Origin of the sequence: Corynebacterium sp. LK14, assembly GCF_008042215.1 — a bacterium.
Taxonomy (GTDB): Bacteria; Actinomycetota; Actinomycetes; order Mycobacteriales; family Mycobacteriaceae; genus Corynebacterium; species Corynebacterium striatum.
In genome coordinates this window covers 171962-229632 of record NZ_NOVQ01000012.1, presented here as the reverse complement: position 1 = coordinate 229632, position 57671 = coordinate 171962, and the positions used below count along the sequence as shown (strand labels likewise).

The following is a 57671-nucleotide window of genomic DNA, read 5'->3' as shown; positions in this document are numbered from 1 at the left end:
GTGCGATACTGCGTTATTTTGGAATTCTTCCGGGGTAGCGGGCAGGAAAATGCCCAGCTTCTTAGCAGCGGTCTGAGCGCGCATAGCGGTGCCGGAAGGTTGTTTATTCATGTCATTCACGTTGCCTACGGTAGCAGTATTGCGCAGTACATGTCATGCCTATGTCATGCCGCAAGTTAGGGCTCGTGTTATCCCGGTGGTGCTGTGCCCGCCGCGTAACGATGCCCGCGATAGCGCCCAGTAAGATTGTCTGCATGCTGCGACTCGTCTTTAGCACCGGAACAGAACCAGGGAAATGGTTTGAGCGCTACCGGTCGAACCCGGACTACGGTGAGCTCACCACGGTCGACTCCGACGATGCCATCGACACCTTACTGGCGGGCGAGGCCGACTTGGCGCTGGCGCGCGTGCCAGCGGACGGCGTCGACAAGCGCATTAGCGATGACTTCCACATGGTGCGTCTGTATGAAGAAGCCGTGGGCATCGCCGTGCCGAAGGACTCCGTCTATGCCGAGGTAGGGGAGGATGTGGAGCCTGCGGACGTGGCGGATGAGTACGTGAACTATCGCATTGGCGATGACGCACTGGTCGATGTTCCCGCGGTCCGCGAAGGACTCCAGGTGGTGGCCGCGAACGTGGGTATCGTCATCGCGCCGCGGCCTTTGCTCAAGGTGCTGAGCAAAAAGCAGGTGGTCCCGCTGGGGCTTAATGATCCAACCGTTGCGCGGACCGCTATTGCGCTGGTGTGGCCAAAGGAACGCGATGCTGATGACGTCCAGGCTTTCGTTGGCGTGGCCAAGGGGCGCACCAAAAATTCTTCGCGCGGTACCGCGGTAAAACTCAGTGCTCGAGAGAAGTCCAAAGCAAAGCAGGCGCGCCGGGAGGCTCTGGCCAAGGAGCAAGGCAAGGCGCACAAGCAGAACAATGCTAAGAAAAAGACCAGCGGTGGGTCACAGGCTGGTAACAAAAGAGCTGTTCAGGGACGAAAAAATTATCTGTTATCAAAAAGTAAGAAATCCTCTCAGCGGGGGAAACGGCGGAAATAGGCCATTTTCCTTGTCAAATTGCGGAAAACTAGGTGGCTGCTGTGAGCCTTCCGTCCGTAGCGTGAATTGTGTTCCTACGAAAACAAATTTAGAAAAGGACATAACTCATGCAGAAGATCACCCGTCGTTTCACAGCAGGGCTCGCAGCAGCTTCCCTTTCGCTTGCATTAGTAGCGTGCTCCGACGCTGAGGACGCAGCTAACTCCGCAGGTGACGCAGCTAAGTCTGCAGCCAACGAGGCAACCGAGAAGGCTGGTTCCGCTGTCGCTGACGCAACTGGCAAGAAGGACTCTGAGTCTGAATCTGAGGGCGCAGATGCGGATCCTTCCGACGCCGCTAACGCCTCTGAGGGTGCAGATGCTTCTGAGGGCAAGGATGGCGAGAACGCTGCGGGCAAGGACTCCGGCGAGAAGAAGACCATTAACACCCCAGCAGGCGATTTTGAGGTTCCGGCAGCATTCGCTTCCGCAATCGAGGAGAAGGCTGGCGAGTGGGGCGATGTCCAGAGCATCGAGAACACTGACGCCGGTTCCCTAGCAACCTTCGCGGAAGACAAGCTGCTTGCCTTCAACGAAGAGTCTGGTGCGCAGCCAATCATCGGTAAGATCGCTGAAACCTGGAAGGGCGAGGGCGGCCTTGCTAGCAAGGTTGGTCTGCCGACCGCTCCTGAGCAGGCAGAAGGCAACGGCTGGGTCCAGAAGTTCACCAACGGCACCATCAAGTGGATGAAGGGTGCCTCCGGCGAGTACGAAGCTACCGTTGAATAAGCTCGTCGATTAAGCTTTCACCGCTTTATCCCTTGGTTCAAAGAGCCAAGGGATTTTTCGCGTTTTCGCAATGTTCATCTTTCACCCATGTAATTTCAACCTTCGGCCCCTAGCTTGGAAGACAACCAAGAAGAAAGCTATCGGCGAGGACCATCACCCTGGCGGAACTTCTTGGGGTTTCGAAAATTAACCAGCTTCACTATCGCTACTTTCTCGCAATCCATGCGGCGCTGACATTGCGCAGAGCCCGCGGAGTCACGCGGGGAGGTGGCAGCTAAAGGGAGAACCCTGCCATCATGACTAACCCGTCCGTCCTGACCGAATCGATGCACCCGGGCGCTGTGGCCACCAAGACCTACGTTATTGATACCTCCGTCCTTCTTTCAGACCCGTGGGCGCTGCGCAAATTTGCAGAGCACGAGGTCGTCCTTCCTATCGTTGTCATTTCCGAGTTGGAAGGAAAGCGTCATCACCCTGAGCTTGGCTGGTTCGCCCGCCAAGCTCTTCGCTTTTTGGAGGACCTTCGCGGCTCTTATGACGCCTTGGATCAGCCGGTTCCAGTAAACATTGATGGCGGAACGCTGCGCGTAGAGCTCAATCACCAAGACCAGTCCCTGCTGCCAGCAGCATTCCGTGGGTCCGAAGGTGATCACCGTATCCTTGCGTGTGCGTTGAACCTGGCTCACGAGGGCAAGGACACGGTACTGGTAACCAAGGATGTACCGCTGCGTGTCAAAGCCGGCGCGGTTGGGCTCCCCGCGGATGAGTATCACGCACAGGACGTTGTACTTACTGGTTACACGGGCATGGCCGTAGTGCAGACCTCTCCCGATGTCGTTGACGCGCTCTACCGTGATGGGGAAGTCATGGTCGATGGTGCACTGACGGAGGCGGGCGTTGCCGTAGAAGAGCTGCCTGTGCATTGTGGCGTGACTCTGAACGCTGGCGGTCAGTCGGCATTGGGGCGTGTTACAGCAGAGGGCACCATTCGCCTGGTCCGCGGCGAAGCCAATGCATTCGGCTTGCAGGGCCGTTCAGCAGAGCAGCGAGTGGCGTTGGACCTCCTCTTGGACTCCGATGTAGGGATCGTATCTTTGGGCGGACGCGCCGGTACAGGTAAGTCAGCCCTGGCGTTGTGCGCAGGACTGGAAGCGGTTCTCGAGCGGGGGGAGCACCGCCGCATCGTGGTCTTCCGCCCGATGTATGCAGTGGGCGGCCAGTCTCTGGGCTACCTGCCAGGCACCGAGTCCGAGAAAATGAATCCGTGGGCACAGGCGGTCTACGACACCTTGGAGGGGCTGGTCTCTGACAACGTGATGGAGGAAGTGCAGGATCGCGGTTTGCTCGAGGTCCTGCCGCTGACGCACATTCGCGGCCGCAGCCTTCACGATTCATTCGTCATCGTGGATGAGGCGCAGTCTTTGGAGCGTAATGTCTTGCTCACGGTTCTTTCCCGCTTGGGTAAGGGTTCGCGCGTGGTGCTGACTCACGACGTCGCCCAGCGCGACAATCTACGCGTGGGCCGCCACGATGGTGTCCAGGCGGTGATTGAGAAGCTCAAGGGGCATGAGCTCTTTGCGCACATCACGTTGCAGCGATCGGAACGCTCGGCCATCGCGGAGCTGGTCACGGACTTGTTGGAAAACGAAACATAAGCCGTGCACACAGTGCTTGGCGACGTCGCGTTTATCCCACGTAACCAGGGATGATCACTGCTAGCTAACGCTGCATTATTTATATAGCCGTATAGGCAACCGTCTTGGAATAATAAAGAACATGACAGAAAACAAACCCGCGAAGAATTTCACTATTCGTCCGTTCGTCACGGCCGACTATCCCCAAATGCGGGCGATTTATGAAGAGGGCCTGAACACCGGCCACGCGACGTATGAGACGCGTTCGCTTACCCTTGAGCAATTCACCAAGGCAAAGATCATGCCCTCCGTCTTCGTTGCAGTTGAAGCTGACGATGACTCAAAGGTCTTGGGCTGGGTTTCCGCTGCCCAGATTTCCTCCCGTTCGGTGTTCCACGGCGTTGTTGAGGACTCTATCTATATCAGTGCCCAGGCACAGGGGCGCGGTGTTGCAGGTGCTCTTTTGGATAAGCTCATTGCGACCTGCATCGACCTGCATAAGTGGGCCATTCACTCCTGGATTTTCCCGGAGAACGAAGGCTCGGCAGGCCTGCACAAGTCGCGCGGATTCGTCAAGGTTGGAACTTACTCGCACATGGCGAAGATGACGTACGGCGAACTGGCGGGCCAGTGGCGCGATACCGACGTCTATGAGCTGCTGCTTCCTAAGCCGGAGGAAAAGCGTAAGGCGGCGCAACCAGTAGCCGATTAGGTACCAACTCTGTGTTTGCTGTTCTCAATGTGCGAAGAGCTTGAATTACAGGAGCTTGACGCCCGGCATGCCGTTGACAGGGATGGGCTCCTCGGCTCTGCGAGAACTGCGAGTCGCGGTTATGGTGGGATCTGTACTTAGCAACGAAACACTAAGGAGTAAATCATGGCGGATCTTTCCACTAAGACAATTGCCATTATCGCAACCGACGGTTTCGAGGATTCCGAACTGACGTCGCCGGCCGATGCCGTTCGCGAGGCGGGTGCAACCGTCAAGGTCATTGCCCCTGAGGCAGGCACCATTAGCGGTAAGAAAGGCGCAAGCGTCGACGTCGATGCAACCACTGCTGATGTACGGGGTGAGAAGTTCGACGGAATCGTGCTCCCTGGTGGCACGAGTAATGCAGATGCGCTTCGTATGGACGAAGCCGCAGTGGAAATCGTGAAGAAGCACGTTGAGGCAGGCCGTCCACTGGGCGTTATCTGCCACGGCGGTTGGATTCTTACTGACGCTGACGTACTCAAGGACCGCACTCTTACGTCGTTCCCATCGCTCAAAACGGATCTGCGAAACGCAGGTGCAACCTGGGTGGATGAAGAAGTCCACGTCGATCAGGGTCTCGTATCTTCCCGCACCCCGGATGACCTTCCTGCGTTCAATGCGAAGATCGTTGAGGAATTTGCTGAGGGCACTCACTAGCGAGATATAGCAAAAAATCCCCGGCTCAACAGGTACTTTGGCTGTTGAGCCGGGGATTTTGACGTATCGGTTGCGAAGCTACCGTCCTAGAGAGGGTGCCGCTAGGAGATTTCTTCCTTGAGGTGTTCCTCAGTAATTGGAAGCACGAGAAGCAGCGCCACGATGGCTAGTGGGACCATCAGCAGGATGACTGGGGTGAGGCCGTCGTTGTAGGCATTCAGGATGACGGACTGAATTGCATCCGGAAGCTGTGCAACGAGGGAAGGAGTCAAGTGGGAAGAACCGCCGCTTGCGGCTGCGAACTTCTGTGCATACTGCGCGCCCTCAGGACCCATGGACTGGATTGCGGCTGGCATATTTTTTGCCATTTCATCCTTCATGTTGTGGATGAAGAGCGAGCCAACCAGGGAAGCTCCCACCGCAGCGCCGATTTGGCGGAAGAAGTTGTTGGCCGCAGTTGCAGTACCAACCAAAGCGATGGGGAAGGAGTTCTGGACAATGAGGACCAGAACCTGTTGCACGAAGCCAAGGCCCACGCCGAAGACAAAGAACTCAGCGCCCAGCTGGGTAAGGGTGGTAGCAACGGTCAGCTTAGACATCCAGAACAATGCGCCCGTGGTGATGATAAGGCCGATGATTGGGTACATCTTGTAGTGGCCCGTGCGAGCGATGATGAAGCCCACGATGGTGGAAGTTCCGATGAGGCCGACCATCATCGGAATCATCATGAGACCTGCTTTGGTTGGGGTAAGGGTGTGAACCATCTGCAGGTAGGTAGGCATGTAGCCGAGCACGCCGAACATAGCGAGGCCCAGGACAGTGCCCGAAGCAGTGGTCAGAACCATGTTGCGATTTTTGAACAGGTGCACTGGGATGAGCGGTTCCTTCGCCTTGGACTCGACGATCACGGTGATGATGGCGCCGATGACAACGGTGATTCCCAGGCCAATGATGATTGGGTCCGACCACTCGTACTGAGTGCCGCCCCAGGTGGTCATGAGAATGAGGGAAGCAGTGGTGATTGCGATAAACGTTGCGCCCAAGACGTCGAACTTGCGCAAATCGGTATCGCCAACGCGCAGGTGCAGGACCAACGTGCAGACGGTGATTGCGAGTAGGCCAAGCGGGATGTTCATCCACAGGCCCCAACGCCAACCAGGCCCATCCGTGAACCAGCCGCCAAGGACTGGGCCAAGCACGGAGGACAGGCCGAAGACGCCGCCCATGATGCCCATGAACTTGCCGCGCTCACGGGCGGTGGTGACCTCAGCGATGATGGACTGGGAAGAAATCATCATGAATCCAGCGCCGAAGCCCTGGATTGCGCGGCCAACAATGAGCCAGTTCATCGTGTTGGAGAAGCCGCCAAGCGCGGATCCAATCACGAAGACAGCAATGCCGCCGATGTAGAGCCACTTGCGGCCCACCATGTCACCCAACTTGCCAGAGATTGGCATGGCGATGGTCATGGTGACCAAGAAGGCGGAGATGACCCAGCTCATGTGGTCCACGCCGCCGAGCTCACCGACGATGGTAGGCAGAGCAGAGGAGAAGATCATCTGGCCCAAAGAGCTCATCAGCATGGTGAGCACGAGGGCGGAGAAGACCAAACCGACGTTGTTTTCTTTCTTTTCTGCAGCTGCGGCCTTGGCCGGCTCGGCTGCACCGACATTATTTGCCGGAGTCAGTGCGGTATCTACCATTTCAGTCCTTTGGAAAAATTAATCACGAGTTTTAATGCGTCGTCGAGGCGATCCTCGAATGGGGTTGCGCAGTTGATTTCAGGGGAAGCGGTGGCGATCCATAGCGCTTCTCGAACGATGGCGCCGATGAGCAGCGCTTCCGTTTCCGGCAGAACATCCGGGTACAAGCTGAGCTCGGGGTTCTTCTCGAGTCGCAGCTTGATGAGTTCTGCGATTTCCGAGGACTTGGCTCGCTTGCGGCTTAACGACGCCGCGGCCGCGTCCGGGTCTCCTGCAATGCGACGGCGTCGCTCAGCAATTTCATGGTTGGCGTGGTGGCCGCGCATGTGGTTCTTGATGAGTTCAACGGTCAGATGCAGAAGATCTTCAGTTGGAGTTTTAAGAAAATACGTCCGCTGATCGTCCGAAAACATCTCGCTCGGGGAACCGAGTACAGCGGAGTCTTTAGAATCGAAGTAGTTAAAGAACGTGCGCCGAGAAATTCCTGCATGTTCGCAAATTTCCTCGATCGTGGTAGCGGAGAATCCGCGCTTGTCCACTAGGGAAGTGGCCGCGTCTTCGATGCGCAGCCGCGTTTCGAGGCGCTTCTGCTCGCGTAATGACATTTCTTCTTGCACATTGTGCAACTTTACACTCGATGCAACTTTGCACCAAGTGTAACTCCGGTGATTCTTAAACGACGAGCGGAAGGGTGTGATCTAGGTCCTAGGGGTAGTTTGCACACCTTGGTTTAGATCTCGTTGGTGTATTTCGCACGAGCAATGGAGTGGAAGGCGGCGTCGAGCCCGCCTGCCGCAAACTTTGCCATGGAGAACACCAAGCCTAGATAGACCACCCCGGTGGCAGCGCCACGAGCTGCTTAGTTAGCAGTATCGGATGCTGCGGCTTGGGCATTACGGCCGACGTTTCGTGAGTGCATTCCTCCGATTGTGCCGAAGTCTGCAGACGGGGGAAAGAAGAAAGCCTTCCTCCGCCCAGAATCTCAGTTGAGGGCGAAGGAAGGCTTTGGTCTTAGTGGTCTTAGCGCGGTGCTAAGTCATGGCTTTAGAAGCGGTCACGCTCGCGGTTGGTCATGGACAGAACGTTGAGGCGCTCATCCAGCTCAGCCTCGGTGAGGTTCTCACCGTCTACGAAGCCCAAGTCGATGACAGCTTCACGCACGGTCATCTTCTCGTGCAGGGCGTGCTTAGCTGCCTTGGCTGCGTTTTCGTAGCCAATCTTGGAGTTCAGCGGGGTAACGATGGAGGTGGAGGACTCAGCGAACTTCTTCATGCGCTCCTCGTTAGCCTCGATGCCATCGACGCACTTCTCGGCGAAGACGCGGGAGACGTTGGCCAGCAGGCGGGAGGACTCGAGTACGTTACGAGCCATTACTGGGATGAAGACGTTGAGCTCGAAGTGGCCGTTAGCGCCACCGAAAGCGACGGCTGCGTCGTTACCGATAACCTGTGCTGAAACCATGGTGGCAGCCTCACACAGAACAGGGTTGACCTTACCCGGCATGATGGAGGAGCCCGGCTGCAGATCCTTGAGGTGGATCTCAGCGAGACCGGTCAGAGGGCCGGAGCCCATCAGGCGGATGTCGTTAGCAATCTTGTTGAGGGAGACTGCAACGGTGCGCATTGCGCCGGAGAACTCAACGAGGGCGTCGCGAGCCGCCTGTGCCTCGAAGTGGTTCTCAGCTTCCTTGAGCTCCTGGACACCGGTGAGCTTCTTGAGCTCTTCGGTTACCTTTGCGCCGAAGTCAGCGGAGGTGTTCAGGCCGGTGCCGGTTGCGGTACCACCGATAGCCAGCTCGCCTAGGCGAGGCAGGGTAGCTTCGATGCGCTCGATGCCGAGCTCAATCTGGCGAGCGTAGCCACCGAATTCCTGGCCCAAGGTAATTGGGGTTGCATCCATCAGGTGGGTGCGGCCGGACTTAACGACGTCCGCGAACTGCTTTGCCTTCGCGGTAAGAGATGCATGCAGAACCTTCAGACCCGGGATGAGGTCGTTGACTGCGGCCTCGGTAGCTGCCACGTGGGTAGCAGTTGGGAAGGTGTCGTTGGAGGACTGGCCCATGTTCACGTGGTCATTCGGGTGAATCTCCACGCCGTTGTTGTGGGCGATGGAAGCGATAACCTCGTTGGTGTTCATGTTGGAGGAGGTACCAGAACCGGTCTGGAAGACGTCGATCGGGAAAGCCTCGTTGTGCTTGCCCTCAGCGATTTCCTTTGCGGCAGCGATGATGGCATCAGCCTTCTCTGCATCGAGCGCGCCGGAGTCCTTGTTGACCTGGGCGCAGGCTGCCTTGAGCAGGCCGAGGGCGCGAATCTGCGCAGTCTCAAGGCCGCGGCCAGAAATCGGGAAGTTCTCTACAGCACGCTGGGTCTGTGCACGCCACAAAGCGTCAACAGGAACCTTCACTTCACCCATGGTGTCGTGTTCAATGCGGTACTCAGTCATGAAATCCACCTCAATAGAATGTGTTGAATAAAGATGTTTATTTAGCTGTCCGCACCACAGCTTCCAGACGTCGAAGAGGATCGAACGAATCTGCAAGTAGTGGATGCGGAATACGATTTAGCAGAATTGTGTTGCCCGGCACGGTGCGTGGTGTGGGCGGCACGCTTCACTTCATCCAGTATGGACTAAAAAGCGCGCAAATGTGCAAGATGCACGCCCCCAAAAGTTAGGCGTGCATCAGCAAGAGTCTTCCGGAGAAAATCCGCAGGACTTTTGCCGCTAAGGCTTAGGCGTCGGCCGCGTTGGAGTAATCAACAACGGAGTATTCCTGCAGCTTAGCCAGCTTGTGAACGGAATCGATGTAACGAATGGTGCCGGACTTGGAGCGCATGACCAACGAACGGGTGCTTGCGCCATTTGCACGGTAGGAGACGCCGCGGAGCATGTCACCGTTGGTAACACCGGTTGCCGCGAAGTAGCAGTTATCAGAAGAAACCAGATCATCGGTCTTAAGGACGCGGTCGAGGTCGTGACCGGCCTTGCGAGCCTTTTCCGCTTCGGCCTCATCCTTAGGCCACAGCTTGCCCTGGATTTCGCCGCCCATGCACTTCATTGCGCATGCGGTGATGATGCCCTCTGGGGTGCCGCCGATACCCATCATCAGGTCGATGGAGTTGGAGTCCTGGCAGGTGGCGATGGCGCCTGCGACGTCGCCATCCATGATGAGACGGACCTTTGCGCCAGCTGCGCGAATATCGCTGATGAGCTGCTCGTGGCGTGGACGGTCAAGGACCACAACCGTCAGGTCAGCCGGCTTGATGCCGAGTTTCTTGGCCACCGAGTTGATGTTCCACTCGACGGACTCGTTGATGTCGATAGAACCCACGCCTGCAGGGCCGACGGCAATCTTTTTCATGTAGAAGACTGCGGATGGGTCGTACATCGTGCCGCGCTCGGCGGCAGCAATAACGGAAATGGCGTTCGGGCGGCCTTCCGCCATCAGGCGGGTTCCGTCAACTGGGTCAACCGCGATGTCCATGGCTGCGCCCTCGCCGGTACCAACCTCTTCGCCGTTGAAGAGCATCGGAGCTTCGTCCTTTTCGCCCTCACCGATGACAACAACGCCGTTCATGGCAACGGAGTTGATGAGCTTGCGCATTGCATCCACAGCTGCGCCGTCGCCCTCATTCTTCTTGCCACGGCCGACCCAGCGGCCGGAGGCCAACGCTGCGGCCTCGGTGACGCGAACCAGCTCCATTGCAAGGTTGCGATCTGGCATGAAAGAAGTGTTTTCGGACATGTGTTTAGGCTGCCTTCCATTCATTTTTCTTGCGGCCGCTGGGAGCTTCCAGGGCACTCCTTTCTATTCTTGCACTTTTGCATCGATTTGTAGTCCGCTTTGTGCCCCCGAAAGAGGGCTTTTGCCCGATCCGGGGGCAACTGAATAGGAAACTTGCTGCATATCGGTTTTCGAGAGTGTGTGATTCTTCTTTAAGTACGCGGCTTTTCGTTACGCAACAGTGTGCATGGAATACTGGTCTGCGTGGCAGCTGAAGAGAAACCCAAAATTTTTGAGGGCGCCAAAGACATCATCTTGTCTTTGGGAGTGACCGTCATCGCGATGCTTCTGGTTGTGGGAGCAACCGGTTTGTGCACCATCAACCCAGAGACCAAGCCTGGCCCAATCCAAAACGTGGACGCCAAGACCTTTTTGGAGATGGAAGCGCGTGCAACCGGTTCGGTGATTCGTGAGCCGAAGATGCCGGAGGGCTGGTCACCAACCGCGGCCCGTAGGTCCGCTGTCGCTGGTGAAAACGCGGCGGTTGTCAGTTGGTTGACTGCTGACGAGGGCTACATTGAGTCGACTCAGACCAAGGTTTCTGCTGAGGAAGCTGAAAAGGGTTATGACTCTAACTACCGTGCGGAGCAGTCCGAGCGAGAAGTCGCCGGTCTCAAGGTTAAGGTTCTAGAGAGCGAAGACGCGGACGTGCGGCCGCTGTGGATTGCGGACCTAGGCGATGCCCGACTGATCCTTTCTGGCTCTGCCGCAGACGCCGACTACGAGACAGCGCTCAAGGCATTTGCCGAAGCCCCAGTGCTTCATCACAGCGAAGACGGAAGCGCCGAGAGCGCTCCGTCTGGGTTACCTGCACCAACTAACTAAAAGTGACAGATTCCAGCTGCTCTTCGTAGCTGGTAGTGACGCCCTCGCCAGCAGTTTCCACTGCCTGTGCGAGGGTTTCTTCGTCTAAACCGCTCAAACGGGTCTTGGCTAAGTAGACATCGACGCGTTCGCGCTTCGACTTCTGCGGATGGATGGTTACCGAGCGCAGCTTGTCCTCGCTAAAGTTTAAGACGATGGACCCGGAGAAGTAAGAGATTTCATCTTCGGACGCAGTGTGCGGCGTGCCGAAAAATTCCTCTGCGAGGTTGCGGGGATCCCCGAACAGGAGCGAACCTGCGGAACCTGACTTGGATACGAAATCGACGCGGTCACCTGGGTAGCCGTAAATCTGCATTAGAACTCATCCTTGGGGTTTTCTTCAAGAGACTCGTCTGGGGAGCCGGCTGCTGGCGATTCCCCAGGCTCCGACTCTGCGTCTACACGGCCCAGGGCTTGTTCGACGCGGCGCGCTGCACCATCAAGGTGCGCCTCGCAGGCCTTGGCCAAAGCCTCGCCGCGCTCCCAGTACTTCAGTGATTCATCGAGCCCCATCTGGCCGAGCTCCAGGATCTTTACGGTCTCGATGAGCTCGTCACGAGCCTGCTCGTAGGAGAGTTGCTCTACTGGCGGAAAAGCATCTTGGCCCGGGGTGCCGGAACCGATGGTGTCATTCATATTTCCCTCTAACTTCTATCTTGTGGTTGTGTTTTTCGTAGCTGTCTTGGGTTGCTGTCTTGGTTTGAAACTATGGCTAGTTGCTTAGTCCGCGGGCTTAGCTGCCATGGCCGCCGCGGTGATGGAACCGTCACCAACCCTAATGCGCAGCTGCGATCCTGGAGGCGATTGCTCATAAGAAGTAACAACCTCAGGACCTGAGCCATCCCGGGGGACTACCTGCACGATTGAGTAACCGCGCTCCAAGGTGGCTGAGGGGCCAAGCGCCGAAACCTGCGCGCGCAAGGCTGCGATGCGATTTGTTTCTTTATCCAGCAGGTAGCGGATGTCGCGATTTATCAATGCACGGGAACGCTCCAGCTCCTCACGGCGAGCATTGATCGGCGTCATTGGGTCTGCCAGAACTGGGCGGGAGCGAATGTTTTCCAGACCGCGTCTTTCCCGCTCAACCCAGCCACGCAGGGCCGCTGCTATGCGGGAGCGTGCCTCATCGATCAAGGCGTACTCCTCAGCGACGGAAGGGACGACGCGCTTGGCGGCGTCGGTAGGCGTGGCGGCGCGCAAGTCTGCGATGTTGTCCAGCACTGGGTTGTCTGGCTCGTGCCCAATGGCTGAGACCACTGGGGTCTGAGCGGATGCCACCGCACGCTGCAGGGCTTCCTCGGAGAAGGGGAGGAGGTCTTCTACCGAGCCGCCGCCACGCGCGATGATGATGACATCGACTTCTGGGTCAGCATCGAGAGTCTGGAGAGCATCGATCACCTGCGGCACCGTATTGGCACCCTGCACCGCGGTGTTGATGACGCGGAATTGAACGGCCGGCCACCTGTCCTTGGCCACTGCCAAGACGTCGCGTTCGGCCGCAGAACCGCGCCCGGTAATCAGACCGACCTTGTGCGGAAGATAGGGAAGCGGCAGCTTGCGGGAAGGATCAAAAAGACCTTCCTTTGCAAGCTGCTGGCGCAGCATCTCAATGCGGGCCAAGAGATCACCCACCCCAACGTGACGGATCTCAGTAGTCCACAGGGAGAACGAACCGCGTCCAGCGTAGAAAGCTGGCTTACCGTAGACCACTACTCGATCGCCATCTTTGAGCGGCGTGGGCATCTTCAGCACCATGTCCGTGGGGCAGGTTAATTGCACGGACTTTTCTTGTTCGACGTCGCGCAACGTCAGATAAGAAAGCTTCCATGAGCGTTTGACGTTTACCTGGGTCAGTTGGCCTTCTACCCAAAGAAAACCGAGACGCTCAATCCAGCCCTTGACTTGGTCATTGACCTTGCCAACGGGCCAGGGCGTCTCCGGGGAGTTTGCCGGTTGATTCACAAAGCAGCCTTTCTGCACAGCGTTGAATGCCTCATAGTCTATTGCCCTTGCCGGACACGTGACCGCCCGGGGCTGCGAGCTCGGGCGTATTTACCGGTCACGCCCTGCTGTGCAGTACTCGTGCTGTACTCCTCACACTCTCTCGCAGGGCGAGGATAGGCCACCCAATCTACTGTTTTCTACGACTTTTAGATACTCTGGAGGCCATGACTGAGACTGGCAAGAACGTTCTCCTGGCGGCACCGCGCGGCTACTGCGCTGGCGTCGATCGCGCAGTTGAGACGGTGGAGAAGGCGCTGGAGAAGTACGGCGCCCCAATTTATGTCCGCAAGCAGATCGTCCACAACCGCTACGTTGTGGAATCCCTGGCCAAGCGCGGCGTCATCTTCGTCGAAGAAGCCTCCGAAGCACCGGAGGGTGCACACCTGGTTTTCTCTGCTCACGGCATCGCGCCTGCCGTGCGTGCTGAGGCTGAGGGCCGTAAGCAGCTCACGCTCGATGCTACCTGCCCGCTGGTGACCAAGGTGCATAACGAGGCACGTCGTTTCCACCGCGACGGCTACCACATCCTGCTCGTGGGGCACGAGGGCCACGAGGAGGTCGAAGGCACCGCCGGTGAAGCACCTGAGGTAACGCACCTCGTTGATGGTGTAGAGGGCGTCGCCAAGCTGCCTGATTTCCTCCAAGAAGAAAAGCTCATCTGGCTGTCCCAGACCACGCTTTCGGTGGATGAGACCATCACCATCGTCAACCAGCTGCGCGAGCGTTTCCCGCACTTGGAGAACCCGCCTTCAGACGATATTTGCTACGCCACCCAGAACCGTCAGCAGTCGGTGAAGAATATCGCTCCGAAGTGCGATCTGATGATCGTCGTGGGCTCCAAGAACTCTTCTAACTCTGTGCGTCTCGTCGAGGTTGCCTTGGAGGCAGGCTCCAAGACTTCCTACCTCGTTGACTTCGCGAGCGAGATTGACGAGGCATGGCTGGAAGGCGTGGAGACCGTAGGCGTTACCTGTGGCGCTTCCGTACCTGAGCTGCTTGTGCGCGAGGTCCTCGAGTTCCTCGACGAGCGCGGCTACTCCAACGTCGAGCAGGTTACGACGTCCACGGAGACCATTCAGTTCTCCCTGCCGCGTGAGCTGCGCCCAGCACGTACTGCACAAGGCGCTAAGGCTTAAGGCCGGAAACTTAGATACCGCGCTAAAGGCACTGAAAGACCCGACTTTCATCTCCAGTCAAGGAGGGGGAGTCGGGTCTTTCTCTGTCTCTTGCTTCGCGGCAGAATCTAGTCCTCGTAGAGGTTCTCGTCGAGGGGAGAAGCTGGCTTGGCCTTGGGCTCTTTAGCAGGCTGCTTGTCGACGTCGCCTGCGCGGCGCTGCGGATCCGGGCGACGCGGGGCGAAATCGGAGTCGTCGTATTCTGCCGAGCTAACGCTCGCAGCTCGCTCGCGAGCCTCGCGCTCGACTGCTTGCTGGCGACGGCGCTCTTCGCGGTCCATTTCCCGGAGGCGTCCGGTGCGCTGACGAGCTGTTTCTTTCGCCTTCTTATCACGGGCGATGAGTTCCGCAACGGAAAGTCGCTCATCACGATTGCGTCTATCTGCCTTTTGTTGAGCGCGGCGGGCAACCTGGGCTTTGACGTTGCGTGACTTGGCATTGTTCTTGCTGTTCCACAGCCTAAAGACGGCAAGGAGAGCACACAGAAGGAAGACGATGATCAGCCACGGAAAGCGCTGGAGGAATGGGAAAGCTGTGGTCAAAAGGGAGGTAGTGGAGAATGGGGAGGCCCCTTCCGGTGCCGCTTGCACGGCCAAAATCCACGATGTCGAAACAATGGCCACCGTAAACAGCAAGGGGATGCTGATCACCAAGAGATACAACCCGCGGGGGTTGACCAAGAAAGTCATGGCGAGTGCGCCGAGCGTGAAAACGGCGAAAAATGGCCAGCCGATCGAACCCACGACGATCGTGATGAGTGCTGCAACGATTAACGCAGCTACCAGACCAAGGAGGGCCTTGGGCAGCGTTAGCCCGTGCACGGCGGCAGATTCACGTCTGGCTCGGTGGTTTCGATTTTTGGCAAGTGACACGCCGGACGATTCTACAGGCTTTGCTGGCCCTTTCGGTATTTTCTTGGCCGAATGTGGCGAAATTAATTGCCTAATAGTTAATCCTCGAAACGCGGCCGACGTGGTTCGGCCTGTACTGGCTGGGGTTCCACGGGGCGTCGGTCGGTGCGCGCAGGAATTTCTAGCTCATACAAGCGGCGCGCGGTGACACCGACTCTAGAATCCAAGGAACCCAAACTCGAGTTGTAGGCTTCGACTGCCTTTTCCAGGCTGCGGCCGACCTTGTTGTAGTGCTCGTTGAGCGTGCCCAGCCTGGAGTAGAGTTCGCTGCCAAGCCTCTGGACTTCCCTGGCCTTTTCGGAGAGGTCCTCGTGGCGCCAGCCCAGAGCAACAGTGCGTAAAAGCGCGAAGAGCGTGCTCGGGGTAGCGATGACAATGTTGCGCTCGAAGGCGAATTCCAAGAGCTCGGGGTCGACGCCCAGCGCGGCATCGAGGAAAGGATCCGCCGGTACAAAGAGCACCACGAACTCCGGCGTGGGAGAAAAGGCTTCGATGTAGTCGCGGTGGGCCAGCGCCTGGACGTGATTGCGCAACAGATGCGCGTGGCGTCTTAAATAGCCCGCATGCTCTTCCGGGTCCTCGGTTTCAAGGGCATCAAGATAGGAAGAGAAGGGGACTTTGGCATCTACGATGACGCTGCGCCCACCCGCGAGGTGGATGACTAGGTCGGGGCGGACCGTGGCGCCTTGACTTCGGGCCGTGGCCTGCGTATTAAAGTCGACGTGCTTGAGCATGCCGCCGATTTCAACCACGCGCTCGAGCTGCATCTCTCCCCATCGGCCGCGCACGTTCGGCGAGCGTAGTGCGCCAACCAGCTTGTCGGTTCTGTCGGTTAGCTTCGTGGAAGTACGCGTCACAGCCTGGACCTGACTCGACAACGCTGCGAGTTCCGTGGCGCGGTTTTCCTCGAGCTCCTGCAGCTGGTAGCCCAACCTATCCATCGCCTTTTCCAGCGGGGCAAGCTCTGCCTGGCGGCGCTGTGATTCCTGGAGGGCGCGGTGTTCGGCAGAAGGCTGGGATGAGCTAGAGCTATATGCGCGTGCCAACCATCCGAGGATGGCTCCCAGGATGACGCCGAAAAACAACAAAAGCACGGGCAAGGCAGTAGACATGCTCACCACCCTTGCACGTGCTCAGGACATCCCGGTTTAATCCTTCTTGTCTGGATGCAACAAGTGTTCGAAACGGGACATTGCTCGCTGGACGCTACCTCGAACAACGTGGGCGCGGGCACCGCGCGATGCAGGGGCCTCCTCGTCACCGACGTTATTGGGTTGGGCATCCATGTTGACTGCGTCGTCGAGCCTGTCTCCCACGCCTTCGTGGGCGACGTCGGCAGGTGCCGCATTGGGGGCCTTGTGATCCGGCATTGTCAGCCACTCGGCGCGCTTATGTTCGCCCTGCTCCTGGGTGTAGCGACCGATGAGGAAGCCGGCGACGGTAGCAAAGTGCAGTTCTTCGGCGGTTTTCTCTCCGGATTTCAGCTTCATCATGTCTTGGAAATAGCGGTAGGCAACCGCGAACATGGCAGCGGCCGGTACCGCCAGGAATGCACCTACGAGATTGAAGAGTGCAGAACCCACGGTGACGGAGGTTAAGACCACCACTGGGTGTAGGTTCATGGCCTTGGACTGCAGCCATGGGGAAAGCACGTTTCCCTCAAGTTGCTGGACCACCAAGACCAGAAGAAGGACGAGCAACGCCTTCGTGACTCCCAGCGAGACCAGTGCAATCGTCACGGACAGGGCGCCGGCCACGATGGCGCCGACAAAAGGAATGAAGCCTGCGATAAACGTGATGATGGCCAATGTCAGCGCGAGCGGAACGCCAATAATCGCGAGGCCGATGCCGATGAAGACGGCATCTACTAGCGATACGAGAGCCTGCGCGCGGACGAAGCCGCCCAAGGTGTTCCAACCGCGGGTCAAAAGCTCGGTGAGGTGCCAGCCGGTGCGGCGCCCCGTGGCTTCGCGCAGCCAGGGCAGAAAGCGGTGGCCGTCCTTGAGGAAGAAGAACGTGAGGACCAGGACCACCATCAATGTGACAATCATGGAAGTGGCCTGGCCGATGCCGTTAAAGACGGAGCCGGCGATGGAGCCTGCCTGCTTCTGTGCCCACAGGGCGATCTCGTCGATGTAGGTTCCGATCTCATCCTCGTCAAGGTTCAACGGTGGCTGTTGTACCCACAAGCGAAGAGCCTGGATACCGTTTGCGGTCTGCAGATACAGCGTCTGTGATTGGCGCACAAAGTTAGGTGCAATGAAAAGGAAAAGCGCGCCCAACCCGCTGAAGGAAACGAGGATAGTCAGTACAGCGGCAAGTGAACTCGGTACGTGATGGCGCCGTAGCCATCCTGCGACAGGTGCGAGCACAGTACAGATGATGAGTGCCAACAGAATCGGCAGGATGCCGCGCCAGAAGTTTCCAGCCATGCGGAATAGCGCATAGAGGAATACACAAATAACAAAAAGGCGTAGAGCCCACAGCGAGGTCGACTTGATGACCTCGCCGACGACGACGGAACGGTCGACCTGATCTCCCGGTGGGTGAGGGGAGACGTCGTCAAGCGATGTCGCGTCGACGGAACCATCGAAACGATCGCCAAGCCCAGCTTGGTCCAGATCAGACTTGTGTCCAGAAGGCGGCATGGATGATGAGGAAGGCGATTGAGAACTCACCCCACCATCTTGCCTGAAAAAACTCTTCGTGCGTTAGGATTGCCCCTGTGAGTCTTACACTTGGAATCGTCGGCCTGCCTAACGTTGGCAAGTCCACGCTGTTTAATGCCCTGACCCGTTCCGACATTTTGGCGGCCAACTACCCGTTCGCCACGATTGAGCCGAACGTTGGCCTCGTCGAGCTGCCGGATCATCGCCTCAACCGCTTGGCGGAGATCTTTAGCTCCGAGCGCATCCTGCCTGCGACCGTGTCCTTCGTGGACATCGCCGGCATCGTGGAAGGCGCATCCAAGGGCGAGGGCATGGGCAACGCCTTCCTTGCTAACATCCGTGAGGCAGATGCGATCTGCCAGGTGGTTCGCGCTTTCTCTGATGACAATGTCATCCACGTTGATGGCAAGGTTGACCCAGCGCACGACATCTCTGTGATCAACACCGAGCTGATTCTGGCTGATCTGCAGACCATCGAGAAGGCTCTGCCGCGACTGGAGAAGGAAGCACGCAAGAACAAGGATCTGGCTGAGACCGTCGAGGCCACCAAGAAGGCGCAGGAAATCCTAGAGGATGACCGTACCTTGTTCGCTGCTTCCAAGAACGGCGAAATCGACCTCGCTCTCGTGCGTGAGCTGCACTTGATGACTTCGAAGCCGTTCCTGTACGTCTTCAACTCTGATGAAGCAGTGCTTACCGACGACGCGAAGAAGGCCGAGCTCGCCGAGCTCGTTGCCCCAGCGGAGTGCGTGTTCCTCGATGCCCAGACTGAGACCGAGCTGCTTGAGCTCGACGAGGACGAAGCGATGGAGCTCCTCGAGTCCGTCGGCCAGACCGAGCCTGGCCTGGCAACTCTGGCTAAAGCAGGTTTTGCAACGCTCGGCCTGCAGACCTACCTGACTGCTGGTCCGAAGGAAGCCCGCGCTTGGACCATCAAGCAGGGTTCGGCTGCTCCGCAGGCTGCGGGGGTAATCCACACCGACTTTGAGAAGAAGTTCATCAAGGCCGAAATCGTTTCCTTTGATGACCTCGACGCCGCTGGCACCATGGCCGAGGCCCGCGCCGAGGGCAAGGTCCGCCAAGAGGGCAAGGACTACATCATGCAGGACGGCGACGTCTGCGACTTCAAGATTGGTGGCTAGCGCTCGCCTGAGATTAAAACTGTAGTCTCAGCATTGCTTGAGCCGCCGAGTTGTTGGCAACTCGGCGGCTTGCTAACCTAAAATTCCTGAAGGTGAGTAGCTCCTCCGCGGCCCCCATGGCGGCGGATGGATGGTCGACATACTGGTGCCTATGCGCCCGGCCACCCAGCTTGCGAAATTCGTGAGTGAGCGAGACCTTCGGTCCGTAGCTCCTACGTTGACCGGTCCTCCCCAAACCGCATACGGATGGCCGTGTCACGCCGACTAACCGAAGGTATCTGTATGGCACTCCCTTCCGAGCAGCTCCTGCTTGAGCGTTTCATGAAGCTGTCCATCGCGACGGCTGTTCTCACCATTGTCTTAAAGGTCCTTGCGGCCATGCTTACTGGTTCCGTCGGCTTCCTGTCTGACGCTTTGGAATCCGGAGTCAACCTCGTTGCCGCAGTCGTGGGCTTCATCGCCCTTCGTATTGCCGCGAAGCCGGCTGACGCGAACCATCAATTCGGCCACGGCAAGGCCGAGTATGTTTCCGCGTTGGTAGAGGGTGCGATGATCTTTGTCGCCGCAGCACTCATCATTTATACCTCTGCATTGCGCTTGCTCAACCCCCAGCCCTTGGAACAGCCAGGCATTGGTCTGGCGCTTTCGACGCTAGCTTCGGTTCTTAATCTGGCTGTCGGTCTGGTGTTGCTGAAAGCGGGCAAGAAATATCGTTCGGCAACGCTTCGAGCCGACGGCCATCACGTGCTGACTGACGTGTGGACTTCTGTTGGCGTCCTCGTGGGCATCGCGCTGGTTGCCCTGACGGACTGGCTGTGGCTCGATCCGATCGTCGCTTTTGCAGTGGGCATCAATATCCTGTGGACCGGTTACAAGCTGCTCAAAGAATCCTTGAGTAGCCTGCTTTCCGAGTCCCTGCCCAAGGAAGAGCACGCTGAGCTTGATGCGCGACTTACTGAGCTTGAGGAAGAATTCGGCGTGTTGTTCACGTCGCGGCGTACCATCGCATCGGGCCGCCAGCGCTTGGTCTATCTCACCATGGACGTGCCTGGTGAGTGGACAGTTCTTGCGGCCCACGACATCGCGGATCGCATCGAGGACAACATCGACGAGCTTTTCCCAGGCGCCGAAGTGTTCATCCACGTCGAGCCCGCCGGCACGGTGCATCGCCGCATCTTGCGCATGCCTTAAGCGGGTTCACGCAGGCTAGCCACGGCCATACCGTTTTCCATAGCCCACAGGCATGCTGCTACAGGCGCAGCGCCTTCATGGCCGCCATGCCCGTGGTGATGAGCTTCTGGAAGCGCTGCGGCGGCAGTAGCTCCGAGGGCGCCAGCGGGTGCAGCTTTTGCTCGGCTACGGTGCGCTCATTTGCCCACAGGCGCATGCCGGTAATACCGTGGCGGTGATTGAGGCCGGACTCCTTTACGCCGCCACCCGGCGCGGCAATAGAACCATATGCTGCGGCAAAGCCCTCGTTGATATTGACCATGCCCGCTTCTAACTGGGAAGCAACCTCCCAGCCGTGGCGGGAGCTGCCCGACCACACTGAGGCGCATAGGCCGTAGTTCGTGTCATTTGCTGCGTGGATGGCAGCAGCATCAGAATCGACCTCGTACACAGCCAACACTGGGCCGAAGGTCTCGTTAGCGAAGAGCTCCATTTCCTGCGTTACCCCAGTGAGCACCGTGGGCTCAAAGAAAAACGGACCGAGTTCCGGGCGATGCTTTCCGCCGTAGACAATGGTTGCGCCCTTGTCCACAGCATCGCGCACATGGGCTTGGACGGTCTCGAGCTGCTTTTGCGAAGTCAGGGAGCCGATAGTTGCGGCATCGGAGAACGCCGCGCCCAGTCTCTGTTCGTCGAGGGCTTTCGTAAGCGCAACGAGGAAGTCCTCATAAATGTCTGTGTGCACGTAGGCACGTTCGGCGGACATGCACAGTTGACCCGAGGACGAGAAGGCCGTGCGCACGGCGCCGCGAGCGGTGGGCTCAAGGGGGGCGTCGTCAAGCACCAGCATTGGATTCTTACCGCCGAGCTCCAACATTGTGGGGATGAGACGTCCGGCCGCCTGGGCAGCAATGGACTTGCCCACCTTGGTGGAACCAGTAAAGGAAAGACCGTCGACGAGGGGGACCAAGGCGTCGCCCACCTCCGCGCCGTTGCCCGGAACTAGCTGCCAGGCAGCCTCCGGAAGGCCGGCCTCAATCGCCAGCCGGCGGACCAAGATTGCCGTCAGCGTGGTCTGGGAATCAGGCTTGTGAACCACAGAGTTGCCAGCAGAAAGCGCCGCCAGCACGTCGCCCACGCCCAAGGAAAGCGGATAGTTCCACGGGGAGATGAGCCCCACGACGCCCAGCGGATAGTGCTGGGTGCGCGTCTTGGTGAGCACCGGCAACGCGCCGGGATGGCGCGCCGAGCCAAAGGCCTTGCGTATGTTCACGCCATAAAAGCGCGCGCAGTTATAGAGGTCCATCACCTCGTCGTAGGCGTGCGAGCGGGACTTGCCGTTCTCAGCCTGAATGAGGTCGAGGATGAGCTCTTCATGTTTCCGGATTAGGTCGTGGAGTTTGAGCAGTACGCGCCCGCGATTGCCGTGGCCCACCCCGGCCCGTGCGGTGGTGACGGCAGCGGCGACGTCCTCGGGCGTGGCCGTGGGGAAGGAGAAAAGCTCTTCACCCGTAAACGGCATGAGTGCTGTGTGTTGATCGCCGGAACCTCGCACGTCGCCTGCCGGGTTAGTGGCCAGGAAATCAGAGATGCGCGGCGGGAGATGAGCATTAGTGAAGGTTTTCATGGGGTCTATAGTGCCAGAAATCTTTTGTGATATGTATCGCAAACTTGGTGTGGGTGTGAGTAACATGGCTTCATGGCTACGCTTTCAAAAATTCCGAGCCCGCAGCTCCGGGAAACTATCGCGCCACTCGTCAGGGCCGGCGAGGTGGCTGCCCCTCTTGGCGTCATTGACATTGCCGCCTTCGACTTCAACGCGGAACAAATGCTGGCGCGTGCGGGTGGGCTTCCCATCCGCGTGGCGTCAAAGTCGTTGCGCAGTGTCGCCGCGTTGCGCCGGGCTTTCGAGCACGACGGCTACCAGGGAATCCTGGGTTTTAGCGTTCCCGAGGCATTGCACCTCTACGAGGAGGGGTTTCGCGATATCGTCGTGGCTTATCCCAGCGTTCACCGTCCGGCCTTGGCGTGGTTAGGTGCCGACGCTGGTGCACGGGAAGCGATTACGGTCATGGTGGACTCCGTGGAGTTGCTCGACCTCCTCGCGCCGGGCATGCGAGTGGCCATCGACATTGACTGCACCTTGCACCTGCCCGGCGCGGTCATCGGTCCGCGGCGCTCACCCATCCGCACTCCTGAGCAGGTGGACCAGCTAGCCCGCGAGATTCTCAAACGGGATCTTCGCCTGGTGGGCATGATGGCCTACGAAGGCCAGGTGGCCTCTGTAGCAGACGGGGAGAAGGGGCCGGTAGGCGCGGTGAAGCGCTGGCTGCGCACTAAATCTATGGAGGATCTCGCGCCGCGGCGTCGCGAGTGCATCGCGGCAGCACGCGCCCATGCTGACCTTGAGTTCGTCAACGGCGGCGGCACGGGCAGCCTCCAAGAATCTGCAGCGGAGGGAACCCTGACTGAGCTGGCTGCCGGCTCGGGTTTCTACACCCCGGCCATCTTCGATCAGTTCACTGGCATCAACCACAAGGCGGCGGCGTTCTTCTGCTGCGAGGTCTCGCGCCTGCCCGCGCCGGGATGGGCCACCGTCAACTCGGGTGGCTGGATTGCCTCCGGTCCGCCTGCCAAGGACCGCGTTCCCGTGCCGGTGTGGCCAAAGGGCCTGAAGTACTCCGGCATGGAGGGCGCCGGCGAGGTGCAGTCACCGCTGCATGGCCCGGCTGCTAACGACCTGTGCGTGGAGGACCTCGTGTGGTTCCGCCACGCCAAGGCTGGCGAGATGACCGAGCACCTCGACGGGCTGCTGGCAGTGGACGAGAACAACAACGTTAAAGATTGGGATACCTATCGCGGAGAGGGCTGGACCTTCAGATGAGCAAGTTAATCGGCGCACGTGGTGCCAAGAATAAAGGCTTTAGTAACTGGTCGGGCTCCGTGCGCACCAACCCGCAGGAGTTTCTGCAGCCACGGTCAATTGAGGAGGTATCCCAGGCAGTGCAGCGCGTGGGCAGCGTGCGCACCGTCGGCGCGGGACATTCCTTCACACCGGTGGCAGCCAGTGATGACGTGATGATGAACCTGGACTACTTAAGCGGCATCGTTAGTGTGGACAGGAAGCGTAAGCGCGTGCGATTCCTGGCGGGAACCCGCCTGCGTGATGTGCCGCGTTTGCTGCGTCCATTTGGCTTGGCTTTGGCTAACCAGGGTGATGTTGATCCGCAGTCGCTGGCGGGCGCGATCTCTACGTCAACCCACGGCACAGGTATTGGTTTCACCGGTTTCGCGGGTACGGTCACGGGCCTTAGGCTTGTCGACGCCGCCGGTCAACTGCGCAGCTTCTCCCTCGATGAGGACCCGGAACAGCTCAGGCTCGTCGTGGTCAGCATTGGTGCGCTCGGCGTTGTGGTTGAGGTTGAGATGCAATGCGTCGACGCCTTCGACCTGCTTGCGGATGAATCGGGCGGGGACATCGACGACATCCTCGATAACTTCGAGGCCTACTCCCGCGAAGTCGACCACTTTGAGTGCTACTGGTTCCCGCACACGCAGGCGGCAATGACCAAGCGCAATACGCGTCTTGCGCCTGGCGAGCCAACGCCGGGCGGCAAGACGGCGCAGCGCTCCAAGATTAAGCAGTTCGTGGACGATGAGGTCTTGGGCAACGGCGCCTATGCGGCGCTATTAGGTATTGGGCGCATGGTGCCGCAGACTATCCCGTCCTTCAATAAGTTTGCTACCTCGGTGATTTCGCACAATCGCTACCGCGCGAGCGCGCACGAGGTCTTTGTTTCGCCGCGTCGCGTGCGTTTCCATGAGATGGAGTACGCAGTGCCGTTGGCGGACGGGCCTGAAGCGGTGCGAGAGATCCGACGTTTTATTGATGCACAGGGCTGGCAGATTGCTTTCCCGCTGGAGCTGCGCACCACGGCACCTGACGACGTCGCGCTGTCTACCGCCAACGGCCGCGAGTCGATGTACATCGCGTTCCACGTCCCGCGTTTCAAAAACCCATACGAATACATGCCAAAGGTGGAACCCATTCTGAAGGATGTCGGCGGCCGCCCGCACTGGGGCAAGCTGAACACCTTGACGCGGGCAGACTTCTCCGCGCTGTATCCGCGCTTCGACGAGTTCTGTGCCCTGCGTGAGGAACTGGACCCGCAGTGGCACTTTGGTTCTGATTACACGCGGAGGGTCTTCGGTTAGAGCGTAGTTGTTCCCATAAATGAAAACCATTATCATTTGCGGAATGACTACACCCGTGACTGCTCTTTCTGGATTCCTGGGCAGCGGCAAGACCACGCTGCTCAACCACCTGCTGGCTAACCGACAAGGCCGCAAACTAGCCGTCATTGTTAACGACTTCTCCGAGGTCAACATCGACGCGGCGCTCGTTGCAGGGGAGGGCCACCTCGAACGCGGCGAAGACCGTTTCGTGGAGCTGTCCAACGGCTGCATCTGTTGCACCCTGCGTGAGGATCTCGTAGAGTCCGTTGCCCGCCTCGCGCAATCGGGCAAGTATGACCAGATCATCATTGAGTCGACCGGCATCTCCGAGCCGATGCCGGTTGCCGCCACTTTTGAGTGGGAATTTGAAGACGGATTCAAGCTGCAGGACTACGCGAACATTGACACTATGGTTTCTTTGGTTGATGCTTCCACGTTCATGGACCAGCTCCGGCGGGGCCGCAGCCTCGTTTCGCAGGGCATCGAGGCCACCCCGCAAGACGATCGGACAATCGCTGATCTCCTCGTGGACCAGGTGGAGTTTGCCGATCTCATCCTCATCACCAAGACCGATCTCGTCGAACCTGCCGAGACCGAGCGCGTCATCGCCACGGTCAAGGCGATGAACACCCGTTGCAAGGTAGTTCCCGTGACCAATGGCGTCATCGCTACGGAGCTCATCCTGGATGCCGGCCTCTACAACCTCTCCACGGCTGCGGCCTATCACGGCTACGCGGAAGAGCTCGCCAACCCTCACACCCCGGAGACCGAGGAGTATGGCATCTCCTCCGTGGTATTTCGCTCCGATAGACCGTTCAATCGTGAGCGACTGCTCAAGGCGCTGCGCGCGAGTACCGGGCTGGTTCGCTCCAAGGGGTATTGCTGGATCGACACGGACTTGCGCGTGGCCCATGCCTGGCAGCAGGCGGGCCCTAACCTGCAGATCCAGCCGGCCTCACTGTGGGCCTCCAATGGAGTGACGCCGGGCTCTGAGGTCGTGCTCATCGGTGTGGAGTTCAATGCGGAGGAGACGCTGCGTAACTTCGAGGACGCAGTGCTTTCCGACGCCGAGGTAGCCGCTCTGCTGCCCAGCTAGTGCCATGCGCCGATTAAGGGCCTGATAGCGCCGATTTATGGTCTTTTACCTGTTGGTGACGATCATGGCTTTGTATGCGGTGCAACAGTTTGGTGCATCAGACACAGCGGGCGGCTTTGCCTCCAGCTCCTTCGTGGTCGGTGCGACCATTGCGCGACTGTTCTCGGGATATCTAGTTGATGCGGCAGGTCGTAAAAAATCCCTCTTGGTCTCGATGGTTCTCGTGACCGTGGCGTGTGCCGCGTATTTTGTTGCGCACTCGTTGGTGCTGCTTATCGTCGTGCGCATCATTCACGGCCTGGGTTATGCGGTGGCGTCGACTGCCGTCATGGCCGTGGCGCAGTCCGTCATTCCTGACCATCGCCGTGCTGAGGGCACGGGCTACTTTGCCTTGGGAACTACTCTTGCCACCGCTTTTGGTCCGGCGGCAGGGCTGGACATTGTCGGTGCGAGTGGCTACAACACCATCTTCGTTGTGGTGCTCAGCCTCACGGTATGTGCCGTGGCTTTGGCACTGGCACTCAAGATTCCTACGCAGGAGCGCCCCAGCGTGACCTTTAGCCTGGCCAACATCGTCCACCCGGCGGTCGCACCCTTTGGCTTCTTCATGCTTCTCATCGGCGTTGCTTATGCAGGCATCATCACGTACCTCAACGCTTATGCTGACGCGTCCGACCTGGCGACGGGCGCCAGCTTCTTCTTCATTGCCTATGCGATTGTCAGCCTCGCGATGCGCTTTGTCTTGGGCCGTGTCCAAGACCGCCACGGCGATAACGTCATCTTCTACGGTGCGCTCGCTTCGTTCATGATTGGTCTCGTGGTGCTTGCTATCGCAGTAGCTGACTGGGAGGTCGTCATCGCGGGTGCTTTGGTTGGCTTGGGCTATGGCTCCATCATGCCGGCGGCGCAAGCGGTGGCCGTGCGCCTCGTGGCTCCGCACGAGATGGGCGCGGGTATTTCGACGCTCTTCTTACTCCTCGACATCGGAATAGGCTTTGGCCCCGTGGTCTTGGGCATGCTGATTTCTGCGCTGGGCTACTCCGCTATGTATTGGGTGCTTGCCGCAACCGTGGCCTTGGCGACGGTGCTGTACTACTTCGTGCATGGTCGGCGCGCATACGGCGAAACAGTGCACGTTACGGCTGCCACTGCTTAGCTCTTCGGTCTGCGGCTGGTGCAACACAGCCATTTCTTAGCGCTTTGTGCAGCGTGAAACTTCAGTGCGGAAACTCCTCAGGCGGACGTCACAGTAGTTATTTACACTAGGCGGCACATGGTCAACGACTTTGCAGTTATACGCGACAGGAGACTGCCATGGAAAAGCCCGATACTTTCAATTTCGCCCCGCTGGTCGGAGTGGCGCTAGCAAAGCCGCGTCCGCTCCGGCTCAAGATTCGCAGCCGCAAAAAGCTACCGCATCTGGAGGCACATACCCTCGACATCGCGCCTTTCGAGGGAGCACAGTTGCAGATGACGATGAGAGAGCTCATCGACTTCGCTCCTGCCGAACATGGCATCATCATCGATGGCAAGAGCCTTTCCGCGCAAGAGGTGGATGAGCTGCGTCCCCAGGCCCGCACTCAACTCGAATCCGCGCGTCAGTGGGCCGAAGAAAAATACGGCGTTGCTCCTGCCGTGCCTGTTAATTACCAAGAGGGGCCTTACTACGGCACCATCGACGCCGACCTGCCAGAGTTCGTACTTCGTGCATGCGGCGAAATCTACGAGGTCAGCGGGGAACTGCCAGCAGGCAAGCGTGCCGAATTCTTGGATGCCCGCTACTGCAAAGACGATCCCCGTGGAGCGTGGCTCTCGCTGCACGGTAAGCCAGGACCTAACGGTTTTGTCCTCAGACCTAACTTTGCTTACCGCCCGGCGTGGTCGGTACAACCTAGCCCGCAGCAGTGGGTGGCCGACATAGAGACTTTCCCGCGCACCGCGGAATGGATTCCCGATTGGCTCGTGATTCAACTCCAGGAGGCACAGTAATGACTTTCGTTGACACTATCGACTGGGCGAGCCATGACCCGGAAGCCGTATTCTTCGATGCATCGCGTGTCCGTGACACTGCCGAAAGAGTTGAGGCACTCACGGCGATGCTTGAGTTCGGTTGGGCACCGCCAATCAAGCTGCTGCCGGAGCTGGCGGACAACCCAGAGCTCTGCGCGCAGGACGCCCCAGTCATTGAAAAGCTCATCGCTGCAGGCGCCGATCCCAACGCTGTCAATCGCTTTGGCGAAACCGTCTGGGTTCATTTGGTTCGCTCCCTAGCGTCGGAAGAGGAGCAGTGGCCGGTGTACCAAGCGTTGCTGACTGTTGAGCCGGACCTTCAGATCAGCGCACGAAGCCTGTTCAATCCACTGCTCAACAAGCGCCACTTTGGCCTCCTAGCCTTGTTGCGCCCTTATCTTCCTGCACAATCGATCAGCGTCCCAGTCGATCCTGCGACTTTGTGAGCCTCCGCGTCGCTGCAGTTGCACTGCTGGTTAGCGCAGCATTGGCGGGCCACGTGGGTGCCACACAGGTGTGGAATACGTAACTTCGCCCGCACAATCGGGGCACGTTCGTGGTTGCCGGAGTTGGTGCTGCGTAAGCTTGCGCCTATAGAACGCAACGCGTAAATGAATAAAACACGACCCAAAGGAAGTAAGCAGTGACTCGCCGGATCGTCCAAGCGCCCCAACTATCTTCATTGCACCTGGAAGTGCGGGAAGGCCTGGGACTGGACGCGAGGGGAGTGTTTGAAAACGAGTGGTTCTCCGGCGAGTTTGAGCGCAACCTTCAAGGGATGTCACTGACTGGGTGCATGGTTGCTGATTCCTCACTCGACGGAATCGACCTTTCCTCATCCACTTTCACCGAGTGCGAGCTGACCGGCCTCGATGCGCCGGGATGGAGGATGGCGCGCACCGTGCTTCGCGACGTCGAGGTGGCTGATTCCCGCTTTGGCGCTGCAGACTTCGCCGAAGCGGACCTCTTTTCGGTGAAGTTCAGCGGGTGCAAATTCGCCTGGACTAACCATTCCGGTGGAACATTGCGGGATGTCCTCTTTGAAGACTGCGTATTCGACGAAGTCGATTTGTCCCAGGCGCAGGCCCAACGCGTGGCCTTCCGGGGCTGCCGCGCGCGGACTCTGCGGGTGGATGCGGCGCGGATGAAAGACGTGGACTTCCGCGGCCTCGACTTCGACGCTATCTCTGGTGTGGGCTCCCTCAAAGGCGCGGTACTCACTAACGCACAGGCCATCCACCTGGCACCTGCCATGGCGGCCTTTCTGGGGGCGATCGTCGACTAGCGCACAGCCCACCGCCGACCGCCGCCGACCGGCACCGACCGAGTCCGACCGAGTCCGACCGACACCGAGAGTAACCGAAGCAAAACGAAGAAGACACCCCACTTGGTGAGGTGTCTTCCTGCGTTAATGCCTAAGTTTCTTAGGCGTTGACGGACTCGCGATCCTTGGTTTCCATGAGGTCGGAGACGCCGTTCTCGGCAGCGTCCCAGACTTTTTGTTCCTGGATGCCCGCGCGCTTGGCCACGATGGTGGCGCACAGTGCTTGGCCCGTGACGTTGACTGCAGTGCGGCCCATGTCGATGATTGGCTCGATTGCCAGCAGCAGACCAACGCCGGCGAGCGGCAGACCCAGGGTGGACAGGGTCAGCGTGAGCATGACGGTTGCACCGGTGGTGCCCGCGGTAGCAGCAGAGCCGATGACGGAGACGAAGATGATGAGTAGGTACTGCGTCAGAGTCAGGTCAATGTTGTAGAACTGAGCGATGAAGATGGCGGCGATAGCAGGGTAGACCGAGGCGCAGCCATCCATCTTTGTGGTAGCACCCAGCGGGATGGCGAAGGAAGCGTACTCGCGCGGAACGCCCATGGCCTGCTCGGTGTAGCGCTCGGTCACCGGCATAACGCCCATGGAGGAACGAGTGACAAATCCCAAGGAGAACACTGGCCAGACGCGCTTGTAAAAGCCTATGACCGGAATCTTGTTGAAGGCAAGAACTGCCGGGTAAACCACGCCGATGACGAGTGCGAGACCCACGTACATCGCGAGCACGAACTTGCCCAGGGAACCCAGTGCGTCCCAGCCGTAGGTGGCCACTGCCTTACCGATGAGGGCTGCGGTGCCAATCGGCGCCAGGCGGATGATCCACCACAGAACAACCTGGATGACCTTCAGGAAGGACTCGGTAAAGCGCAGGAATGGGTCGGCTGCCTTGCCGGCCTTCACGGCGGCAATGCCCAACGCCAGGGAGATAACCAACAGCTGAAGGGCGCCGAAGCCCAGGGAAACCTCGCCCTCGTCGAAGGAAGCCTTCATACCGATGAAGTTCGAGGGGATGAGCTGCTGCAGGAAGGCCGTCCACGAACCGACGTGGGACGGTTCCGCTGCGCTCGCTGCATCGACAGTGGTACCAACGCCAGGGCGCAGCACGAGGGCAACGACGATGCCGCTGATTACGGAGAAGAAGGCGGTAATTGCGAACCACACCAAGGTGGAAATCGCGAGCGATGCGGCGTTGGCAACCTTGCGGAGGTTTGCCACGGAGGTAACAACGGCCGCGAAGATCAGTGGCGGCACCATTACCTTGAGTAGCTGGACATAAGCGCTGCCCACGCCGGTGAGGGTCTGGGTGAGCCAGGAGCCCTTTTCATCGTCGGCAGTCAGGCCAGCGTCCATTTTGGAAGCGATAAATCCCAGGATCAGGCCGATGATGAGGCCCGCAATGACCTGGGCGCCGAAGCCGGTTACCCAGCTGGGCAGTTTCCGTGATTGCGTTTGTGGTTGAGACACGAAAATTCCTTTTACTACGAGCTTGTGCGAGTTTGGCGTTGTAGACAACTTTGTATGTATTTGAACTGTCTAGTCCATCGATTATGGACTGATCGGTTCACTAATCACATCAACACTGTACGACGTTTATAAATTCCCGTGCAACTATTGTGGGCTCGGGCTCATGGTTGGGGCGCCCGGGGCATGCAAGGGGCGCTCCGTCAACCTTCGGGCCGCGTGGTGGTGCGGGTGATTTGAAAGGGAAATATCCTTCCGAAAACTTGCTGGAGCGAGGGGAATATCGGGAGAAACGGGTAAATCGGAAAAATACTTCCTGTTTTGTGATTTCGAGGCTATTTTAGAGTTTGAAAAGCGTAAAAGGGAAGGATATTTCCGATATGAATCGCATCGATGGCTGGTTGTCTGAACTCGGAACCGCACTGCGGGAAAGCCGAAAGGCGTATCAATTGACTCAGGAAGAATTGGGCGAGTTGGTGGGAGTGAGTGACAGAACGGTCCGAGATGTGGAGCTGGGGACCGGAAAAGCCAGCTTTTCCACCGTGTTAGAACTGCTCAGCGCGGTGGGGCTGCGTGTTGAGGTCGTGAACGCATGACGACTAATGCCGCTGAGCGGGAACTGCGATTTCGCCGGGCTGCTCTTGAACTCTGAGAAGAGCCGCGAAAGAATTACGGAATTCGCTTCGTCCACTCCTCGGTGGAGTACTTCTCGGAAACGAGGCGCTCGGCCTCGGCAAGGGTGGCGTCGGAAAGCGCGGCGTCCTTGGCGCCGTAGCGAGTTGCGAACTCGCGGGCCATGGTCTCGATGATCTCCTCACGCGCCACGCCGGTCTGGCGGCGCAGCGGATCCACGCGCTTCTTGGCGCTGGCCAGGCCCTTGGAGGAGACCTTTACCTTGCCGATGCGCAGCACTTCCATCATCTTGTCCGCGTCGATGTTGTAGCTCATCGTGGTGTGGTGGAGCACTGCGCCCGCGCGACGCTTCTGCGCAGCGCCGCCGATTTTGCCGCCGTCGGAGGTGATGTCGTTGATCGGCACGTACCAAGCGTTCACACCGTGCTTGGCCAGTGCAGCAAGCACCCACTGGTCGAGGTAGGCATAAGAAGCCTCGTAGGAGTAGCCGGCCACCAGGGACTCCGGGGCGTAAATGGAGTACGTGATGCAGTTGCCGCCCTCCATGAACATCGCGCCACCACCGGACATGCGGCGGACTGGAGTGATGCCATGCTTGTCGACGCCCTCCTGGTCCAGCTCGTTGGCATAGGACTGGTAGGAGCCGAACACGACCGCTTTGTCTTCCCACTCCCAGAAACGCAGCGTCGGACCGCGTTTTCCCTCAGCCACCTCGTTGAGGATGACCTCGTCGAGCGCCACGTTCACTGGGGTAGGCAGCACGCCCGGCTGGAGGATCTCCCATTGGTGGTCCGTGAAGTCGGTGCCGCCTGAGAGTGCACGCTTAACAGCTACGGCCAAGTCGTGCGTGGAAAAGCCGTGGAGGGCTACAGGATGCTCCGCCTCAATCTTTGCGAGTGCGGCATCGAGCCGCGCGGTGATCTCTTGCGCGGAATCAGAAACCTTGGAGCCCTCCAGCGAGGGGCCGAGAGTCTCGAAGGCCTCTTCCGGCTCAAGGAAGAAATCACCCGAGACCTGCGCGGAGGAGATAGTGCCGTCGGTGACCTCGATGTCTACGACAAGGAGCTTGCCGCCCGGGACTTTGAGTTCGAAATGCGTTGGGTTATCCATACTTTGGTCAACACGCGAAGCGCCGGCTTTGTTCCGCGTGGTGGCTAAGCAAGCCGGGCCCAGCCGGGGATGTACGAAAGTTGCTACTTAGGTACACCTTTCTAGCTTTAGAGGCTAGGTAGCACTAACTTTGACTGTATGTCTAAATTTAGTCCTTTCAACTGGCCAGTAGTGCGCCAGGTGCGTTCCAAGGACGCCTTCGGCAGGGACTTGAGCACCCAGTCGAAGAAGAGCAAAGAGCTCCACGGCAGGACCGTTGAGGCGGATCGCGTCGTGCAATCTGTGTGTCCTTATTGCGCGGTGGGTTGTTCCCAGCGCGTTTATGTCAAGGACAATAAAGTCATTCAGGTCGAAGGCGACCCAGATTCCCCAATCTCGCGTGGCCGTCTGTGCCCCAAGGGCTCTGCTTCCGAGCAGCTGATCAACTCTGCGACGCGCCTGACCAAGATCAAGTACCGTGCGCCGTACTCCTCCGAGTGGGAGTATCTCGATACCGAGACCGCCATGGACATGATTGCCGATCGCTTTGTGGCATCCCGCAAGGCGCACTGGCAGGACACCGACGAAGAGGGCCGCACCCTCAACCGCACCATGGGCATCGCTGGCCTGGGTGGTGCGACCTTGGACAACGAAGAGAACTACCTGATTAAGAAGCTGTTTACCGCCACGGGCGCGATACAGGTCGAAAATCAGGCTCGTATTTGACACTCTGCCACCGTTCCCAGTTTGGGAACTTCGTTTGGCCGCGGCGGCGCAACCCAACCGCTGCAGGATATGGCGAATGCGGACTGCATCGTCATTGAGGGTTCTAACATGGCCGAGTGCCACCCAGTGGGCTTCCAGTGGGTAGTTGAGGCCAAGAAGCGCGGCGCGCGCATCATCCACGTGGATCCGCGCTACACCCGTACTTCGGCTTTCGCGAACCGCCACATCGGCATTCGCGGCGGTACTGACGTGGTCCTGCTCGGCGCGATCATCAAGTACATGATCGACAACGAGCTCTACTTCCACGATTACGTGGTCTCGTACACCAACGCCTCCTCCATCATTTCCCCCGATTACCAGGACACGGAGGACTTGGATGGCCTGTTTTCTGGCTATGACCCAGAGACCGGCAAGTACGTCACCGACTCGTGGCAGTATGTCCGTAAGCCGGAGGGTTCTTCGTGGAACGTGGAGAAAGACGAGACTCTGCAGCACCCGAACTCGGTGTTCCAGATTCTCAAGCGTCACTACTCCCGTTACACCCCGGAGATGGTGGAGGAGACCTGCGGTATCTCGCAGGAGGACTTCTTCTATCTGGCTAACTCCATCGCGGATAACTCCAAGCCGGATCGCACCACGTGCTTCGCATATGCACTGGGCTTTACCCAGCACACCCTGGGCGCACAGTTCATCCGTACCGCTGCGATCCTGCAGCTGCTGATGGGCAACGTCGGCCGTCCGGGTTCGGGCATCATGGCGCTGCGTGGACACGCGTCCATCCAAGGCTCAACCGATATCCCGACTTTGTTCAACTCGCTGCCGGGCTACCTGCCGATGCCACACGTGGCTCTGCAGAACTGGAAGCAGTACGTGGACAGCTTCCGTAAGGAAGACCAGAAGGGCTTCTGGCAGATCGGTGAGAACTACGCCGTCTCCCTCATGAAGTCCTACTGGGGCGATGCTGCGACCAAGGACAACGAGTGGGGCTACAACCTCATGCCACGCATCTCTGGTGCGCACTCCACCTATGAGACGCTCATGGCCATGCTCGAGCACGAGGTTGAGGGCTACATTGTCTTTGGCCAGAACCCAGCGGTGGCACAGTCCAACGGCGGTATGCAGCGCCGTGGCCTGGCTGCGCTGAAGTGGCTTGTGGTACGTGACTTCCAAGAGATCGAGACTGCGTCCTTCTGGAAGGATTCGCCGGAGATTAAGAACGACGAACTCAAGACCGAGGACATCGGCACCGAGGTCTTCCTCATGCCGGCTGCTACTCACGTGGAAAAGGCGGGCACCTTCACCCAGACGCAACGCATGCTGCAGTGGCGTTTCCAGGCGGTCACGCCGCCGGGTGAGGCCACGAGCGACCTGTGGTTCTTCTACCAGCTAGGTAAGAAGATCAAGGAGCGCCTGGCTGACTCAACCGATCCGCGCGATCTTCCGGTACAGAAGATCACCTGGGACTACCCAGAAAACGAGGAAGGCGAGCCGGATTCCGAGGAGATCCTGAAGGAAATCAACGGCTATTACCTCGACGGACCGAAGAAGGGCCAGCTGTTGCCGGCCTTCGTCGAGATGAAGAACGACGGCACCACCTCCGGCGGCTGCTGGATTTACACGGGCGTCTTCAAGGACGGCATCAACCATGCCGCCAAGAAGGTCCCGGGTGCCGAGCAAAACGAAGTTGCTCTGGAGTGGGGCTGGGCATGGCCGGCCAACCGCCGCCTCCTGTACAACCGTGCTTCCGCCCGCCCAGACGGCACTCCGTGGTCGGAGCGCAAGAAGTACATCTGGTGGGATGAGGCCAAGGCCGCGTGGGTCGGCGACGACGTCCCTGACTTCCCAGTCAACAAGGCGCCGGACTATCGCGCGCCTGTTGACGCCGTCGGTCCTGCAGCGCTCGATGGTGATGACCCATTCATCATGCAGGCTGATGGCCTGGGCTGGCTGTTTGCGCCGAAGGGGCTTTCCGACGGCCCGTTGCCAACGCACTACGAGCCGCATGAGTCCCCAGTGCACAACCTGCTCTACAAGCAGCAGCAGTCACCGACGCGTCTGACCATCAAGCGTCCTGACAACCTGTCGCGTCCTGAGCCAGGGGAGCCTGGTGCAGAGGTCTTCCCGTTCGTGTTCTCCACGTATCGTCTGACCGAGATGTACACCTCCGGTGCAATGTCGCGCCGCCTGCCTTACTTGGCAGAGCTGCAGCCGGGCTTGTTCTGCGAGGTTTCCAAGGAGCTCGCGCAGCTGCGCGGTCTGAGCAACGGCGATTGGGCGACCATCGTCTCGCCACGTGGCGTCATCGAAGCACAGGTGCTGGTCACTGGTCGTGTGCAGAAGCTGAAGATCAACGGCGAGGACTTCCACCAGATTGGTATCCCGTACCACTACGGCGAGTCTGAGACCACGCCGGTAGCTGGCGACGGCGCCAACGACCTGTTGGGTCTGACCCTTGAGCCAAACGTGTGGATCCAGAACTCCAAGATTGGTGCTTGCGATATCCGTCCGGGCCGTCGCCCACGCGGACATGCACGCATCGAGCTTCTCAAGGAATACCAAGAGAAGGCGCACCTCGACCTGGAGTCCGGTAACCAGCTTGTCGACGTCGACGATGCTTTCGCGCTGAATCCCGAAGACAAGGGTGCTAATTCCAAGGACGAAAACACCGGCGCGGATGACACCGCCGGCAACGTAGCCGACTATGAAGGCAAAGAAGGGTAGGTGAGTAGAGCTCATGGCTAATTTGCTTACTGAAAAAGCCGATAAGCACGGCTACGAGTCCTACAACCGCATGGCTTTCTTTACGGACACCTCGATCTGCATTGGCTGCAAGGCCTGCGAGGTGGCTTGTAAGGAATGGAACCGCAACCCGGTTGAGGGCTATGCGGTCACCGGTGACTCTTATGACAACACCGGTTCGCTGGGTGCGAATACATGGCGTCACGTGGCCTTTATCGAGCAGGACAATGATCGCATCGAAAAGGCACGCGAGGAAGGCCGCCAGCTGGTCTCTCTCGGCATGCCGGGGGTTGGCACCCAGCCCGCCGCGGTGGATACCACTCCGCCGGATACCGGCGATTTTCGCTGGCTGATGTCCTCCGACGTGTGCAAGCACTGCACCAACGCCGGTTGTTTGGACGTGTGCCCAACGGGCGCGCTGTTCCGCTCTGAGTTCGGCACCGTGGTGGTCCAGGATGACGTCTGCAATGGCTGCGGCACCTGCGTTGCCGGCTGTCCTTTCGGCGTTATCGAGCGCCGCGACGACGGTGGCGTGACACTGAAGACCGATAAGACCGCCACCGTGGACTACCAGCACGATGATCACGCGGGCATCAACGTCTTCAAGAAGCTCGCGCAGCTCAAGCCGCAAGGCGAGGACCACACGCCGGGCGAGAAGATGCCGATTAAGAATCTCGGCGTCGCTCAGAAGTGCACCATGTGTTACGACCGCCTTAAGATCGGCGAGCAGCCAGCCTGCGCCAAGACATGTCCGACTGACTCCATTCAGTTCGGCCCGTACGAGGAGATGCTGGCCGCAGCCGAGGCGCGCGTCAAAGTTCTGCACGAGCAGGGCCTGACCGAGGCACGCCTGTACGGCGCCAACCGCGAGGACGGCGTCGGTGGCACCGGCTCTATCTTCCTTATCCTGGATTCGCCGGAGGTCTACGGCTTGCCGCCAGACCCACGCGTGCCCACTGCGGACCTGCCGCAGATGTACAAGACCGCAGCTAAAGCTATCAGTGGCATGGCCTTGGCCGTTGCCGGTGCGTTCGTGATGGGAGGCCGCAAGTGAGCGAATTCGACGAGTACCGCCCGCCGCAAGAAGAGCGTGCGAACCGCTACCGCAAGTTTGATGGCACCAAGCCGAAGAAGAAGCGTAAGCGTCCTGGCGCCGGTGCGCAGGATGGTTCCAAGGAAGAGCGCATGGCGGAGGACTTCGAGTTCTCCTCCTACTACGGCAAGCCCGTGGTCAAGGCTCCGCCATGGGAGTGGCCGATTGGCGCTTACCTGTTCCTAGGCGGTCTTTCCGGCGGCTCCGCTTTGCTGGCCGCCGGCGCATCTGCCACGAAGAATGAACCTTTGGCGCGCAGCACCCGCATTGCCGCATTTACTGCCGCCGCTGGTGGCTCAGTCTTCTTGGTCCTTGACCTTGGCCGCCCTGAGCGCTTGCTCAACATGTTCCGCGTATTCAAGGTGACCTCGCCGATGAGCGTGGGTTCGTGGATTCTGGGCTCCTTCGCCACTGCTGCGTCGTTGCCTGCATTGTATGAAGCCGACAAACTCACTAAGCAGAAGCTGCCGTTGCCGCGCTTTGCCCGCAAAGCACTGGGCGCTGCGGCTGGTCCTGCTGGTGTTGTTGCTGGTGTGCTGGGCGGTCCTTTGGCGGGCTACACCGCAGTGCTTTTGGGCAACACCTCGAACCCGACGTGGAACGACGCCAAGAAGCACCTGGCTTATGTCTTTGTTTCCTCGGCGTCGGCGGCCGCGTCTGGCTGCGCCATGGTGTTCACCCCAGTCGAGCATGCCGGCCCAGCCCGTGCCTTGGGCATGGCCGCCGCTGCTAGTGACTTGGCCGCGACCAAGATCATGGAAGAGAACATGGAACCAGAGACCGTGGTTCCTTTGCACAAGGGCAAGCCAGGCAAGCTCATGAAAGCCAGCGAGTACCTCATCGCCGCTGGTGGCGTGGGCACCGCGGTGGCAGCGGCCACAAAGTCCCGTACCCTCTCCGTGCTCTCGGGCCTTTCGCTCATGGCGGGTTCCGCCTGCACCCGTTTCGGCGTGCTCAACGCGGGTATCGAGGCGGTCAAGGATCCTGCGACCACCATCGAACCACAAAAGCGTCGCGCCGCGCGCAAGCGTGCGCAAGAAGGCCTGGCCCACTCGGTGGTCACCTCCAAGCACTAAGCCGCGCATGCTTCTCGCGCTTTTGCGCGAAAACCCTCAAGCCCGCGCTTGCCAGAACCCGAAGTTCTAACAAGCGCGGGCTTTTCTCGTGGACCCTAATGCTTCTCAATCGGTGGGCTCCGCCTAATCTCTTTCTAGACGTAAAGCACACGCCGCGACTTGGATTGTGAAAGAAGAAAAAGGATGTCTACCCCTTCTCGTAGTTTGCGCTCGTATGACAAGAAGTCTTATGACGCTTTTTATCGCACCCGCGTGGGACTCGCCCCAGGACCAGTCTTTGCCGTGTTGGGCATCCTGTCTGGTTTGTACTTCCTCATCACCGGGACTGTTTGGGCAGTCACCGGCGAGTTCACGCGCCTTGGCGGCCACGTCGTGGAGGCCTTCGGCGCTGATATTAAGGGCTGGAAATACTATGCAGAAGTAACCAAAATGCAGGGCAATCCGCTTGAGCGCACTGATGGCTGGATCGTCATTGCGATGCTGATTGGTTCGCTCATCGCGGCCTTGGCAGCAGGGGATTTCCGGTGGCGCATTCCGCCGCTCAAGCGCCGGTGGACACAAGCCTTGGTGGGCGGCATCGTTGCCGGATTTGGCGCGCGCGTGGCCTACGGTTGCAACCTCGCGGCGATGTTCACGGGCATTCCGCAGTTCTCGTTGCACGCGTGGATTTTCACCGTGATGACTGCGGTAGGTACCTGGGTCGGGGTGCAGGTGATCAAGCAACACTGGTGGCGTGGTCCCCCGCGCCCGCGCCCGGCCCAGGCTAAGGACGCCGCTGACGCTGACGCTGGTGCTTTAAGACGCCGCCGTATCCGCCACCTCGTCATTGCCATCGGGATGTGCGCGGTGATGGCCGTGGTCACCATCGTCTACTTCATGACGGGCAAGAACATGTTGGCTGCAGCCGTGGTCTTTGGCTTGGCTTTTGGAATCCTCATCCAGCGCGGTCAGATCTGCTTTACTGCGGCCTTCCGCGATTTGTGGGTGACCAAGAAGACCAAGCTCGCGGACTCGCTGATTATTGGTTTGGCCGCGGCCGTCATCGTGACCTTCTTTGTTTTGCTGGGAACCGGAATGGAACCGCTGACGAAGCCGGCAGGATGGGGAACCGTGATCGGCGGCTTCCTCTTCGGGCTGGGCATCATCATGGCTGGCGCTTGCGAGACCGGCATGATGTACCGCGCAATGGAGGGCCAGCTGGTTGCGTGGGTTGCCTTTGCCGGAAACGTCATCGGCGCAACGGTACTGGCTTATGGCTGGGATCATTGGGGCGTTTACGACACCTTGGTGGCAAACTCCTGGAAGCTCAACTTCTATGAGTCCTTTGGCCCATGGCCCGCACTTGCACTGACCTTGGCTCTGCTCGTGGGGTGGTGGCTACTTCAAGCACCTCGCCGTGGCGACCGTCGTGCGCGTCTAGAATCCCAGTACAGCCGTAGCGCGTAAAGAAAACACCGCAGAAACTGAGCTCTGTTAACAAAGTTAAGGACCTAGTGTGACCACACCTGATTTTGAAATCGACTTGTGCGGCGAGTCGTGCCCGTACCCGGTCATTCACACATTGGAGGCATTGCATGGCCTCAAGCCGGGACAGACCCTGGAAGTAACCACTGATTGCCCGCAGGCCTATCGCAACGTGCCGGATGACGCCACAGCAGCGGGCCACGAGCTCATCGGTGAGCCCACCCGCGAGGGCGCGCGCATGACGTTTGTGTTCCGACGCGGCGAGAAGATCCTCGGCACGCACCCCACCGCGGAAAAGTCCGGGTGGGTATCACGCCTGTTTAAGAAGAAGGCCTAGACGGTCCAGCAGGCCACGGCCGAAACCGCAGTCTTACTTGATGGTGATGAAGGCGCTGTCCTCAGAACCATCGTGAGCCACGGTACGTCCGATGACCGGGTAGCCAGGTACCTCACCGATGAGCAGCAGACCGCCGGAAGTCTGTGCATCAGCGAGGAAGACCAGCTCTTCTTCGCTCAGTCCAGCCTCGTTGGTTATATGCGGGCGGACCCAGTCTAGGTTGCGGCGGGAGCCACCGGGGATGAAGCCCTCGGCCAGCGCTTCCTTGGCACCCTCGACTGCCGGCACAGCGCTGAAGTCGAGCTCAGCAGCGACCCCGGAGGCACGCATCATCTTGTAGAGGTGACCCAACAAGCCAAAGCCCGTGACGTCGGTAGCCGCCGAAATGCCAGCCTCCACAGCTGCGCGGGAAGCGTCCCTGTTGAGTGCTGTCATCGAATCGACGGCAGCCTGGGAAACCTCACCCGTGGCCTTGTGCTTGTTGTTGAGGATGCCCACGCCAATGGGCTTGGTCAGCGTAATCGGCAGACCCGCCTCAGCGGAGTCGTTACGCATGAGTTTCTCCGGCGCCACGATGCCGGTCGCTGCCATGCCGTAGATTGGCTCAGGCGAGGTAATAGAGTGGCCGCCGGTAACCGAAAAGCCGGCCTGCGTTGCCACATCCATGCCGCCGCGCAGCACTTCGCGGAGGATATCTAGGGGCAGGACCTCACGCGGCCATCCCACCAGGTTGATGGCGGTTACTGGGGTGCCTCCCATGGCATAGACGTCGGAAAGCGCATTAGCGGCAGCTACTCGGCCCCAGTCATAAGGGTCGTTGAGCATCGGCGTAAAAAAGTCGGCCGTGGAAATAACAGCGAGACCGTCTTGAATCTTGACTGCGGCGGCATCGTCGCCGTCGTCCAAGCCGACGAGCACGTTGGGATCGGCCTTGCCAATGAGGCCCTCAACTGCCGATTCCAGCTCGCCGGGAGGGATCTTGCAGGCGCATCCGCCACCTGCTGCGAATGAGGTTAACAAGATGTCAGTCATGCAACTGAGTCTACAACCCCAGCGAATGCCCTACCCATCGTCTAAAAGCAGCAGCGAAGGCGCGCGGTAACGGAACTTTAGCCCAGCAGGCCACATCGCTGGGCACCTCACCTAGAGATTGACGTGTTTGTGCGTTCAAAGTGAAGCATGGCACCAAGGGAAGGGCTCCTACGTGTAAGCTTTCGCAACGGAGGCGTACGTGTCCTGGTGGGCGCCCCGGTCTTCAAAACCGGTGAGGCCGAGCATCTCGGTCTGGCAGGTTCGATTCCTGTCCGTCTCCGCCAAAACCTCTCGAGCTGGCGCCCGCCATGTCGCGCCCGTTTATCTTGCGATTGCGGCTTCTCTGGCTTCGATAGCTTTAAATCAAGGAGCGATTGTGACAGGCCACAGTGATTCGCGGCAGCAAGATGAGCGCCGCAACATCCCGCGTACCGACGAACTTCTCCGCCTTCCAGAGACTAAAGCTGCGAGGCTTAGGCTTGCGGAACATGCGCTAAAAGCACTAATTAAAGGCGTGGTTGGCCGCGCTCAGCGTGCTGAGATCGCCCCGCAGGATGTGCGCGCAGAGGTAGCACGCGTACTCGCTTCGGCCCGCCCGTATAGCCTGCGTCCAGTGCTCAACGCCACGGGGGTCATCGTCCATACCAATCTTGGGCGTGCATCGCTGCCAGAGGTTGCTAAAGCAGCGCTTTGCGACGCCGCTTCTTACACAGACGTCGAAATGGATCTGCCCGCTGGAGTGCGTTCCAAAAACCGTGGCCGCGGCGCAATCTCTGCACTGCTTGCCGCATGCCCAGGCGCCGAAGATGCCCTCGTGGTTAACAATGGTGCATCCGCATTGCTGCTGGCCACGGCAGCACTTGCGCCGCAACAAGAGGTTATCATCTCCCGCGGCGAGCTCATCGAGATTGGGGCTGGATTCCGTCTGCCAGAGCTTATTGAATCCTCGGGTACCCGACTCAAGGAAATCGGCGCCACGAACCGTACCCACCTCAGCGACTACGAATCCGCGTTGAGCACCCACACCGGCGCAATCCTGAAGGTGCATCCCTCCAACTTCCGTATCGAAGGCTTCACCACCTCCGTGGACGTGCCGCAGCTGCAGCAGCTTCTAAAACGGCACAACAAACAGCTAGGTGCGTCCGGCGAGCGTGTACATCTCATCGTGGACCTAGGCTCGGGGCTGCTTGTACCAGACCCGGCTCTGCCCGAAGAACCAGATCTGCAGGCGCAGCTGGCGTCTGGTGCCGACGTGGTTATTGCCTCTGGGGACAAGTTGCTCGGCGGCCCACAAGCCGGAATCATCTTGGGCACCAAGGAAGCGCTGTCCAAGATTAAGAAGCATCCGCTGGCCCGCGCGGTGCGCATCGACAAGCTGCGCCTGAATGCACTCGAGGCGGCGATTAATGCGCCATCGAATGCGGTCCAAGACAGCTTGCACATCGATCTAGCGGAATATGAAGGACGGACTCAAGACATTGCCGCCGCAGTGGGTGGGCAGGTCATCACTCACGCTGGACGTGTGGGCGGCGGCGGTGCGCCCGAGTACCCTCTCGAAGGCTTCGCTGTGTCTTTGCCGGAGCAGTTCGCGCAGCACCTGCGTACAGGTGAACCAGCAGTCCTGCCACGCGTACATCAGGGGCAGTGCCTTGTCGACGTGCGCTGCATCCCGCCAGCGCAGGATGCTCAGCTCATCGATGCCATCCTCGCCGCACAACAGGCACTTGCCGCACAACAGGCACTCGAGGTACAAGGGGAGAAGTAGATGTTCGTCGTCGCAACGGCAGGCCACGTTGACCATGGTAAATCCACCCTGGCCAGGGCACTTACCGGCATGGAACCTGATCGTTGGGAAGAGGAGAAGCGCCGCGGCCTCACCATCGATCTGGGCTTTGTGTGGACGCGTCTGCCCTCCGGCGCAGATGTCGCCTTCGTGGACGTGCCGGGCCACGAACGTTTTCTTGGAAACATGTTGGCTGGCCTCGGCCCCGCGCCCGTGGTGCTCTTTGTGGTTGCAGCAGATGAGGGCTGGCAGGCCCAGTCCACCGATCACCGCGATGCGATTGCAGCTCTTGGCATCAGCCACGGCTTGGTGGCCTTGACGCGTGCCGATCGTGCCGACGTGGCGCGCCGCTTGGAGGTCGAGGCGGACGTGCGCCGCCAGCTGCACGGCACCGCGCTTGCCGACGCCCCCATTCTCACCGTTTCCGCCAAGACCGGCGAGGGCATCGATGAGCTGCGTGCCGCGCTTGATGAGATTCTCGCTGCCGCACCGAGCCCCGACCCCGAACAACGTATGCGACTGTGGGTCGATCGCTCATTTAGCGTTAAGGGCGCCGGAACCGTAGTTACCGGCACACTCGCGGCTGGCACCTTGAGAGTTGGTGACAGCCTCGAGTTGCTCAACGCGTCTGGCACAGAGCCCGTTGAGGTCCGTGGTCTCCACAGCGAGAACACCGCAGTGGAGGCTGCCACACCCGTGACACGCGTGGCGGTCAATCTTCGTGGAATCGACGCCGAAGCGATTAGCCGAGGAGATGCCTTGCTCAGCCCCGGCACGTGGCGACAGGCAGAGCTCTTCGACGTTCGGCGCACCTCCGGCGATGCCCTTGACGCAATCGCGCAGGATTTGGTGGCTCACACTGGTACCGCTGGCGTCGAGGCGCACGTTCGCCCGCTTAGCGCCGACTTCGCACGCATCCGCCTGAGTCAGCCGCTCGCGCTAGAGCTTGGCGACCGCTTTGTGTTGCGAGGCCCCGGCGCACGCCACGTGCTCGCCGGCGTCGAGGTCGTGGACCTGAACCCACCGCAGCTGCGGCGCCGTGGCGCGGCAGCGCGCTGGGCCGAGCAGCTCGCCGGGCAACAAGATTACAAGAGCCCCGCCTTGACCCTGCAACAACGCGGCTACGCCCTCATCGAAGACTTGCGCCGCGATGGCTACACCGTGGACGCCCCGCCCGCCGGTGTCATCGCGTTTAGTAAGTGGTGGATTACCGCAGCACAAGTGGGGCAGTGGAAGCAGCAATTGAGCGGCGCCGTAGCCGATCACGCCGCCGCGAACCCCCTCGCGGTGGGCCTGCCTCGCGGCGCGGCACGCGACGCCTTGGGCCTTAGCGAAGATGCATTGCTCAACCTTGCGGTGGCGGCAGCCAAGTTGGAATCCGTCGAGGGCGCAATCCGGGTGCCTGGTGCTGTGGCGTCGCTTGGCGCTGCGGAGGAGGGCGTCGCCAAGCTAGAACAGCGGCTCCACAAGGAACCCTTCGCCGCACCAGAAGCTGCGGATCTTAAGGATCTGCGTCTGGGGAGCAAGGAGCTCGCCGCAGCCGAGCGTGCCGGGCGAATCCTGCGCCTGAAGGACGGCGTCGTGTTGTTGCCCTCGGCCGTGGCTGAGGCGCGCACGCGATTGCAAGGCATCGACCAGCCTTTCAGTACGTCCCAGGCGCGACAGGCGCTGGGGACTACCCGCCGCGTGGCCATCCCGCTGCTGGAATATCTGGACGAAAAGGGCGTTACCCGCCGCTTGGACGGGGCTCAGCGCGAGCTGCGCTAGCTGGGCCTAGTCAAAATAGGCGTGGATGCCGGTGGCCGGAATCGTGCCACCAGACTCACCAAAGTTGGCAAAAAGCGTTGAGCCGGAATAGAACAGGTTTTGAGTATCGAAAAGCGGCACGACCTTGGGCTGCTTTTCCTCAATCTCCAGCGTTTCCAGATTGACCTTGTAGCGTTCGGTGGACTCCTGTGTTTGGCCAGTGGCCAGGTAGAGTGACGCACCATCCGAAATCGCGGAGATACCCTTTTCCTTGTAATCCTCGGTTTCAAAGATCTTGGTCATGTCTTCGTTCGAGACTTCCTTGATCATTTCCCCAGATGCGAGGTCGATCACGCGGATTCCCTCGTCTTTATCCAACAGAGTGAGCTTGTTGCGCACCACAGTGCCGGTAGGGCTCGTGACCTTGGCGGGGTCATCGGGGTTGGCGGTGGGGAAGGCGTCGCCAAGCATGCGCGCGCCATGAGCCTCATCATAAACAAAGGTGGGGCGTGCCGCGTTATCCGAGATGCCGACCACAAAGTCGTTGTTGTGGAGGAACGTGTAGCCCTTTGTCTCCTGTGGCAGTTCCCCGTCGATGAATCCAGGAGCATTGGCGTCGACCAGTACCTTTTCCTCACCGTTCAGCGCATCGATGAGCAGGAGCTGGTCGCCTTCCTCGCCCGTCCGCTGAACTAGATATACGTATGTCTCACCCAGTGGAAACTCCTCTAGGCGGTGCTGCTCACCGCTAGCTTTAGGCTGCTCAAGTATCTTGGTTGTGGCGTCAGCCAGGGAGAGCGCGAAGATGCGCGGGGCCGCGGACTTTGCAACATCGGACTGGGAAAACACCAGTTCTTCGCCAACCTGCGAGACAGCAAAATCGGACAGCTTTGTGCCTGTAAATTCTTGGGGCAAATCGAAAGGCTGCGTGACCAGTGGCGTGCCATTGTGGCCGTCGAAGATGTAGAGCATCGGCCCAGTGACGTCATTGCCGTTGGACGCATAAGGAACGGTGGCCACGGTGGCAAAGACGTTTTTGCCCTCAAACTTGATGGGCGCGCACATACCGTCCCACGAAGAAAGGTCGGCCTTGTCGAGACCGTAGTCGACCTCAATTTCGTGGTCCTCCAGCGTCTGGGAATCCGCAATGGCCTGGAAGGTATCTCCTTTGAAATCGGGGCACTTTTTTAAGGCGCCAGAAGCCAACGGAGCGCCATGTGCGGTGGGCAGGCCGTACTTGTCGGTGCCCAGGCCCTTAGCCACCTCGGAAGACACAAGATCGCTCATCGCACGGGTGATGGGTTCCCTCGGCTTCTTTTGATGCAAACCCTGAATGATTCGGGAGTTGGCAGATTCACTTTCGCCGCAGGCAGAAAGCAGTAGGCTGCTGGCCACAACGACGGCGCTCAGGCGTACCAAGCGGCGATGAGAAGAAAGCATGAAGGACCTTTCGTATCGGTTTAAAGTGCGGCGACCTAAGCGGGTTATTTGCGGTGGTTGCCACCGCGGCGGTGGGCGGCGTCGCGCTGGGAGCGGCGGGCCCTTACGCGGGCCGATTCGGAGGAGAAGCGGCCCGGTGCCGCAGCTGTGGGTAAATCGCGCCACGCTAGCGTTTGCTGGCCTGGCATGTGACTGACAAGGTCTGCTAGCTCTGCGTGCGCTTGACCTGGAGCAGCGGACTCCGGCTGGGCGGCAGGCTCTGGCTGGGTTGCCACGGGTTCTGGCTGTGCAGTAACGGGCTCCGGCTGCGTAGCAGTGGGGCTTGCGATGTGACGCATGCCGTGCGGCAAGTCAGCGCTGAAGTCTGCGGCGTCGAGGCCGGTCTCCCATGCCATGAAGGTGGTCGGCTCTACGGTGGCGGGTGGAATTGCTGGGCGGGATGGTGGAATGCCTAGTGCCGGGACGCTGGCCGCGAAGAACTCAGTGGCGTCGGGGGAGGGAACGTCGACAGCAAGGCGCCGATCCGCGCTAAAAGCGCGGGCCGCAACCGTGGTGCCCTGGCCAGCTGCGCGCTCCAGAATGGCGTTGAGGTGCGGCTGCTGGCCAGCTGCGGCCACACCGCCCAGGACCGTGCCAGGAGTCGCAGCCACGATGTCGCCCTCCACATCATGCAGCGTGACAAACAGCTGTTGCGTGCCCATCTGGTCCAGCTGGGCGTCATTAAGCTGGCCTGAAGCCGTATCAACGAGCAGTCCCAAGCCCCCGCAGAGAAGCACCGAACCGGCTGGCTGGTCATTGTTAGGAATCATCCATGGCGCCAGCCCCAAGCTCACAGCGACGTCCACGCAGCCTTCCGCAGGGAGGATCTCAACCGTGGCCCGAGTAGATAGCTGCAGCCCTGAGGCACGCACGCGGTCGAGGGCGGGGTAGTCGGCGGCCTCTTGTGCATCGAGGTATCCCAGGATGCCAAAGTGGCTGCGCACGCGCCAACCACCGGTAAAGGCGTCAGCCTCCAAAGTCACGTCGAGCGCGAGCGGCGCTTCACTTAGCGTGGGCAGGGAGAGCGCGGTGGACAGCACTACGTTGTCGAGCACCGCAACGTGTTCGACACCAAAGTAGCTTTTCGCCAGCGGATACAAGTTTCCGTTCAACGGCGCCTCCCATGTTGTCCTGCACTACGGATTGTATGTATCTCTAGCCTACGCACCTCGCAGTTGAGCAGGCACAGGCTGGTGTTCTATAGTCAGAGATGATGTACTCGCTGTCCACCTTAGCCATGGCTTTTGGCCTCACGCTTTTCGCCGGCTTGTCGACGTCCATCGGTGCCGGCATCGCAGTCAGCAAACGCAACCCTGGTCCGGCCTTCATGGCGGCGGCACTTGGCCTTTCTGCAGGTGTGATGCTCTATGTATCGTTCATGGAGATCCTCCCCACCGGTCTTGACCAGCTCACCGAGGCCTATGGCGGCGAGAAGACCGGCACCTGGGTGCGGTAGTTGGTTTCCTCCTGCTGCTGCCTCTGATGGGGCCGGCCACGATGGGCTTTAGCTTTGCTGCCATCGCCGGCATCATGGTCTTTATTTCCTTGGACGAGCTGCTGCCCACGGCAGAGGAAACAGGGGAGCACCACTACGCCATTTACGGGCTCATCGCCGGAATGGCGATCATGGCGCTTTCACTGTTGATGTTCTTATAAGGCGCGCCGCCTGTGTTGGCGCTGCTTAGGCGTGGGCGTCCTTGCCCGCGGACTTCTTCACGGCCATGATCACCGTGACGATGACAGCGCCGAGCAGGAAGCCGAAGATCATGGAGAGGACGGTGTCCGCGGTCCAGGCGAGTGCGCCGTTGGAGATGGACTCGGTCAGGTGGTGAATGAAGCCATAAGGCTGCTCAGCACCGAACTCGTGGATTCCCTTGATGACGATGTGGCCGCCCACCCAGAGCATCGCGGCGGTGCCAATGACAGAGATGATATTCAAAACAATCGGCATGCCCTTGACTAGGAGGTTGCCCAGAGCGGACTTCCCGTTGTGGCGCTCTAGGAGCTTAATACCCAAATCATCCATCTTGACCAGCAAGCCCACGGCGCCGTACACAGCCAAGGTGATGGCGATGGCCACGACCACAAGCGTGCCCAAACGCAGCCAGAAGGGCTCGTTGATGACCTCGTTGAGAGAGATCACCATGATCTCCGCGGACAGGATGAGGTCGGTGGTGATGGCGGCCTTCACCAGCTTGTTCTCGGCGTCGGGGTCCTTTTCCTTGGGTTCCGCGTCCTCTTTGTGCTCCTCGTGCGGCATGAAGTGGTGGAAAATCTTCTCCGCGCCCTCGAAACACAGGTAAGCGCCGCCGCACATGAGGATTGGAGTCAATGCCCATGGCGCAATCCAGGAAAGCAACAAGGCGATGGGCAAAATGATGACAATCTTGTTGATCAGGGAGCCCTTGGTGATGCGCCAAATCATTGGCAGCTCGCGCGCAGGGGTGACTCCCGCGACGTATTGGGGGGTTACTGCGGCGTCGTCCACGACCACGCCCGCCGCCTTCACGGAGGTCTTACCGGCAAGGGCTGCTACGTCGTCAACGCTGGCAGCAGCGGAGCGGGCGATGAGTGCGACGTCGTCAAGCAGTGCAAAAAGTCCACCAGTCATAGGTGTTATGCATCCTTCATTTGGAGAGTAATTTATCTCTCCATACTCTACGCACCTATTCAGCCGGAGTCAGGCTGACAGATTCAGCCCAGGAAAGTTCGATGCCCAGCGTGCGCAACCAAGCCATCGCATCATCGCCGTAACGAGTGATGCCCTCGACTGCAGTGAGGGTGCGTTCCATGGCGCGCTCGGCCTCTTCCGCGGAGATGAGACCTGCGGAGGTGGCGGCGGCCAGCTCGTCGATGTCGAGGACGTCGATGGGCTCGCCGGTGTTAGAAACCAAGTCGACGTACAGATCACGCGTGGTCCACACACCATCGGCGTTATCGATGTCAGCGACATCGAAGTAGAAGTCCTGGCGCGCGTCTACACCCTCGCGGAAGTGGAAGATGTTTGCCCGCAAACCCAGTTTCGGAAGCAGCCATGACTCGAGGTAGCCGAAGCGCGGGTGATTGGCGCCGCGGGCCATGTAGAGGCCGAAGTCGGTCTCACGGTAGGTGTCTACCTCGCGGAGGAATCCTTTGGGGTCAACGTTGACGTTGCTTACCGTATTAAAGGTTTCTTGCTTGACTGGGTGCAGGTCTGCGCTCATTAGTTCACCTCTAGGAAGGCTGCGGTGGGCGGGAAGCTACACGTAGATTCTTGAGTGTTGACGGATCCGGACAAAAGGGCCACGACTGTGCCCTTGCCTGTAACCGCGCGGCCCGAAACCGTGGTGGGGCCATCTTGGTTGATTCCGTTATTGAACAGTAGAGTGATGCCGGACTGGAAAGTGTCCAGGTTGAACCACCGTACGTTCATGTTTCCCTGCTCCTTGGCGGCAGGCGAGGTGCCCATTGCGGTGAAGAGGAAGACTACTTCGCCCTCGCCGGCGCCAGGCGCTGGCATCTGGGTGGGGCCGGGGACCGCGATGGCGGAACCCACAGAGTTGGCTTGGCCGCCGATGCACTGTGCGGAGACAGTAGGCCAGTAGAACTGGCGGAAGGCGGGGCCTTGGCCCTCGGGCATTGCTACGCCGGCATCGCCTCCCTCACCCATGGAAAAGGCGAGGCCGGAGAGGATGGCGCTGCGCAGCTCCTGGGGCATCCAGGGTTGTGCGGCGAATTCGCGGATGCGGTTCTGGGTGTCTTCTTTCGGGCGGCCGAGCTCATCCAAAGGGGAGAGTGCAGCGGCCTGGGCCTCCAGTGAGGATAGGTCCGGCGCGTCTGCTTGTGCGGGGGCGACAAGTGGTGCGGCTAGACCGATGAGCGCCGTGGTGGCGGCAGCAATAACTCCGGAGCCCGCGCGGAGGCGGGTTCCGTGGTTGCGCTGAGCGCGGTTGGTGGTGCTCGGAGTGCTCACTGTTATCAGAATCCTTGTGTTGGGTGCAGTAGGGATTGCGGGCTTCGGCCCGGCGAGGTGCTTGGAAACGACACTCGTCACAGAAGTCACAATAGTATCTGCAGTAACAATATTCACTTTTTCCTTGCGGTCAAGCCCTAAACCTGACTGCTGTGTCATATTTCGTTCGTGTATATCGTTTCGTTACAAAACCCTGGAACTTGTGTTTCTACAGCTCTTCATGCGCTTCAATGCTGCAAATTAGAGGGTGTCAGAGTATATTTAGACCCCGTTCAAATTTTTTCGCGCTTTCGCGCTCCCATTTTGCTTTTAAGGAGCACCCCACCAGTGACTAACACCGAGTTCCGTAACGTCGCCATCGTCGCCCACGTTGACCACGGTAAGACCACCCTCGTCAACGGCATGCTGGAGCAGTCCGGCGCATTTGGCGACCACGGCGAGCACACGGACCGCGTCATGGACTCCAATGACCAGGAGCGCGAGCGCGGCATTACCATTCTGGCGAAGAACACCGCTATCCACCGAAAGGGCCTTGGCAAGGACGGCGGAGACCTCATCATCAACGTCATCGACACCCCAGGCCACGCCGACTTCGGCGGCGAGGTTGAGCGCGGTATCTCCATGGTCGACGGCGTTGTGCTGCTTGTCGACGCCTCCGAGGGCCCGCTCCCACAGACCCGCTTCGTCTTGACCAAGGCGCTGGAAGCCAAGCTGCCGGTCATCATCTGTGTGAACAAGACCGACCGCCCTGACGCTCGCATCGACGAGGTCGTCAGCGAGTCTCATGACCTCCTGCTCGAAATCGCTTCCGGCCTTGAGGACGAAGAGGCGGCAGCTGCTGCTGAGACTCTGCTGGACCTGCCGGTTCTTTACGCTTCTGGCCGTGAGGGCAAGGCTTCCACCGAGAACCCAGGCGACGGCAACGTTCCTGCGGCTGAGGACCTGCAGGCGCTCTTCGACGTTATCTACGACGTCCTTCCGGAGCCTTCCGCTTCCGTCGACGGCCCGCTGCAGGCGCACGTTGCCAACCTTGACTCCTCTGACTTCTTGGGCCGTATTGCTTTGCTGCGTATCTACTCCGGCAAGATCAAGAAGGGCCAGCAGGTCGCTTGGATTTCTTGGGATGACGAGGGCAACCAAGTTGTCAAGAACGTCAAGGTCGCTGAGCTGCTGCGTACCGTTGGTTTCGAGCGCCAGCCGGACACCGAGGCAATTGCAGGCGACATCATCGCTATCTCCGGTATCCCAGATATCATGATTGGCGACACCATCGCTGATGTTGACAACCCCGTCGCACTGCCGCAGATTCACGTTGACGAGCCAGCAATCTCCATGACCATCGGCGTGAACACCTCTCCGATGGCAGGCCAGGGCGGCGGCGACAAGCTCACCGCACGTATGGTCAAGGCTCGCCTGGACCAGGAGCTCATCGGTAACGTGTCTATCCGCGTTCTGCCGACCGAGCGACCTGACGCTTGGGAGGTGCAGGGACGCGGCGAGATGGCTCTGTCTGTTCTGATCGAGAACATGCGCCGCGAGGGCTTTGAGCTCACCGTGGGCAAGCCGCAGGTCGTTACCCAGGTTGTTGATGGAAAGACGATGGAGCCTTACGAGATGCTCACCATCGACTCCCCGTCTGAGCACCAGGGTGCAATCACCCAGCTGCTCGCTGCTCGCAAGGGGCAAATGCAGTCCATGGACGTCCGCGAGGGTGACTGGGTTCGTATGGTCTTCCGTATCCCAGCACGTGGCCTTATCGGCTTCCGCACCCAGTTCCTGACCGAGACTCGCGGTGCAGGTATCGCGAACTCTATCGGTGACGGCCTAGATGTTTGGGCTGGTGAGATCAAGTCCCGCGCTACCGGCTCCCTGGTTGCTGACCGCTCCGGACAGATCACCGCATACGCTCTGCAGCAGCTGGCCGACCGCGGCGACTTCTTCGTCGAGCCAGGTATGGAGGCTTACGAGGGCATGGTCGTGGGCGCCAACAACCGTGATGAGGATATGGACATCAACATCACCAAGGAAAAGAAGCTCACCAACATGCGTTCCGCTACTGCAGATGCAACTGTGACCTTGGCGAAGGCTCGTACCCTTTCTCTGGATGAGGCCCTCGAGTTCTGTGGCACCGACGAGTGCGTCGAGGTTGCCCCTAACGTCATGCGTGTGCGCAAGGTCGAGCTGTCGGCTACCGACCGTAAGCGTGCGGCTTCTCGTGCAAAGCAGCTCAACAAGTAAGAGCTAGCAAGGCGCGGTCCCTTGAAAGGGGGGCCGCGTTTTGGTGTTTTCCGGGGCGGCGGACGCAGCTTGTGTGCACAGTGCGAAAAGGATGCTCCCAAATTGTGAACTCGAAGCATCTAAGGTCCTGAAATTGACCAAACAGGCCCGCAAAGATGGTTCGAAGGCAGCACATGCCCAATAGCACGCCAATCACTTACTGAGCATTGACACCGACTAGAGTAGTGCTAGTTCAACCAAGAAAGGCAGGCCTCCCGTGCAGAAGCTGAGCGCAGCGACTTTGATCGCATCCATGTGCGTCTTGACCTCCTGCATGGCCAACCCGGGCCCTCCACCGGTGGAGGAAAAACCCGCAGCCGCGAGCACGGAGACGGAAACGCCGACTCCTGTTGAGGAGGAAGAGAGCACCGAGCGCGAGACCGTCGCCATCGGCGTGGACCCACTCAGCAGCGGCCTCAACCCGCACCTTGTGGCAAATAATAATGAGTTAGTCAGCCAAATCGCCGAGCTCGTGCTACCTTCTGCCTTCCACGGCGAGCACATGGACACCGACGTCCTCGCCAGCGCCGAAGAGGTCCAGCCACCCGAGGGAGTGGCACAGCGAGTGGTCTATAAAATCGCCTCGCCCGCCCAATGGTCGGATGGCACGCCCATCAGCGGGAGCGATTTCCACTACCTGTGGACGCAGATGACCTCCACCGCAGGCGTCAGCGATGCCGCAGCCTACTACGCCATCAAAGAGGTCAATACTTCCTCGGCCGGCCGCGTGGTGACGGTGGATTTCAGCGAGCGAGTAGCCGATTGGCACAGCCTGTTCGCTCACTTGCTGCCCTCCCATCTTTTGCAGGACGCCGAATTTACTCGAGCGCTCGCAGACGGAATCCCGGCATCCGCTGGGCGTTATTCCGTCGCAGGCGTCGACCGCGGCAGGGGAGTCATTACCCTCAACCGTAACGATCGCTTTTGGGGAGCTGACCCTGCGCTTGTCGACGTCGTTCAGCTGCGCACCGTCCGCAACACCGGCCAGGCCGTCAATATGCTGCGCTCCGGTCAGGTGGGATTTGTCGATTTCACCCCAGAACAAACCTCCCTGGAGAACCTCAGCCTGCTCAGCAACGTCAATGCCGGAACCGTAACCCGCGGCAGGCAGCTGCGCCTGCACCTGTCCGCGCGACAGTCTGCATTACCGGACGAGCGCCAGCGACGCGCCCTAGCCTCGCTCATCGAAACCGACCAAGTAGCCCGCCTGGCCGCCGGCCGCGCTTCGGAGCTGCGCCCTGGCCAAAACCCTGTCAGCGGGGAGGCGGAGCTCGCACCGCTGCGCGAGCGCGCCGGACGCAAGCCTTTGCGCATCGCCGCGGACCCCACCAACTCGGAGGCTATGGCCGCTGCACGCACCATCGTGGACGTCCTCGAAGCTCAGGCGATTAGCGCAGAGGTCGTATCCGAGCGCACCCAAACCATCACCGGCACGCTGCTGCCGCGCGGCGAGGTCGACGCCTTGGTCTCCTGGGAGTCCCTCGCCGTCAAGCCCGCAACAATGGCTAGCCACTTCTTATGCGAAGAGGAAGGATTGGTATCCAGCGATTTTTCTGGATTCTGCCCCGAGAACTCCGAGGCCACCGTCAGCGAGATTCTCTCTGGTCGCATCTCCCCGGAGGAAGGTCTGGAGCGAGTCCGTAAGCTGAACGCTGAGCAGGTGCTTTATGTCCCGTTGATGGACGAGGTGCGTATTCACGCGTTGGGCAGGGGTATCGTAGGGCCCGGCCAAAGCATCGAGGATTGGGATGCAGGGCTAGTTACAGCACCGACGTGGAGGAAAGATGAACAATAAGGATTTGCAGGGCTACCGTGTGGTAGCTGTGCACGCGCATCCAGATGACGAGGTGCTGTTTACTGGCGGAACGCTGGCGGATATGGCTGCCCGCGGCGCCGATGTCACGGTGATTACCGCGACCCTCGGTGAGGAGGGCGAGGTTATCGGCGCTCCTTACCAAGGCCTATGCGAGTCCGACCAACTCGGTGGCTTCCGCGCTCGCGAGCTTTCCGACGCCCTGCGCATCCTCGGCGTGCAGGGAATCCAGCTCGGCGGCTTTGGCTGCTTCCGCGATTCCGGCATGGAGGGCTCGCCGGCCCACGACAATCCCCGCGCGTTGGTCAACCGCGTGGATGAAGCAGCGGTGCTTCTCAAGGAACACTTCGCTCAGATTCAGCCACACATCGTTTTGACTTACGGCCCGGACGGCGGTTACGGTCACCCGGACCACATCGCCGTGCACAAGGCAGTTCACGCTGCGGCGGATCCGCGCCAGCGCATTTGGTGGGCCATCTTTGAGCGCAGCGCCCACTACGCCGCGCTCGAGCAGGTGGTCGCGCCGCAGGGCTGGGCCAAGCCAGACCAGGCGTACCTCGACAACTTCACCAACGAGTCACATGCGGTAGAGCATGCGCTTTCCGACGCCGCCCTCGCCGCCAAGCGCGCCGCCATGGTTGCCCATGCCACGCAGATTTGGATGGCTGACGCAACAGTTACGGAGACGAATCCCGAGGCAGCCGTTGCGGGGATCGTTGACCCTGAGGTGGCTGTTGGTGCTTATGGCTTGTCGAATCTGCTGGTGATGCCGTTGCTGCGCGCCGAGCACTACCAGTTGGGTCAAGGCGAGCTAGCCGTCAGCTTGCTGGAGGGGCTGTGATTTTAAACCAGTTCACGCGGGGCGAGCAGGTTACCGGCTTGGTGTGGTTGGCAGTCGGTGCATTGACCTCTTTGGTCTTGGAGGTTGTCTACCTCACGGCGCGCCTTCCGCTGCCCGACGGCGCAAGTGTGGCGTTTCCCATCACTATTGTTGTGGCCTGGTGGTTCAATGGAGTGCTCACGCGCACAGCGCGGCTGTGGAGTGATAATGCCTACATTGGTCTCGTGCCTTTGGCTGCTTGGTTGCTTGGCTACTTCGCATTCGTGCTGGGTGCGGCGGTAACTGGGGATATGTGGCTGGCAAATAATATTCTTTCGCTTCTGCTGCTGATGGCTGGAATCGGCGGCGGAATTTTCCCATTTTTCAAACAGAAGTGACATACTGTTGAACATCCCAAAACCCGTGAAAACAGGAGTTTTAGCACCTCATGACTTACACAATCGCGCAGCCGTGCGTCGATGTGATGGACCGCGCTTGCGTTGAAGAGTGCCCAGTCGATTGCATCTACGAAGGCAAGCGCTCCCTGTACATCCATCCTGACGAGTGCGTGGACTGCGGCGCTTGTGAACCTGCTTGCCCGGTCGAGGCCATTTTCTACGAGGATGACGTTCCGGACGAGTGGATCGATTACAACGACGCGAACGCTGCGTTCTTCGATGACCTGGGCTCTCCAGGCGGAGCAGCCGCGCTCGGACCGCAGGACTTCGACGCCCCGATGATTGCTGCGCTTCCGCCGCAAAATCAGGATTAATTTTAAATTCCCGGCCCATTCATGCACTGGCGTGAACAAGGCCGGGGTTAATTGTTTGCTAGCCGCATATTCATCGCCACAACGCTCAAGGAGTTTTAGACTCATGGCTCGCCAACCGCTCGGAAACACACTGCCTGACTTCCCGTGGAATTCTCTTGCAGACGCGAAGAAGAAGGCACAGTCGCATCCGGACGGAATCGTTGATCTGTCTGTGGGCAACCCTGTGGACCCGGTTGCTCCGGGCGTCCAGCTGGCGCTGGCTTCAAATGCGGAGGCTCCTGGATACCCGACCACTGCAGGTACGGCCGCTCTGCAGGACGCGATTCGCGGCAATGTGCATCGCCGCACCAATGTGGAGCCAGAGGCCATCGGTGTGCTTCCTGTCATTGGTCTGAAGGAAGCCATCGCTTGGCTGCCGACGTTGCTCGGCATGCGCGGTGAGCGGGTGATTATTCCGTCTGTTGCTTACCCGACCTACGAGGTTGGCGCACTCATCGCCGGGGCGACTCCTGAGCGGAATGACGACCCAGCCGCGTTCGGCGATGCTGCGATGGCATTTGTGAATTCTCCCTCCAACCCCACGGGCAACGTCTTGAGCGTGGAGGAGCTGCGCGACGTGGTGGCTTGGGCACGTGAGAACGACGCTATTGTGGCCTCCGACGAGTGCTACTTGGCGCTGGCCTGGGACGATGACAAGAAGCCGGTCTCCATTTTGGATCCACGCGTAAACGACGGTGACACCACGGGTTTGATTGCTATGCACTCGTTGTCGAAGTCCCACAACTTGGCGTCTTACCGCACCGGTTTCTTCGCTGGCGATCCGAAGCTCATCGCGGAGCTGCTGGAGCTGCGCAAGCACGCCGGTCTCATCGTGCCGGGGCCGATTCAGGCGGCGATGGTTGAAGCTCTCAACGACGACGACTCCGAGAGCTTGCAGGTTCGTCGCTATGCTGCCCGCCGTGCGAAGCTGCTGCGTGCCCTAACGGCGGCAGGCTTTCGCATTGAGCATTCTGAGGCCTCGATGTATCTGTGGGCTACCCGCGATGAAGACTGTCGCACGACGGTGGACTGGCTGGCTGAACGCGGTATTTTGGTCGCCCCTGGTGACTTCTACGGCCCAACGGGGCAGAAGTTCGTGCGCATCGGCTTGAACGGCACCGACGAGCGTATCGACGCCGCTGTTGCCCGCCTCGCGCAGTAAATAGGTCGAGGGCCTGCCCATGGCTTTTCGACCGCCAGCGCGGGAGGGGATAAGCCCGCGGAAGGCGGTCCTGCATGGCACCGTTCCTGCCGCGCCGCAGTATTGGGCGGCCGAGGCTGGGGATTCTCCCTTTCCGGCAGGTGCACTCTTAGAGCCCGGAACGCGGCTGGAGCGCCCTATTCCTGCGTGGTACCACCCAGAGGTCCCGCCGGAGCCGCCCATTCCTTTCGACTATCAGGTGCTCTATGCCGATGAGCATCTTCTTGTCGTTGACAAACCGCATTTCCTGCCCACGACGTCGAATGGGCGAATCGTGCGCGAGACTCTGCAGACTCGCCTGCGCGTGGATATGGACAATGATGAGATTGTTCCGTTGCATCGCCTCGATAGGCTCACGGCTGGAGTTGTGGTGTGTTCGGTGAACCCACGCACGCGTGGGCTGTATCAGCGCAAATTCCAGGACAGGCAGATGCACAAGACTTATCGCGCTCGGGTGACGCAGCCACTCCAGTTTGAGGGCACGGTGACGCTGGGGATGTCTAAGCCGCACGGAAGCAGGCAGGTTGTCGTGGATCCGGCGGGTACGCCGACGCAGACTTTTGTGCGTGCGAGCGGCAAGGACGTGGAGCTCCAACCGCTGACCGGACACACGCATCAGCTGCGGGTCTTGTTGAACCACTTGGGTAGTCCCATCTGCGGGGATGACACTTATCCAGTGGATAAAGGGCTGGCTCTCTATGACTTCTCGGAGCCTTTGCAGTTGGTACACGAGTGCTTAGAATTTATCGATCCGATATGTGGCGCGCGGCGTCAGTTTTTCGCTGCGCAAGGGTGAAGGACTAGACTCTAATAGGTTTTAATTTTAGACGACGCTAAGGGGCGAGCTATGGCGGATTTGACCTTTGCGCGGTTTGCCTCCAATTTTGGCCAGTTTATTAAGTTCGGCGTGGTCGGTGGATCAGGTGTGTTGGTGAACCAAGCGGTGTTCATTGCCACCAAAAAGATCTTTGATTCTGCTTTTGGATTGCACTACTACGATCCTTTCTGGGCGATCCCGTTCACGGATTTCAACATCCGTTGGTACAACGTCTTCGCATTCATTGCCTTTTTCGTTGCAAATATTTGGAATTACCAGCTCAACCGCAAATGGACGTTTGGCTCGGTGGAGAAGGTGTCCTGGTTGCGGGGCTTTTTCCCATTCCTTATCACGGGCGTTGGTGCGATGATC

Annotated in this window: 52 protein-coding genes, 1 tRNA gene and 1 pseudogene (2 of these 54 running past the window's edge); 34 read left to right on the top strand and 20 right to left on the bottom strand. The window is 59.5% G+C overall.

What is annotated here, in order from left to right; translation table 11 throughout:
- On the bottom strand, positions 1-111 hold the start of the coding sequence (locus CHU71_RS08510; protein WP_181814969.1) for a DUF5997 family protein. Its footprint begins 252 nt before the window's first position; only the first 111 of its 363 coding nucleotides appear in the window; it begins with the start codon at positions 109-111; its stop codon lies beyond the left edge, outside the window.
- Positions 112-254: 143 nt separating this feature from the next.
- Here CHU71_RS08510 and CHU71_RS08505 point away from each other — a divergent pair, with 143 nt between their 5' ends.
- The 5 genes from CHU71_RS08505 to CHU71_RS08485 all read left to right on the top strand — a co-directional run bounded on the left by CHU71_RS08505 (position 255) and on the right by CHU71_RS08485 (position 4858).
- A complete protein-coding gene (locus CHU71_RS08505) occupies positions 255-1046 on the top strand; it encodes a LysR family transcriptional regulator substrate-binding protein (RefSeq protein WP_147760789.1) in 792 nt (263 codons plus the stop codon).
- Between the two features lie 107 nt (positions 1047-1153).
- A complete protein-coding gene (locus CHU71_RS08500) occupies positions 1154-1813 on the top strand; it encodes a hypothetical protein (protein WP_147760788.1) in 660 nt (219 codons plus the stop codon).
- Positions 1814-2109: 296 nt separating this feature from the next.
- Positions 2110-3468, top strand: coding sequence for a PhoH family protein (locus CHU71_RS08495; RefSeq protein ID WP_147760787.1), 1359 nt, complete (start codon positions 2110-2112; stop codon positions 3466-3468).
- Between the two features lie 121 nt (positions 3469-3589).
- Positions 3590-4159: a GNAT family N-acetyltransferase gene (locus CHU71_RS08490; protein ID WP_005529949.1), complete on the top strand. Its 570-nt coding sequence runs from the start codon at positions 3590-3592 to the stop codon at positions 4157-4159.
- A gap of 165 nt (positions 4160-4324) precedes the next feature.
- Entirely contained in the window at positions 4325-4858 is a 534-nt protein-coding gene (locus CHU71_RS08485) for a type 1 glutamine amidotransferase domain-containing protein (protein ID WP_005529947.1), read from the top strand.
- 101 nt (positions 4859-4959) lie between these two features.
- On the opposite strand, the gene CHU71_RS08480 is transcribed toward CHU71_RS08485, so the two are convergent.
- From CHU71_RS08480 to glpX, 4 genes are all read right to left on the bottom strand, one after another.
- On the bottom strand, positions 4960-6561 hold the full coding sequence (locus tag CHU71_RS08480; RefSeq protein WP_255456419.1) for an MDR family MFS transporter: 1602 nt from the start codon (positions 6559-6561) through the stop codon (positions 4960-4962).
- On the bottom strand, positions 6555-7166 hold the full coding sequence (locus CHU71_RS08475) for a TetR family transcriptional regulator (protein WP_168712942.1): 612 nt from the start codon (positions 7164-7166) through the stop codon (positions 6555-6557). Before CHU71_RS08475 ends, CHU71_RS08480 begins: the two co-directional genes overlap by 7 nt.
- A 439-nt stretch (positions 7167-7605) precedes the next feature.
- Complete coding sequence (locus CHU71_RS08470; protein ID WP_147760786.1) at positions 7606-9006, bottom strand: class II fumarate hydratase; 1401 nt, start codon at positions 9004-9006, stop codon at positions 7606-7608.
- 286 nt (positions 9007-9292) lie between these two features.
- Positions 9293-10306, bottom strand: a complete 1014-nt coding sequence (glpX, locus tag CHU71_RS08465) for a class II fructose-bisphosphatase (RefSeq protein ID WP_147760785.1) — start codon at positions 10304-10306, stop codon at positions 9293-9295.
- A gap of 243 nt (positions 10307-10549) precedes the next feature.
- Here glpX and CHU71_RS08460 point away from each other — a divergent pair, with 243 nt between their 5' ends.
- Positions 10550-11170, top strand: coding sequence for a DUF4245 domain-containing protein (locus tag CHU71_RS08460; RefSeq protein WP_005529938.1), 621 nt, complete (start codon positions 10550-10552; stop codon positions 11168-11170).
- On the opposite strand, the gene CHU71_RS08455 is transcribed toward CHU71_RS08460, so the two are convergent.
- The 3 genes from CHU71_RS08455 to xseA form a co-directional block, all read right to left on the bottom strand.
- A complete protein-coding gene (locus CHU71_RS08455) occupies positions 11163-11525 on the bottom strand; it encodes a hypothetical protein (RefSeq protein WP_114976130.1) in 363 nt (120 codons plus the stop codon). The genes CHU71_RS08460 and CHU71_RS08455 overlap by 8 nt on opposite strands.
- Positions 11525-11845, bottom strand: a complete 321-nt coding sequence (locus CHU71_RS08450) for an exodeoxyribonuclease VII small subunit (RefSeq protein ID WP_049152256.1) — start codon at positions 11843-11845, stop codon at positions 11525-11527. Before CHU71_RS08450 ends, CHU71_RS08455 begins: the two co-directional genes overlap by 1 nt.
- A gap of 84 nt (positions 11846-11929) precedes the next feature.
- The gene (gene xseA / locus CHU71_RS08445) at positions 11930-13171 is read right to left on the bottom strand and encodes an exodeoxyribonuclease VII large subunit (protein WP_114976131.1); all 1242 of its coding nucleotides are present in this window, start codon (positions 13169-13171) and stop codon (positions 11930-11932) included.
- A 206-nt stretch (positions 13172-13377) separates the two neighbouring features.
- Here xseA and CHU71_RS08440 point away from each other — a divergent pair, with 206 nt between their 5' ends.
- Complete coding sequence (locus CHU71_RS08440) at positions 13378-14349, top strand: 4-hydroxy-3-methylbut-2-enyl diphosphate reductase (protein WP_147760784.1); 972 nt, start codon at positions 13378-13380, stop codon at positions 14347-14349.
- A 107-nt stretch (positions 14350-14456) separates the two neighbouring features.
- Here the strand turns inward: CHU71_RS08440 and CHU71_RS08435 are convergent, their stop codons facing one another.
- The 3 genes from CHU71_RS08435 to CHU71_RS08425 form a co-directional block, all read right to left on the bottom strand.
- Positions 14457-15260, bottom strand: a complete 804-nt coding sequence (locus tag CHU71_RS08435) for a DUF6542 domain-containing protein (protein WP_147760783.1) — start codon at positions 15258-15260, stop codon at positions 14457-14459.
- A 77-nt stretch (positions 15261-15337) separates the two neighbouring features.
- Positions 15338-16411, bottom strand: coding sequence for a DNA recombination protein RmuC (locus CHU71_RS08430; protein WP_147760782.1), 1074 nt, complete (start codon positions 16409-16411; stop codon positions 15338-15340).
- 36 nt (positions 16412-16447) lie between these two features.
- The gene (locus CHU71_RS08425; protein WP_114976133.1) at positions 16448-17947 is read right to left on the bottom strand and encodes an AI-2E family transporter; all 1500 of its coding nucleotides are present in this window, start codon (positions 17945-17947) and stop codon (positions 16448-16450) included.
- Positions 17948-18024: 77 nt separating this feature from the next.
- On the opposite strand from CHU71_RS08425, the gene ychF reads away from it, so the two are divergent.
- Positions 18025-19110, top strand: a complete 1086-nt coding sequence (ychF, locus tag CHU71_RS08420; protein ID WP_005529923.1) for a redox-regulated ATPase YchF — start codon at positions 18025-18027, stop codon at positions 19108-19110.
- A gap of 282 nt (positions 19111-19392) precedes the next feature.
- On the top strand, positions 19393-20301 hold the full coding sequence (locus CHU71_RS08415) for a cation diffusion facilitator family transporter (RefSeq protein ID WP_005531810.1): 909 nt from the start codon (positions 19393-19395) through the stop codon (positions 20299-20301).
- A gap of 58 nt (positions 20302-20359) precedes the next feature.
- On the opposite strand, the gene CHU71_RS08410 is transcribed toward CHU71_RS08415, so the two are convergent.
- Positions 20360-21907 carry a succinic semialdehyde dehydrogenase gene (locus tag CHU71_RS08410; RefSeq protein ID WP_147760781.1) on the bottom strand — a complete coding sequence of 516 codons (1548 nt, stop codon included), beginning with the start codon at positions 21905-21907 and terminating at the stop codon, positions 20360-20362.
- A gap of 72 nt (positions 21908-21979) precedes the next feature.
- On the opposite strand from CHU71_RS08410, the gene CHU71_RS08405 reads away from it, so the two are divergent.
- The 7 genes from CHU71_RS08405 to CHU71_RS08375 all read left to right on the top strand — a co-directional run bounded on the left by CHU71_RS08405 (position 21980) and on the right by CHU71_RS08375 (position 28907).
- Entirely contained in the window at positions 21980-23164 is a 1185-nt protein-coding gene (locus CHU71_RS08405) for an alanine racemase (protein ID WP_147760780.1), read from the top strand.
- Positions 23161-24495 (top strand): D-arabinono-1,4-lactone oxidase, encoded by a 1335-nt coding sequence (locus tag CHU71_RS08400; protein WP_147760779.1) that lies wholly within the window; start codon positions 23161-23163, stop codon positions 24493-24495. Before CHU71_RS08405 ends, CHU71_RS08400 begins: the two co-directional genes overlap by 4 nt.
- A gap of 43 nt (positions 24496-24538) precedes the next feature.
- Entirely contained in the window at positions 24539-25612 is a 1074-nt protein-coding gene (locus CHU71_RS08395; RefSeq protein ID WP_147760778.1) for a GTP-binding protein, read from the top strand.
- Positions 25613-25649: 37 nt separating this feature from the next.
- Positions 25650-26768: an MFS transporter gene (locus CHU71_RS08390; RefSeq protein WP_147760777.1), complete on the top strand. Its 1119-nt coding sequence runs from the start codon at positions 25650-25652 to the stop codon at positions 26766-26768.
- A 158-nt stretch (positions 26769-26926) separates the two neighbouring features.
- Positions 26927-27601 carry a hypothetical protein gene (locus tag CHU71_RS08385; protein WP_147760776.1) on the top strand — a complete coding sequence of 225 codons (675 nt, stop codon included), beginning with the start codon at positions 26927-26929 and terminating at the stop codon, positions 27599-27601.
- Entirely contained in the window at positions 27601-28068 is a 468-nt protein-coding gene (locus tag CHU71_RS08380; protein ID WP_147760775.1) for a hypothetical protein, read from the top strand. Before CHU71_RS08385 ends, CHU71_RS08380 begins: the two co-directional genes overlap by 1 nt.
- A gap of 197 nt (positions 28069-28265) precedes the next feature.
- Complete coding sequence (locus tag CHU71_RS08375; protein ID WP_100087663.1) at positions 28266-28907, top strand: pentapeptide repeat-containing protein; 642 nt, start codon at positions 28266-28268, stop codon at positions 28905-28907.
- Between the two features lie 139 nt (positions 28908-29046).
- On the opposite strand, the gene CHU71_RS08370 is transcribed toward CHU71_RS08375, so the two are convergent.
- Positions 29047-30414: a dicarboxylate/amino acid:cation symporter gene (locus tag CHU71_RS08370; protein WP_147760774.1), complete on the bottom strand. Its 1368-nt coding sequence runs from the start codon at positions 30412-30414 to the stop codon at positions 29047-29049.
- Positions 30415-30791: 377 nt separating this feature from the next.
- Here CHU71_RS08370 and CHU71_RS08365 point away from each other — a divergent pair, with 377 nt between their 5' ends.
- Complete coding sequence (locus tag CHU71_RS08365) at positions 30792-31007, top strand: helix-turn-helix domain-containing protein (protein ID WP_005531838.1); 216 nt, start codon at positions 30792-30794, stop codon at positions 31005-31007.
- A 73-nt stretch (positions 31008-31080) separates the two neighbouring features.
- Here CHU71_RS08365 and CHU71_RS08360 read toward each other — a convergent pair whose 3' ends face one another.
- Positions 31081-32154 (bottom strand): biotin/lipoate A/B protein ligase family protein, encoded by a 1074-nt coding sequence (locus CHU71_RS08360; RefSeq protein ID WP_046645468.1) that lies wholly within the window; start codon positions 32152-32154, stop codon positions 31081-31083.
- 138 nt (positions 32155-32292) lie between these two features.
- Here CHU71_RS08360 and fdnG point away from each other — a divergent pair, with 138 nt between their 5' ends.
- The 5 genes from fdnG to yedF all read left to right on the top strand — a co-directional run bounded on the left by fdnG (position 32293) and on the right by yedF (position 39568).
- Complete coding sequence (fdnG, locus tag CHU71_RS08350) at positions 32293-35580, top strand: formate dehydrogenase-N subunit alpha (protein WP_222709851.1); 3288 nt, start codon at positions 32293-32295, stop codon at positions 35578-35580.
- 13 nt (positions 35581-35593) lie between these two features.
- Complete coding sequence (locus CHU71_RS08345) at positions 35594-36652, top strand: 4Fe-4S dicluster domain-containing protein (RefSeq protein WP_046645471.1); 1059 nt, start codon at positions 35594-35596, stop codon at positions 36650-36652.
- Positions 36649-37767, top strand: a complete 1119-nt coding sequence (nrfD, locus tag CHU71_RS08340) for an NrfD/PsrC family molybdoenzyme membrane anchor subunit (RefSeq protein WP_046645472.1) — start codon at positions 36649-36651, stop codon at positions 37765-37767. The genes CHU71_RS08345 and nrfD overlap by 4 nt, the downstream gene beginning before the upstream one ends.
- A gap of 183 nt (positions 37768-37950) precedes the next feature.
- Positions 37951-39213, top strand: coding sequence for a selenium metabolism membrane protein YedE/FdhT (yedE, locus tag CHU71_RS08335; protein ID WP_147760772.1), 1263 nt, complete (start codon positions 37951-37953; stop codon positions 39211-39213).
- Positions 39214-39262: 49 nt separating this feature from the next.
- Positions 39263-39568, top strand: a complete 306-nt coding sequence (gene yedF, locus CHU71_RS08330; RefSeq protein WP_100087668.1) for a sulfurtransferase-like selenium metabolism protein YedF — start codon at positions 39263-39265, stop codon at positions 39566-39568.
- 33 nt (positions 39569-39601) lie between these two features.
- Here the strand turns inward: yedF and selD are convergent, their stop codons facing one another.
- Positions 39602-40600 (bottom strand): selenide, water dikinase SelD, encoded by a 999-nt coding sequence (gene selD, locus CHU71_RS08325; RefSeq protein WP_147760771.1) that lies wholly within the window; start codon positions 40598-40600, stop codon positions 39602-39604.
- 189 nt (positions 40601-40789) lie between these two features.
- Between selD and CHU71_RS08320 the strand changes: the two genes are divergently transcribed.
- The 3 genes from CHU71_RS08320 to selB all read left to right on the top strand — a co-directional run bounded on the left by CHU71_RS08320 (position 40790) and on the right by selB (position 44150).
- Positions 40790-40884 (top strand) — tRNA-Sec (locus CHU71_RS08320).
- A gap of 92 nt (positions 40885-40976) precedes the next feature.
- Entirely contained in the window at positions 40977-42365 is a 1389-nt protein-coding gene (gene selA, locus CHU71_RS08315; protein WP_147760770.1) for an L-seryl-tRNA(Sec) selenium transferase, read from the top strand.
- Positions 42366-44150, top strand: coding sequence for a selenocysteine-specific translation elongation factor (gene selB, locus CHU71_RS08310; RefSeq protein WP_147760769.1), 1785 nt, complete (start codon positions 42366-42368; stop codon positions 44148-44150). It abuts the gene before it with no gap.
- Between the two features lie 6 nt (positions 44151-44156).
- Here the strand turns inward: selB and CHU71_RS08305 are convergent, their stop codons facing one another.
- A complete protein-coding gene (locus CHU71_RS08305; protein ID WP_147760768.1) occupies positions 44157-45569 on the bottom strand; it encodes a hypothetical protein in 1413 nt (470 codons plus the stop codon).
- Positions 45570-45613: 44 nt separating this feature from the next.
- A complete protein-coding gene (locus CHU71_RS08300; protein WP_240927074.1) occupies positions 45614-46720 on the bottom strand; it encodes a hypothetical protein in 1107 nt (368 codons plus the stop codon).
- A gap of 101 nt (positions 46721-46821) precedes the next feature.
- Here CHU71_RS08300 and CHU71_RS08295 point away from each other — a divergent pair.
- Positions 46822-47264, top strand: a pseudogene (locus CHU71_RS08295) (hypothetical protein).
- A gap of 25 nt (positions 47265-47289) precedes the next feature.
- On the opposite strand, the gene CHU71_RS08290 reads toward CHU71_RS08295, so the two are convergent.
- The 3 genes from CHU71_RS08290 to CHU71_RS08280 are packed head-to-tail and all read right to left on the bottom strand — an operon-like array spanning position 47290 to position 49677.
- On the bottom strand, positions 47290-48219 hold the full coding sequence (locus tag CHU71_RS08290; RefSeq protein WP_147760767.1) for a DUF808 domain-containing protein: 930 nt from the start codon (positions 48217-48219) through the stop codon (positions 47290-47292).
- Between the two features lie 55 nt (positions 48220-48274).
- Positions 48275-48811, bottom strand: a complete 537-nt coding sequence (locus CHU71_RS08285) for a DUF402 domain-containing protein (RefSeq protein ID WP_046645479.1) — start codon at positions 48809-48811, stop codon at positions 48275-48277.
- The gene (locus CHU71_RS08280) at positions 48811-49677 is read right to left on the bottom strand and encodes a hypothetical protein (protein WP_147760766.1); all 867 of its coding nucleotides are present in this window, start codon (positions 49675-49677) and stop codon (positions 48811-48813) included. The genes CHU71_RS08285 and CHU71_RS08280 overlap by 1 nt, the downstream gene beginning before the upstream one ends.
- Before the next feature lie 210 nt (positions 49678-49887).
- Between CHU71_RS08280 and typA the strand changes: the two genes are divergently transcribed.
- From typA to CHU71_RS08240, 8 genes are all read left to right on the top strand, one after another.
- Positions 49888-51798, top strand: coding sequence for a translational GTPase TypA (gene typA, locus CHU71_RS08275; RefSeq protein WP_046645480.1), 1911 nt, complete (start codon positions 49888-49890; stop codon positions 51796-51798).
- 256 nt (positions 51799-52054) lie between these two features.
- Complete coding sequence (locus CHU71_RS08270) at positions 52055-53632, top strand: ABC transporter family substrate-binding protein (RefSeq protein ID WP_255456418.1); 1578 nt, start codon at positions 52055-52057, stop codon at positions 53630-53632.
- On the top strand, positions 53622-54491 hold the full coding sequence (locus CHU71_RS08265; RefSeq protein ID WP_147760765.1) for a PIG-L family deacetylase: 870 nt from the start codon (positions 53622-53624) through the stop codon (positions 54489-54491). Before CHU71_RS08270 ends, CHU71_RS08265 begins: the two co-directional genes overlap by 11 nt.
- Positions 54488-54868, top strand: coding sequence for a hypothetical protein (locus CHU71_RS08260; RefSeq protein ID WP_370450509.1), 381 nt, complete (start codon positions 54488-54490; stop codon positions 54866-54868). Before CHU71_RS08265 ends, CHU71_RS08260 begins: the two co-directional genes overlap by 4 nt.
- Before the next feature lie 50 nt (positions 54869-54918).
- A complete protein-coding gene (gene fdxA / locus CHU71_RS08255) occupies positions 54919-55242 on the top strand; it encodes a ferredoxin (protein ID WP_005531876.1) in 324 nt (107 codons plus the stop codon).
- Positions 55243-55345: 103 nt separating this feature from the next.
- Complete coding sequence (gene dapC, locus CHU71_RS08250; RefSeq protein WP_147760764.1) at positions 55346-56443, top strand: succinyldiaminopimelate transaminase; 1098 nt, start codon at positions 55346-55348, stop codon at positions 56441-56443.
- A 19-nt stretch (positions 56444-56462) separates the two neighbouring features.
- Complete coding sequence (locus CHU71_RS08245) at positions 56463-57278, top strand: pseudouridine synthase (protein ID WP_147760763.1); 816 nt, start codon at positions 56463-56465, stop codon at positions 57276-57278.
- A 51-nt stretch (positions 57279-57329) separates the two neighbouring features.
- Positions 57330-57671 carry the 5' portion of a GtrA family protein gene (locus tag CHU71_RS08240; RefSeq protein ID WP_046645485.1) on the top strand. It continues 222 nt past the right edge of the window, so 342 of the gene's 564 nt are visible here — the first part of the coding sequence; its start codon is at positions 57330-57332; the stop codon falls past the right edge of the window.

What these genes read in the sequence shown, in the direction of transcription:
- CHU71_RS08505 (WP_147760789.1), top strand. Translation starts at nt 255, where the DNA reads ATGCTGCGACTCGTCTTTAGCACCGGAACAGAACCAGGGAAATGGTTT.
- CHU71_RS08500 (WP_147760788.1), top strand. Translation starts at nt 1,154, where the DNA reads ATGCAGAAGATCACCCGTCGTTTCACAGCAGGGCTCGCAGCAGCTTCC.
- CHU71_RS08495 (WP_147760787.1), top strand. Translation starts at nt 2,110, where the DNA reads ATGACTAACCCGTCCGTCCTGACCGAATCGATGCACCCGGGCGCTGTG.
- CHU71_RS08490 (WP_005529949.1), top strand. Translation starts at nt 3,590, where the DNA reads ATGACAGAAAACAAACCCGCGAAGAATTTCACTATTCGTCCGTTCGTC.
- CHU71_RS08485 (WP_005529947.1), top strand. Translation starts at nt 4,325, where the DNA reads ATGGCGGATCTTTCCACTAAGACAATTGCCATTATCGCAACCGACGGT.
- CHU71_RS08480 (WP_255456419.1), bottom strand. Translation starts at nt 6,561, where the DNA reads ATGGTAGATACCGCACTGACTCCGGCAAATAATGTCGGTGCAGCCGAG.
- CHU71_RS08475 (WP_168712942.1), bottom strand. Translation starts at nt 7,166, where the DNA reads ATGTCATTACGCGAGCAGAAGCGCCTCGAAACGCGGCTGCGCATCGAA.
- CHU71_RS08470 (WP_147760786.1), bottom strand. Translation starts at nt 9,006, where the DNA reads ATGACTGAGTACCGCATTGAACACGACACCATGGGTGAAGTGAAGGTT.
- glpX (WP_147760785.1), bottom strand. Translation starts at nt 10,306, where the DNA reads ATGTCCGAAAACACTTCTTTCATGCCAGATCGCAACCTTGCAATGGAG.
- CHU71_RS08455 (WP_114976130.1), bottom strand. Translation starts at nt 11,525, where the DNA reads ATGCAGATTTACGGCTACCCAGGTGACCGCGTCGATTTCGTATCCAAG.
- CHU71_RS08450 (WP_049152256.1), bottom strand. Translation starts at nt 11,845, where the DNA reads ATGAATGACACCATCGGTTCCGGCACCCCGGGCCAAGATGCTTTTCCG.
- CHU71_RS08440 (WP_147760784.1), top strand. Translation starts at nt 13,378, where the DNA reads ATGACTGAGACTGGCAAGAACGTTCTCCTGGCGGCACCGCGCGGCTAC.
- CHU71_RS08430 (WP_147760782.1), bottom strand. Translation starts at nt 16,411, where the DNA reads ATGTCTACTGCCTTGCCCGTGCTTTTGTTGTTTTTCGGCGTCATCCTG.
- CHU71_RS08425 (WP_114976133.1), bottom strand. Translation starts at nt 17,947, where the DNA reads ATGCCGCCTTCTGGACACAAGTCTGATCTGGACCAAGCTGGGCTTGGC.
- CHU71_RS08415 (WP_005531810.1), top strand. Translation starts at nt 19,393, where the DNA reads ATGGCACTCCCTTCCGAGCAGCTCCTGCTTGAGCGTTTCATGAAGCTG.
- CHU71_RS08410 (WP_147760781.1), bottom strand. Translation starts at nt 21,907, where the DNA reads ATGAAAACCTTCACTAATGCTCATCTCCCGCCGCGCATCTCTGATTTC.
- CHU71_RS08405 (WP_147760780.1), top strand. Translation starts at nt 21,980, where the DNA reads ATGGCTACGCTTTCAAAAATTCCGAGCCCGCAGCTCCGGGAAACTATC.
- CHU71_RS08400 (WP_147760779.1), top strand. Translation starts at nt 23,161, where the DNA reads ATGAGCAAGTTAATCGGCGCACGTGGTGCCAAGAATAAAGGCTTTAGT.
- CHU71_RS08395 (WP_147760778.1), top strand. Translation starts at nt 24,539, where the DNA reads ATGACTACACCCGTGACTGCTCTTTCTGGATTCCTGGGCAGCGGCAAG.
- CHU71_RS08390 (WP_147760777.1), top strand. Translation starts at nt 25,650, where the DNA reads ATGGTCTTTTACCTGTTGGTGACGATCATGGCTTTGTATGCGGTGCAA.
- CHU71_RS08385 (WP_147760776.1), top strand. Translation starts at nt 26,927, where the DNA reads ATGGAAAAGCCCGATACTTTCAATTTCGCCCCGCTGGTCGGAGTGGCG.
- CHU71_RS08380 (WP_147760775.1), top strand. Translation starts at nt 27,601, where the DNA reads ATGACTTTCGTTGACACTATCGACTGGGCGAGCCATGACCCGGAAGCC.
- CHU71_RS08365 (WP_005531838.1), top strand. Translation starts at nt 30,792, where the DNA reads ATGAATCGCATCGATGGCTGGTTGTCTGAACTCGGAACCGCACTGCGG.
- CHU71_RS08360 (WP_046645468.1), bottom strand. Translation starts at nt 32,154, where the DNA reads ATGGATAACCCAACGCATTTCGAACTCAAAGTCCCGGGCGGCAAGCTC.
- CHU71_RS08345 (WP_046645471.1), top strand. Translation starts at nt 35,594, where the DNA reads ATGGCTAATTTGCTTACTGAAAAAGCCGATAAGCACGGCTACGAGTCC.
- yedE (WP_147760772.1), top strand. Translation starts at nt 37,951, where the DNA reads ATGTCTACCCCTTCTCGTAGTTTGCGCTCGTATGACAAGAAGTCTTAT.
- selD (WP_147760771.1), bottom strand. Translation starts at nt 40,600, where the DNA reads ATGACTGACATCTTGTTAACCTCATTCGCAGCAGGTGGCGGATGCGCC.
- selB (WP_147760769.1), top strand. Translation starts at nt 42,366, where the DNA reads ATGTTCGTCGTCGCAACGGCAGGCCACGTTGACCATGGTAAATCCACC.
- CHU71_RS08305 (WP_147760768.1), bottom strand. Translation starts at nt 45,569, where the DNA reads ATGCTTTCTTCTCATCGCCGCTTGGTACGCCTGAGCGCCGTCGTTGTG.
- CHU71_RS08290 (WP_147760767.1), bottom strand. Translation starts at nt 48,219, where the DNA reads ATGACTGGTGGACTTTTTGCACTGCTTGACGACGTCGCACTCATCGCC.
- CHU71_RS08285 (WP_046645479.1), bottom strand. Translation starts at nt 48,811, where the DNA reads ATGAGCGCAGACCTGCACCCAGTCAAGCAAGAAACCTTTAATACGGTA.
- CHU71_RS08265 (WP_147760765.1), top strand. Translation starts at nt 53,622, where the DNA reads ATGAACAATAAGGATTTGCAGGGCTACCGTGTGGTAGCTGTGCACGCG.
- fdxA (WP_005531876.1), top strand. Translation starts at nt 54,919, where the DNA reads ATGACTTACACAATCGCGCAGCCGTGCGTCGATGTGATGGACCGCGCT.
- dapC (WP_147760764.1), top strand. Translation starts at nt 55,346, where the DNA reads ATGGCTCGCCAACCGCTCGGAAACACACTGCCTGACTTCCCGTGGAAT.
- CHU71_RS08245 (WP_147760763.1), top strand. Translation starts at nt 56,463, where the DNA reads ATGGCTTTTCGACCGCCAGCGCGGGAGGGGATAAGCCCGCGGAAGGCG.